Source organism: Paenibacillus sp. 01T47, assembly GCF_056398245.1.
On sequence record NZ_JBFTPA010000011.1, the window covers coordinates 173014 to 227520 of the forward strand.

Annotated in this window: 44 protein-coding genes and 1 pseudogene (1 of these 45 only partly in view); 14 read left to right on the forward strand and 31 right to left on the reverse strand. The window is 44.5% G+C overall.

Annotated elements, in window-relative coordinates:
* Nucleotides 1-1577: the 5' portion of a hypothetical protein gene (locus AC1DOV_RS21345; protein WP_477551019.1), read on the reverse strand. The gene continues 55 nt to the left of window position 1, outside the view; only the first 1577 of its 1632 coding nucleotides appear in the window; the start codon lies at nt 1575-1577; its stop codon lies beyond the left edge, outside the window.
* A 219-nt stretch (nt 1578-1796) separates the two neighbouring features.
* Here AC1DOV_RS21345 and AC1DOV_RS21350 point away from each other — a divergent pair, with 219 nt between their 5' ends.
* Nucleotides 1797-2705 carry an amidoligase family protein gene (locus AC1DOV_RS21350; RefSeq protein ID WP_477551020.1) on the forward strand — a complete coding sequence of 303 codons (909 nt, stop codon included), beginning with the start codon at nt 1797-1799 and terminating at the stop codon, nt 2703-2705.
* 40 nt (nt 2706-2745) lie between these two features.
* Here the strand turns inward: AC1DOV_RS21350 and AC1DOV_RS21355 are convergent, their stop codons facing one another.
* The 9 genes from AC1DOV_RS21355 to AC1DOV_RS21395 all read right to left on the reverse strand — a co-directional run bounded on the left by AC1DOV_RS21355 (nt 2746) and on the right by AC1DOV_RS21395 (nt 9230).
* Nucleotides 2746-3126, reverse strand: a complete 381-nt coding sequence (locus tag AC1DOV_RS21355) for a ribosomal maturation YjgA family protein (protein ID WP_441876224.1) — start codon at nt 3124-3126, stop codon at nt 2746-2748.
* A gap of 7 nt (nt 3127-3133) precedes the next feature.
* Complete coding sequence (locus AC1DOV_RS21360; RefSeq protein ID WP_477551021.1) at nt 3134-3973, reverse strand: P-loop NTPase family protein; 840 nt, start codon at nt 3971-3973, stop codon at nt 3134-3136.
* Between the two features lie 175 nt (nt 3974-4148).
* Nucleotides 4149-4958: an ammonia-dependent NAD(+) synthetase gene (nadE, locus tag AC1DOV_RS21365; protein ID WP_339204629.1), complete on the reverse strand. Its 810-nt coding sequence runs from the start codon at nt 4956-4958 to the stop codon at nt 4149-4151.
* A gap of 14 nt (nt 4959-4972) precedes the next feature.
* Nucleotides 4973-5407, reverse strand: coding sequence for a BrxA/BrxB family bacilliredoxin (locus AC1DOV_RS21370; RefSeq protein ID WP_076268955.1), 435 nt, complete (start codon nt 5405-5407; stop codon nt 4973-4975).
* Between the two features lie 102 nt (nt 5408-5509).
* Nucleotides 5510-5887: a DUF3905 domain-containing protein gene (locus AC1DOV_RS21375; protein ID WP_441876213.1), complete on the reverse strand. Its 378-nt coding sequence runs from the start codon at nt 5885-5887 to the stop codon at nt 5510-5512.
* A gap of 15 nt (nt 5888-5902) precedes the next feature.
* On the reverse strand, nt 5903-6043 hold the full coding sequence (locus tag AC1DOV_RS21380; RefSeq protein ID WP_477512383.1) for a hypothetical protein: 141 nt from the start codon (nt 6041-6043) through the stop codon (nt 5903-5905).
* Nucleotides 6044-6124: 81 nt separating this feature from the next.
* Nucleotides 6125-6577 (reverse strand): GNAT family N-acetyltransferase, encoded by a 453-nt coding sequence (locus tag AC1DOV_RS21385; protein ID WP_477512396.1) that lies wholly within the window; start codon nt 6575-6577, stop codon nt 6125-6127.
* Between the two features lie 24 nt (nt 6578-6601).
* Nucleotides 6602-8287: an ATP-binding protein gene (locus AC1DOV_RS21390; RefSeq protein WP_477551022.1), complete on the reverse strand. Its 1686-nt coding sequence runs from the start codon at nt 8285-8287 to the stop codon at nt 6602-6604.
* A 106-nt stretch (nt 8288-8393) separates the two neighbouring features.
* Nucleotides 8394-9230, reverse strand: coding sequence for a lysophospholipase (locus tag AC1DOV_RS21395; protein ID WP_477551023.1), 837 nt, complete (start codon nt 9228-9230; stop codon nt 8394-8396).
* 62 nt (nt 9231-9292) lie between these two features.
* Here AC1DOV_RS21395 and AC1DOV_RS21400 point away from each other — a divergent pair, with 62 nt between their 5' ends.
* Nucleotides 9293-10549: a BaiN/RdsA family NAD(P)/FAD-dependent oxidoreductase gene (locus AC1DOV_RS21400; protein ID WP_477551024.1), complete on the forward strand. Its 1257-nt coding sequence runs from the start codon at nt 9293-9295 to the stop codon at nt 10547-10549.
* Nucleotides 10550-10626: 77 nt separating this feature from the next.
* Here the strand turns inward: AC1DOV_RS21400 and AC1DOV_RS21405 are convergent, their stop codons facing one another.
* Nucleotides 10627-11037 (reverse strand): hypothetical protein, encoded by a 411-nt coding sequence (locus tag AC1DOV_RS21405; protein ID WP_477551025.1) that lies wholly within the window; start codon nt 11035-11037, stop codon nt 10627-10629.
* A 181-nt stretch (nt 11038-11218) separates the two neighbouring features.
* Here AC1DOV_RS21405 and AC1DOV_RS21410 point away from each other — a divergent pair, with 181 nt between their 5' ends.
* Nucleotides 11219-12124 carry a helix-turn-helix domain-containing protein gene (locus AC1DOV_RS21410; RefSeq protein ID WP_339204636.1) on the forward strand — a complete coding sequence of 302 codons (906 nt, stop codon included), beginning with the start codon at nt 11219-11221 and terminating at the stop codon, nt 12122-12124.
* Nucleotides 12125-12143: 19 nt separating this feature from the next.
* On the opposite strand, the pseudogene AC1DOV_RS21415 reads toward AC1DOV_RS21410, so the two are convergent.
* The 4 genes and pseudogenes from AC1DOV_RS21415 to xylA form a co-directional block, all read right to left on the reverse strand.
* Nucleotides 12144-12683, reverse strand: a pseudogene (locus AC1DOV_RS21415) (methyl-accepting chemotaxis protein); the annotation flags it as partial.
* Nucleotides 12680-12880 carry a hypothetical protein gene (locus tag AC1DOV_RS21420; RefSeq protein ID WP_477512389.1) on the reverse strand — a complete coding sequence of 67 codons (201 nt, stop codon included), beginning with the start codon at nt 12878-12880 and terminating at the stop codon, nt 12680-12682. The gene AC1DOV_RS21420 and the pseudogene AC1DOV_RS21415, both read right to left, overlap by 4 nt.
* Nucleotides 12881-13055: 175 nt before the next feature.
* On the reverse strand, nt 13056-14552 hold the full coding sequence (xylB, locus tag AC1DOV_RS21425) for a xylulokinase (protein ID WP_477512390.1): 1497 nt from the start codon (nt 14550-14552) through the stop codon (nt 13056-13058).
* A gap of 19 nt (nt 14553-14571) precedes the next feature.
* On the reverse strand, nt 14572-15885 hold the full coding sequence (gene xylA, locus AC1DOV_RS21430) for a xylose isomerase (protein WP_477512391.1): 1314 nt from the start codon (nt 15883-15885) through the stop codon (nt 14572-14574).
* 231 nt (nt 15886-16116) lie between these two features.
* Here xylA and AC1DOV_RS21435 point away from each other — a divergent pair, with 231 nt between their 5' ends.
* Together AC1DOV_RS21435 and AC1DOV_RS21440 are read left to right on the forward strand one after the other, a co-directional pair.
* Complete coding sequence (locus AC1DOV_RS21435; protein ID WP_477512392.1) at nt 16117-17283, forward strand: ROK family protein; 1167 nt, start codon at nt 16117-16119, stop codon at nt 17281-17283.
* A 546-nt stretch (nt 17284-17829) separates the two neighbouring features.
* Nucleotides 17830-19578, forward strand: a complete 1749-nt coding sequence (locus AC1DOV_RS21440) for a glycoside hydrolase family 2 protein (protein ID WP_477551026.1) — start codon at nt 17830-17832, stop codon at nt 19576-19578.
* Between the two features lie 97 nt (nt 19579-19675).
* Here the strand turns inward: AC1DOV_RS21440 and AC1DOV_RS21445 are convergent, their stop codons facing one another.
* The 7 genes from AC1DOV_RS21445 to AC1DOV_RS21475 all read right to left on the reverse strand — a co-directional run bounded on the left by AC1DOV_RS21445 (nt 19676) and on the right by AC1DOV_RS21475 (nt 33136).
* Entirely contained in the window at nt 19676-26029 is a 6354-nt protein-coding gene (locus AC1DOV_RS21445) for an Athe_2463 domain-containing protein (protein WP_477551027.1), read from the reverse strand.
* Nucleotides 26030-26228: 199 nt separating this feature from the next.
* Nucleotides 26229-27206 (reverse strand): S-layer homology domain-containing protein, encoded by a 978-nt coding sequence (locus tag AC1DOV_RS21450; protein ID WP_477551028.1) that lies wholly within the window; start codon nt 27204-27206, stop codon nt 26229-26231.
* Nucleotides 27207-27533: 327 nt separating this feature from the next.
* Complete coding sequence (locus AC1DOV_RS21455; protein WP_477551029.1) at nt 27534-27752, reverse strand: hypothetical protein; 219 nt, start codon at nt 27750-27752, stop codon at nt 27534-27536.
* A 232-nt stretch (nt 27753-27984) separates the two neighbouring features.
* Nucleotides 27985-29229 (reverse strand): MFS transporter, encoded by a 1245-nt coding sequence (locus AC1DOV_RS21460; RefSeq protein WP_441886481.1) that lies wholly within the window; start codon nt 29227-29229, stop codon nt 27985-27987.
* A 34-nt stretch (nt 29230-29263) separates the two neighbouring features.
* Nucleotides 29264-30625: a DUF2087 domain-containing protein gene (locus tag AC1DOV_RS21465; RefSeq protein ID WP_477551030.1), complete on the reverse strand. Its 1362-nt coding sequence runs from the start codon at nt 30623-30625 to the stop codon at nt 29264-29266.
* Between the two features lie 144 nt (nt 30626-30769).
* Complete coding sequence (locus tag AC1DOV_RS21470) at nt 30770-31996, reverse strand: MFS transporter (RefSeq protein ID WP_477551031.1); 1227 nt, start codon at nt 31994-31996, stop codon at nt 30770-30772.
* Nucleotides 31997-32038: 42 nt separating this feature from the next.
* Nucleotides 32039-33136, reverse strand: a complete 1098-nt coding sequence (locus AC1DOV_RS21475) for a lactonase family protein (protein WP_477551032.1) — start codon at nt 33134-33136, stop codon at nt 32039-32041.
* A 167-nt stretch (nt 33137-33303) separates the two neighbouring features.
* Here AC1DOV_RS21475 and AC1DOV_RS21480 point away from each other — a divergent pair, with 167 nt between their 5' ends.
* The 4 genes from AC1DOV_RS21480 to AC1DOV_RS21495 all read left to right on the forward strand — a co-directional run bounded on the left by AC1DOV_RS21480 (nt 33304) and on the right by AC1DOV_RS21495 (nt 36157).
* Nucleotides 33304-33666: a LytTR family transcriptional regulator DNA-binding domain-containing protein gene (locus tag AC1DOV_RS21480; protein ID WP_430059672.1), complete on the forward strand. Its 363-nt coding sequence runs from the start codon at nt 33304-33306 to the stop codon at nt 33664-33666.
* A gap of 144 nt (nt 33667-33810) precedes the next feature.
* Nucleotides 33811-34809, forward strand: a complete 999-nt coding sequence (locus AC1DOV_RS21485; RefSeq protein ID WP_076268975.1) for an aldose 1-epimerase — start codon at nt 33811-33813, stop codon at nt 34807-34809.
* 176 nt (nt 34810-34985) lie between these two features.
* Nucleotides 34986-35471, forward strand: coding sequence for a hypothetical protein (locus tag AC1DOV_RS21490; RefSeq protein WP_477551033.1), 486 nt, complete (start codon nt 34986-34988; stop codon nt 35469-35471).
* Complete coding sequence (locus AC1DOV_RS21495) at nt 35468-36157, forward strand: AIM24 family protein (RefSeq protein ID WP_477551034.1); 690 nt, start codon at nt 35468-35470, stop codon at nt 36155-36157. Before AC1DOV_RS21490 ends, AC1DOV_RS21495 begins: the two co-directional genes overlap by 4 nt.
* A 50-nt stretch (nt 36158-36207) precedes the next feature.
* Here the strand turns inward: AC1DOV_RS21495 and lacZ are convergent, their stop codons facing one another.
* The 6 genes from lacZ to AC1DOV_RS21525 form a co-directional block, all read right to left on the reverse strand.
* Nucleotides 36208-39315, reverse strand: a complete 3108-nt coding sequence (lacZ, locus tag AC1DOV_RS21500) for a beta-galactosidase, LacZ type (protein ID WP_477551035.1) — start codon at nt 39313-39315, stop codon at nt 36208-36210.
* 219 nt (nt 39316-39534) lie between these two features.
* Nucleotides 39535-41340, reverse strand: a complete 1806-nt coding sequence (locus AC1DOV_RS21505) for an ABC transporter ATP-binding protein (protein ID WP_477551036.1) — start codon at nt 41338-41340, stop codon at nt 39535-39537.
* A gap of 140 nt (nt 41341-41480) precedes the next feature.
* Nucleotides 41481-42245 carry a response regulator transcription factor gene (locus AC1DOV_RS21510; RefSeq protein ID WP_339204658.1) on the reverse strand — a complete coding sequence of 255 codons (765 nt, stop codon included), beginning with the start codon at nt 42243-42245 and terminating at the stop codon, nt 41481-41483.
* Between the two features lie 81 nt (nt 42246-42326).
* The gene (locus tag AC1DOV_RS21515) at nt 42327-43157 is read right to left on the reverse strand and encodes a carbohydrate ABC transporter permease (RefSeq protein ID WP_076268980.1); all 831 of its coding nucleotides are present in this window, start codon (nt 43155-43157) and stop codon (nt 42327-42329) included.
* 3 nt (nt 43158-43160) lie between these two features.
* A complete protein-coding gene (locus AC1DOV_RS21520) occupies nt 43161-44051 on the reverse strand; it encodes a carbohydrate ABC transporter permease (protein WP_477551037.1) in 891 nt (296 codons plus the stop codon).
* A gap of 86 nt (nt 44052-44137) precedes the next feature.
* On the reverse strand, nt 44138-45451 hold the full coding sequence (locus AC1DOV_RS21525) for an ABC transporter substrate-binding protein (RefSeq protein WP_477512643.1): 1314 nt from the start codon (nt 45449-45451) through the stop codon (nt 44138-44140).
* Between the two features lie 315 nt (nt 45452-45766).
* On the opposite strand from AC1DOV_RS21525, the gene AC1DOV_RS21530 reads away from it, so the two are divergent.
* Genes AC1DOV_RS21530 through AC1DOV_RS21540 form a run of 3 tightly spaced genes read left to right on the forward strand, consistent with a single transcriptional unit; the run spans nt 45767 to nt 49133 of the window.
* Nucleotides 45767-46741, forward strand: coding sequence for a glycoside hydrolase family 113 (locus AC1DOV_RS21530; protein WP_477512642.1), 975 nt, complete (start codon nt 45767-45769; stop codon nt 46739-46741).
* Nucleotides 46738-47949, forward strand: coding sequence for an AGE family epimerase/isomerase (locus AC1DOV_RS21535; RefSeq protein WP_477551038.1), 1212 nt, complete (start codon nt 46738-46740; stop codon nt 47947-47949). Before AC1DOV_RS21530 ends, AC1DOV_RS21535 begins: the two co-directional genes overlap by 4 nt.
* Nucleotides 47950-47963: 14 nt before the next feature.
* Entirely contained in the window at nt 47964-49133 is a 1170-nt protein-coding gene (locus AC1DOV_RS21540) for a glycoside hydrolase family 130 protein (protein ID WP_477551039.1), read from the forward strand.
* A gap of 114 nt (nt 49134-49247) precedes the next feature.
* On the opposite strand, the gene AC1DOV_RS21545 is transcribed toward AC1DOV_RS21540, so the two are convergent.
* Together AC1DOV_RS21545 and AC1DOV_RS21550 are read right to left on the reverse strand one after the other, a co-directional pair.
* On the reverse strand, nt 49248-50567 hold the full coding sequence (locus tag AC1DOV_RS21545) for a DUF4179 domain-containing protein (RefSeq protein ID WP_477551040.1): 1320 nt from the start codon (nt 50565-50567) through the stop codon (nt 49248-49250).
* Nucleotides 50494-51096: an RNA polymerase sigma factor gene (locus AC1DOV_RS21550; RefSeq protein WP_477551041.1), complete on the reverse strand. Its 603-nt coding sequence runs from the start codon at nt 51094-51096 to the stop codon at nt 50494-50496. Before AC1DOV_RS21550 ends, AC1DOV_RS21545 begins: the two co-directional genes overlap by 74 nt.
* Nucleotides 51097-51264: 168 nt before the next feature.
* Here AC1DOV_RS21550 and AC1DOV_RS21555 point away from each other — a divergent pair, with 168 nt between their 5' ends.
* Nucleotides 51265-51927: an MBL fold metallo-hydrolase gene (locus AC1DOV_RS21555; protein ID WP_477551042.1), complete on the forward strand. Its 663-nt coding sequence runs from the start codon at nt 51265-51267 to the stop codon at nt 51925-51927.
* 139 nt (nt 51928-52066) lie between these two features.
* Entirely contained in the window at nt 52067-52579 is a 513-nt protein-coding gene (locus tag AC1DOV_RS21560; RefSeq protein ID WP_076269129.1) for an acyl-CoA thioesterase, read from the forward strand.
* A gap of 16 nt (nt 52580-52595) precedes the next feature.
* On the opposite strand, the gene AC1DOV_RS21565 is transcribed toward AC1DOV_RS21560, so the two are convergent.
* Nucleotides 52596-53795: a benzoate/H(+) symporter BenE family transporter gene (locus AC1DOV_RS21565; RefSeq protein ID WP_477512636.1), complete on the reverse strand. Its 1200-nt coding sequence runs from the start codon at nt 53793-53795 to the stop codon at nt 52596-52598.
* Nucleotides 53796-54507: the final 712 nt, after the last annotated feature.

Below are 54507 nucleotides of genomic sequence, written 5' to 3' on the forward strand. Positions count from 1 at the left end.
CTGCCTTCTCCATCAACATTTAGCTCAAGTACGCTCTTATCATGGCTCACATACTTCACACTAAGCCTTTCCTCAGCAGACCAAGCTGGCCTATTGTTTTTTGCCTGTTCCACAAATTCTTCATAACTGCTTATGCCATTCTTCAACGCATCGTTCTGGCTGATTACTTCGACAATTACGCCGTTTTCTGAGCCTTTGCTTGTCACGATAGAGCGATCCGAACGATGTTCCAGATCATAAGGCTGCATAACATAAACCGCCAAAAACACATTCTCTGTCTGACCAACAAGCATGCCCGGCTCTTGCAGCCAATCCATACATGGCAATAACCCGATAATCGTATTGTCTTTGTCAGAAGGAATCGGATATAGAGCCATTATTGTATTTTTGTAATAAAGAACTTCCGTAAACTCGGTTTGATGCCGCAAATCTTCAACCGCATTCGCCTCTGCCGGGTGGAAGAAGTAGAGTTGATTCACGCCGTTTTGCAGTCCCAATGGCAAAGAAATATCCCAGCGATGCTGCTCATTGTCAAACTCCGAGAATCGCTCCCACATTCCGCCCGCTGCAAAATCCGATGTAATGTAGGCATAGCTGTGAAGCATGCTTGCTCCTTCATCCGTTAGCTTCGTAATCGCCTTTTTCTCCTCAGTTGGCTCACTGCGATTAAGCGCTGTACGACGAGCTGTTTCAGGCGCCTCGTAAAATAAAAATCCTGCATACTCCGTCCGCGGCATTTGCTCTGGAAGCTCGAAATCACCGAATTGCACATAATCATGCAGAACGTTGCTATCAAGCGGGATGTCATGCTTCTGACCGCGGCAATGAGCACCGACAAAGGCGCCTTTCAAATAGAATGCAGCTCGCTCATTCCAGAGAAAATCAAGCATATCGGCGAGCTCTTGTTTAATGGCTGCGTCCTGTATTTCGTACCAAGCACAAGTGAATGCCTGCACCCAATGCCAGAACCAAGGCAAGCTGTTGTATTCGGACATGCCATACTTGCGAATATGGGCTAATGTAAGCTGAAGATTGCTGCGACCATCCTCCAGCAAATCAGCATCGGCAAACATTTGTCCAAAAATCAGCTTTGCAGCTGTATATTTTGCATCGTGATGACCAAATACATTTTTATGATGGTAGAAGCCGCTTCGATAAATATGGATAAGGGCAGTATCAAATGCTTGGATTAGCTGCTTGTCAAAAAACGTCCTATAGCGTCTCGCAAAAAATGCCATCAAGCTCCCCATCAGCTCTACGGGCAACGTATTTGGCTTGGAGTCCTTCGGAACATCCTCTAGTCTAAGCGGCCAATGTCCATAAGTATCGCTTTCTACATCCTGATCTTGCAGCGCAAGCACCTCTAGAAGCACAGATTCCGCAGTTCGTTTAGCAGCTTCTCTCTCAAACGGCAGTTGTTCTGAGTTATCAACTGCAGCTGCAAGCAAATAGGAAGCATAATAAAAGTTATCGCGTAAATCGTGGTGGAACCATAAACCGCTGCTTAATAATGGCTGGTTATGGGCTGCAATTGCTATTTTTTGAATAATCTCTTTTTGCTTAGCTGTAAAGCTCATTATACGAATCTCCTCAATTTACCTTTTTTCTTCTAATCATATATAATTTGAATAATAAGAGATACCTCTTCATTATTTTTTTAGTTCAAAACTACAATCATTTTTTCGAATAAGGAGGACATTTTATGTTCAGAAAAAAAATCCCTCGTTAATCTCGTGGTCCGCCTCGACTCCTCTCTTTACATGATGAAGCTTATATAAATGGAGAGGATGATGGCAATGTGGCCAAAAATCGTTGATTGGAAAGAGCTGCGCTTTGGCGTGGAAATTGAGTTTGTAGGCGGAAATCCAGAAAGCTTGGAGCTGCTGCCTGGTTGGGTTATTTCTTTGGATGAGCGGCAAATTGATGCACAAGGTATGGAATCAGGCAGTGAGCTTAAGCCGCCTCCGATCTTGTGGGAAGACCGTGAGCAAATTCAGATCATGTTAAACAGGCTGAGGGAACAAGGAGCAACAGCCAATTGGAGCTGCGGACTCCATGTTCATATTGGTCTCGAACCATGGGGAGAAGATGCTGTCCTCCCGCTTATAGACGCCGCACTGGAATATCAACAAACGATTCAAGCGCTATTGAATACGAGCGAGCACCGACTGCTGTTCTGCCCGCCCGTTACTCCAGACATGCGTGAGAGCTATATTGCAAATCCAAGCGATGAAGCCGTTCTCCATGTAGGACGTCCGCAATCTCATCGTTGTGGAATAAACACAGCGGCTTGGTTTGATATAGGCACGGTGGAAATTCGTTATGCAAATGGCTCAGTGAATGATGAAGAAATTCTCCGTACCATTGAGCTGTGCTTGCGATTCGTAGCAGCGATAGGTGCCGGCCGTAAGCTTTCAACCGATCCCCTAAAAATGGCTCTTGAGCTTGAAGCACCTATTGATGGTTATCCTTCTGATTTACCACCGCCACAATGGTATCAAGAAAGGTGCTGGCTGGAGGAAGCTCTCATTCCCATCTTAACGCCGCTGGCAGCCGAACTTGTACCGGGTGGAGAAATTCATCATATCGTACCTGTTCAAGATGGTATTATGGTTGCTATTGAGAAATCTGGAGAACACCTATTTAAATTTGTGCTAAAGCCTGCTGCCCAGAGCTGGACAGTTGTACGTCAAGTTGAATCATAAATCAAAAACCCTTCCGCCGCGTTTCGGTGGAAGGGTCTTCTTACTTTTTAAAAATAAAATATCGATCAACAATTATGGCAAACATAACGCCTACGCTGTACCTGATCAAATCCACGGTCAAAAAACCGCTCCCGAGCACTAAAGCTCCAATAAACGTCCTGCGAATCTCATTAATCCAATCCGCCTGGTAGAGCTGACTAAACTCGATGCCAAAACAAAAGATGAGGCTAGCGCCAGCAGCCCAAAACAAGTTTTTGTGCACCCCTATGGTACGGAAGCCATAATAAATCATGCATGCCCAAAGCGCATCGCCAAAATGCTCTGCAACAAACCCAGGCAGCGAATCTGCAAAGCTCCTTGAGCTGTAGCCAAGCACCATCGTTATAACAACCGCAATCGCGTATCGTATTCTCGGTTTCATTTGATAATCACCTGCTTAAACGATTTTGCAGATCGATTTGGATTTGGCTGTGGATCTTGTCCCAGTCCAAGCTGCTTTTATTAAACAGCATTTTATCGATCGGCAACTCGTTTAGTATCGCTAATTCATAAGTCTTTCGCAGCTCAAGCACCTCGAGAAGACCTTGAGTTCCCTTGAGCTCTTTACTTTTGCCGTAGCCCTGCTCCGTGTAATACCAAGTAATAAAGTTTAGCCATTCTGTTGGCCGTTCAGCAATTATTGCAGGAAATGCATGTTTAAAGTCATCCTGATACAAATAGAGCAATACCGGATTCAGCTGCTTAATCAAGCGATTCAGTTCATGAATATAGGTCGATATTTCAACCTCGGAACAATTGTCTCGTACAAGCATGACGGTTAACGGATTTTGCAAAAAACAGCATTCCATTATGTACACTTCATCCCCGTTAATAGCCTGTCTCGAAAAATCGCTCCACTTTTCAATAATGAGCTGCTGATGCCTCTCCAAAGGGAGGTTATATACATCATAATCCCCGAAATATTCACGATTAATCGAATCTGTTTCCTTTAGCAGCTTCCCGTAATATACGATATATCCGTCCGCCTTAGCCTCGGAATGCTTAATGATTAACTGCTGTTGTTCCGTATATTTTTGCAGCATTTGCTTATATTGTTCTTCTGTAAAATAAGCCGCGGAATCATAATCGGCTGGGTGCTCCAAATCCCCCTCCAAAAACAAGCGATTGGCAATATTCTGTTCATCTAATAGCTGCTTCACAAAACGTGCCGTACTCGTTTTCCCTGATCCGGGCAATCCTTCAACAAGGATTAACTTCGTATTATTCATGGCATTCAGCTCCTTTCACAACTACTATATTCTATCTTCCAGCCGTTTCTCCTCCATCATTGGCGTCCGCTTAGCTAATCAAATGCTGCTCCACTGCAACAAAAAAAGACTGTCCCCTGCCGAATTCTCGGTTCAAGGGACAGTCTTTTTACTGCTCGAAGCTTAAAGCAGCTCATTAAATACCCGGAATCGGGGAGCGCTTATGCTCGGTTTTCAAATATTGCTTTTCAAGCTTCTCGCGAGCCTCGTCGCTAATGGACTTGCCTTCGAGATAGTCGCTGTTATCACCATAAGTGATGCCTAGCTCGCCCTCGTCGGTTTGTCCGTCCCATAGGCCTGCCGTTGGCGCTTTGTCGAGCACGCTTTGCGGTACGCCGATATGGGAGGCCAGCTCACGAACCTGCCGTTTATTAAGCGTACTAAGCGGAGTAACATCAACCGCTCCGTCGCCCCATTTCGTGTAAAAGCCTGTAATCGCTTCAGATGCATGATCTGTACCAACGACTAACAGATTAAGGTCGAATGCAAGCGCGTATTGCATAACCATCCGCGTTCTCGCTTTCACGTTGCCTTTGCCGCCGCGGCTCAAATGACGCGGAATGCCTAACGACTTAAAGCTATGCTCCACTTCAATCGCGATTTCATCCACAGCTTCTTCAATATTCGTCTCCGCGCGGTGCTTTAGCTGGAACGCTTCCGCTACTGCATAACTATCCGCAATATCGGATTGCTCGCCATAAGGCTGAAATACGCCAAGCGTCATATACTCGCGGCCTGTTTCAGCGCTAAGCTCATCTGTTGCCCGCTTGCAAAGACCCGCTGCGACTGCGCTGTCAATTCCGCCGCTAATCGCAATAAGCAAACCCGTTGTTCCCGAGTTCGTTACGTATTCCTTCAAGAAATCAACCCGTTTGCGAATTTCCTGCTCCGGATCGATTTGCGGCTTAACGCCAAGTCTTTGAATAATGGATTGTTGTAAGCTCATAGTTACCTTCCTAATTAGCGGCAAAACCGATCGAAAGCGTCTGTCAGATCGGCTGCAATGTCCGATGCGGAACGATTTTCGATCTGGTGGCGCTCGATAAAGTGTACTAGCTCTCCATCCTTCAACAAAGCGATTGAAGGGGAAGATGGCGGATATGGAGCGAAAAACTCACGAGCTTTTGCTGTTGCTTCTTTATCTTGTCCTGCAAATACAGTGTATAAATGATCAGGAGTAATATCGTGTTGAAGCGCATCAGCCACGCCTGGACGGCATTGGCCTGCTGCACATCCGCAAACGGAATTGATAACAACAAGCGCCGTACCTTTTGCATTTGGCAATTTTTCTTCTACTTCTTCAGGTGTGCGAAGCTCCTGAATACCAATTCGAGTAAGATCGTCTCTCATAGGCTGCACCATATCTAACATGTATCGTTCGAATGACATCGACATCGAAACACACTCCTTTAATTACTTTATTTTAGCTACTATTATACCTTCCGTAGTCAAAATAAAGCAACCGGAGCGCTCGCACTCCGGCTGTTCTTTTTCAGCTTAAACAGGAGCGTCTTTCGGCTTGTCCAAACCAAATGCCGCATTTTTGTCAGGATGAGTAAATATTCCTCCTTGCGGCTGAAGGCCCTCCTCAAAAATATCCCGATTTTCAGCGGTTAGAAAACCTACATCCTTAAAAGGATGCACCCATTCATCGCCAGCCATTACAGCTGGATCTGTTTCCTCGCTCCACTGCGACAATGGTGAATCCGGAGACTCATATTCATGATCGCCTATAACGATGCCGTGTGAGTTCACAAACGGCGCACGGCTTCCTCGCCCTTCGCGAAACTGAGGCAGAAATTCGATTTCAAAAGGATCTAAAGCGGGATCATCTTTAAGCATTTCATCTTCATTCTTGTGCTCATGATCTGGCATATGAACACCTCCGCACTAAATTGAAGGACGATTAGGTCCATCAAGCTTTTTGTCAAAACCAGCGGATTCGGGTGATTTGCTGTCAGCAGCCGTATTATTTTTTGCCTGCTTTGCTTGCTCAGCCGAACGACCTTTTTCCTCATTATGCTGCGTCATTGTGAGCGCTCCTCTCGTCATAAAATGTAACCGCAATTGCCGGTTATCTTTCAGAGGTAGTATGCTCAGCTGGCGCTTTCCTTATAAATCCTGAGATAAACGAACCATATCAACAACCTGTATTCCGTTCTCATAAATCGCTTCCGGATAATGTCTAACAAAGAAGTCTCGGTCAATACTCGTCATTCGAAAGCCGCATTTCTGATACAATGCAAGCTGGCTGACCCCTGAATTGCCCGTTCCAATTTCAATCGTTTTGTAGCCTAGAAGCTTTGCATATGAAATCGCATAAAGTACCATTTGCTTTCCAAGCCCTTGGCCTTGCTTTGACTCCGCTACTGCTACATTTACGATCTCGATCGTCTCGGGCCTTGTTGGCAGCAGTACAAATACTGCAATAATTTCATTGCTTATAACACCTACAAAAACTTCCCCGCGTTTTATGTATTCTTCTACGAGCTTAATCGAAGGATCTGCTAACAAGAGCAGTTCCATTGGGGGTTGTTCGTTTGCTAACAACTTACGCATTTCCATTTCCACTCTAATTTGCTCCTTCATTCAACTCGCGCGTTCCTCCGGCACTGTGAAAGTAACGATAAACGCTGTACCTTCACCTTCCTTCGACTCAACGTCAATCCGGCCATTATGGCGCTCAGCGATGCTTAGGCATAACGGCAGGCCAAGCCCTGTTCCTTGCGTCTTCGTCGAGAAAAAAGGCTCGAACAAATGCTGCATTTGCTCTGGAGGTATACCGACACCCTGATCGGCAATCCGCAGCTCAATTTTATTTCCATTATTACGAGTACTAATATGTAATGAGCCCTTATTGCCCATAGCTTCCATTCCGTTACGGGCAATATTAAGAAATAGCTGCTTAATTTCTCTGTCGTTCATCATAATTAAAGGTATATCTTCGCAAAGGCTCACTTCAATAGATTGGCCTCGCAAATTCGCATCCGCACTAAGCAGAGGTATAAGTTCATTAACAACATCATGCAGGGAAGTCAGCTCCATGGCTAGTTCCCTATTTTGAGCAAGCGATAGAAAATCACTAATAATCATATTCGCACGATCCAGCTCATCGATCACAATCTGAAAGTATTCCTCTTGATTTTTTGGACTGCGCTCCTGAATCAATTGGACAAAGCCGCGAATAACCGCCATCGGATTGCGTATTTCATGAGTGATGCTTGCAGCCATTTGACCTATCAGGCTTAATCGTTCCATTCGCCCAACCTCACTCTGAAGTTGACGAAGCTCCGTTACATCCTGAACGATAAGTGATGCGCCTGCATTTTCAGCATTAACCGATGTACGCATCGAAATCGTCGACAAGAGCAGCATTTTATCGCCGCTAACGTACGGAACGAGTGTGTTCTTCCTGCCGTTTAACGCCTGAGAAAGCAGCTTTATGCAAACATCGCCATGTCCGTCCTGAAAAATAAGCGGGAAGGAGGCGCCAAGCAAGTCCTTCACTTCCGAATCCTTTGAAGGCAGGCTGAGAACTGTTTTGGCTATATCATTAAAATGTGTGATTTTGCCTTCACGATCAACAATGACTACCCCAAAAGAAGTCTCATCAATAAATTGCTGAAGCTTCTCCACTTCATTGCTATAATTAACCGACATTCGTTTCACTTCATCATAGAGCTGCTGCTTCTCTTTAACATTTTCGATCATAAAGATAGAGAGCCAGGTTGCCATTAATGATGCACAAACAGAGATCAACTGCACGTAAATCATCACATTCGACCACCAAATACCATTAAATAACATAATTCCAGTAACAGAAATAATGTAGTATAGGATCAAAATGGACATGATCACTAAGCCCCTGCGTTTTTTCTGTTCTTTGCCTAAAACAGAGGTACGCTGGAAAGATGGAATCGCATACAACATCAGCGGGACAAAACCAATGACAAAAATGATAAAGTTAATGACTTCCAAGCTGCCTTCGAGCATAGATACTCTTACTGCAATGTAGATGACGGTTAAGACGGCTAATGTTGGCACGCCTCCATAGAGAGAACCTATTACATAAGGAATGAGACGAAAATCGACTTCATAACCTAATAAATCAGGAGCAGTCACCATACACAATACCATCGATCCACCGCAAAATAGGCTCATGAAAATAGGTATTCCCTTCCATCTTTGGTCTTTATCATACCAAAGCTGAAAGGCGAAAACAGGCAATAAGGACACAATGAATTGTAAGAGCAATTCCTTTAACACAGACGTCACGTCCGATCCCCCTACTACACTCTGAATCTATTCCATATTATGTTTTTTACGTAGCTTTGTATTTGAATCAATCTATTAATCCGATTAAAACATAAAATACCTCTATTTACAATTGTTCTTCTAACCAATCAATTAGCTCTTGAACAGCCTCTTTCCCCTCCAAGTCATTGTGCAACTCATGATACCCGCCATCCCAGCGTCTAAAATAACATTGGTCTCCGATTCGCTCAGCAACAAGCGCGCTTGCTTCAAAGGATGTTACGCGATCAGAAGTGCCATGCATAAGCAGCAGTGGAACCTGCAGGCTGGATGCATGAGCGATCGCCCACTCGCCGGCAGCGGTAATCTCCATATAGGTTTGGAGTGTAATTTTGGTATGACATAACGGATCTTCCACGATTGGCGCAGCAAGGTCATAACCAGGACGAAATAAATCGGCAGGATTTAAGCCAGTAGATTGGTGCATCTTCGGGACAACCGCTACCAATTTGCGTCCAAACCACTCCACAGCTGGATGCGGTTTGAATGCAAGCTGAAGCCAAGGGCTTGTCAGTATGAGTCCACGAATTGGAGGCTGAAGTCGCAGCGCACAATTAAGCGCCACATTGCCGCCCATACTGTGGCCGTATAAGAAGATCGGCGTTCCCGGGTGCCGTTTGCCAGCCTCTTCAATCATAAGCGCTGCATCGCTTACAGCTGCGCCAAGTGAATGCAGATGCCCCCGTTTGCCTGAAGAGCGGCCATGGCCTTGCTGATCCAGCGCTATAAGTACAAAGCCAGCAGCAGTAAGCTGAGCAGCTACATGTCCATAACGATCGCCATGCTCCCCCATCCCGTGTACGAGACAGACGACAGCTTTTGTCTCTATCGTTTCTGACTTCCATTCCCGCAAAAATATTTGCGACCCCTTAGCGCCAGTTATGACCCATTCATCTCGCAGCATTCAAACGCCGCCTTTCTTTTGTGGTATTATAATACTACTAATAATATAGCAGGTGGAAAGCGATGCAATATGATGCAATTGTAATTGGTGGAGGCTCCGCAGGACTAATGGCGGGTATTGCTGCAAGCAAGGAAGGCGCTAAAGTGCTTCTCCTAGACAAAGGCGATAAATTAGGACGCAAGCTCGGCATATCCGGCGGCGGCCGATGCAATGTAACGAATAATAAAGAACTGGATGAGCTGATCAAGCATATTCCCGGCAATGGGCGTTTTCTTCACAGTACCTTCTCCAATTTCAACAATAAGGATATTATCGCCTTTTTTGAGAACCTTGGCATTGCTTTAAAGGAAGAGGATAACGGGCGCATGTTCCCCGTATCAGATAGAGCTAAAACGGTGGTAGATACGCTTGTTAACCAGGTACGCAAACAAGGTGTCAAAATCATACTGAACGCTCCTGTCGATCATATCATGTATGACAATGGAAGGGTCACAGGCGTGCGTACAAAAGCTGGTGAAACATTCCGTGCCCGCAGTGTCATTGTAGCTTCCGGCGGCAAGTCCGTGCCCCAGACCGGCTCAACCGGCGACGGTTATGCATGGGCAGAAAAAGCCGGACATACGATAACTGAGCTTTTTCCAACTGAGGTTCCGCTTACGTCTAATGAGCCCTTCATTGTAAGCAAGGAGCTGCAAGGGCTATCTCTGAGAGACGTTGCGCTGTCGGTTTGGAACCCGAAAGGGAAGCAGATTATTGAACATCAAGGCGATATGCTATTTACGCATTTCGGTATTTCCGGACCTATTGTGCTAAGATGCAGTCAATTTGTAGTGAAAGCTCTTAAGCAATTTAAGACGGGCAATATTGAGGTTGCGATTGACTTAGTGCCTGATAAAAGCAAAGACGAGGTCTATAAGGAAACGCTAAGACTTTCCGAGCTTGAACCGAAAAAAACGATTAAAAATGTCCTTAAAGGTTATTTGCCGGAAAAAATGATACCGATCCTGCTTCAAAAGGCCGGTTTGCCGGATAGCCTTACTTATGACAATATTCCAAAGCAAGACTGGATAGCCCTTTCGCTGCTGATCAAACATTTTCCGATTAGAGTGTATGGCTCTTTATCCATTGAAGATGCTTTCGTAACCGGCGGAGGCATTCAGTTAAAGGAAATCGATCCAAAGACGATGCAATCCAAGCTCATGAGCGGTTTGTTTTTTTGCGGAGAAATATTGGATATTCATGGCTACACCGGAGGCTACAACATTACTGCGGCTTTCTCCACAGGCTATACGGCAGGACTTAATGCTGTCATTCAGTAAGGATATAAAAAGGCTGTCAAACGTCGTTAAACGTTGAGACAGCCTTTTTTTATTGCAATTATGTACGTGAAGTACGGCTAAATTCGAACATCTCCTGAAAAATGATCATACGTCCCGGGATCAGGAAGAAATTCCTCGGAATAATCCGCAGCTTCATCCCGATTGTGCAGCTCCTCAGCATCATTGCCTTGTCCATCGGTTGCAGCCCAGTCCTCATTCACAAGATGTGCCGGAATTGCAATCGCATCATGCGAGTATGCAGTGCCGGTAACTGCATCCGCATCGATATTCGCTTGCTCGACGAGCTGACCGCCATGTGATTGTGCAATTTCGAGTGCTGAAGTTAGATCGCTTCCTTCTAAATGAACATGCATACTGCTTCCTTCATGAAGAACCGTCTCATATCCGAGCTCCCTCAGCGTCTCGCAAGCAAGAGCCGCACTTTGAGCATCGTTAAAATCAAACAATAAGGCTGAGTTCGTAGACAATAGCGATCATCCTTTCTAACGTTTTGTTTAACATGCCCTATTCATACAAAATCATGTAAAAAAAGAATACGGCAAGGCGTCATGATATATAATTACAAATAACTATTTTATTATGTTATGTTTTGTGACATAATCATTACATAAGTGTGCAGCTAGGCTATTGATAAGGAGGATGTCATCGATGAACCATTTATTTTATTTACTTTCAGATCCTATGCTTATCGTCGAGTGGGACGAATCCCGTTGGTCTATTGTAGACGTCAATCAAGCTTTTGCAGCTTTTTCCGGTTTTAAGAAATCAGATCTTATGCTCCTCGATCCATCTACTATTATATCGACGGATGAGACAACTCTCTCCTTTGATGAAGCCGTACATCAACTTGCTGATGAGCAAGCCCTATCACCGCTTCTTGAATGCAAGCTTGTCACGAAGTCATCGACTCCTGCAGATATACGTTTGTCCTGCCGCAAGCTCCAGCTCGAAGACCGCATTGTTTATGTCATCATTTGCAAGGATTTACGGGAAGCCAAATGGATTGACGAATATATTTTGCATCATAAAATAATGGTATCTGCCGTTGTGAATGAGCGCTATAACATTATGAGCTTTAAGCATTATTATGCTCCTGTACAGCAGCCCTCCTCTTCCTATTTGAACAAATCCATATTTGAGCTTGTTCCAGACCATGAACGAAGCAAGCTTAAGCGGGTATTAGAATATGCGAAAAACAACCGAACGGCTGAATCCGTGGACTTTCATCTTAAGCTTGGGGATCGTTGCTATAATGCTGATGCGGTTGTTCAGCCGTTTTACAATGGCAATCGGACCTTAAAAAACTTTGTTGTCATATTAACCAGCCTTCATATGAATAATCAGGATGAGGACCCCTCCTATAAGCTTCGTATGCTTATGCTCAGTAAAAATATATCCGTCACTTCACTCGCTCAATCAACGCTTATCTCTCTTACGACCATTTCCAAAATTCGCAATGGGAAAATAAAAAAGCCCCAGCGTCTAACGGCAGAATTGATCGCCGGAGAGTTGGGTGTTAGACCCGAAATGATATGGAGCAGCTATAAACGATAATAGCTGCTCCACGTTTTATTTAAAGCTTGAATTTTTGAGCCACTTCGTTCATTTCCATTGCAATTACACTTAAGCCGTTAGCTGATGATGATATTTCCTCTGCTGACGCATACTGCACTTCCGAGAATGCAGAAACTTCGCCGGCAATAGCGGAGTTTCTAGAGGCAATTCCTGTCATTTGGGAAATGGATGAATTGACCTCCCGTGCACTTGCTGCCAGCTGCTCCGAGGAGGATGCTGCCTCCTGAATTTTTTCAAGCACATCTCTTGAAGCATGTGCGATTTGAATGAATGCATCTCCCGCATCTGTTATGCTTGCCAGTCCTTCTATTGATTCAGCTTCACTCATTCTCATAGCCTTCACGGCAGTTTCTGTATCATTCTGAATTTCATTGATCAAATCTTTAATTCTCACCACAGATTCCGCTGACTGTGTTTAGAGCTTGCGCACTTCTTCCGCTACAACCGCGAAGCCTCTCCCATGCTCTCCCGCTCTTGCCGCCTCAATCGCAGCGTTCAGCGCCAGCAGATTTGTCTGCTTTGAAATATTTCCAATCAGCTCAGATATGGTTCATTTCGGATGTGCGCTGCGAGCTGCTGTACTTGCTGAGTTGACTGGCGTACTGCCATATCAATCAACGTCATCTTGTTAACCACCGTCTCGATTAACTCGCCGCCCGTCCGTGAACGATCTACAGCAGCGACTGACAGCTCAGATACATAGGAACTTGATAGCAAGACCGCTAATGATTTCAATGTTGTTCTGCTTATGTATATCCCCGCTAACGTTTACCGCTCTATCTGCTCCTTCACGATAGAATGTTAGTTTAAATGTTTTAATAAAAGGCACTTTTCTGAATCACTGGTCCAAAAAAAAAGAAAGGACCGTCACCCTCAATTCGAGGATAACAGTCCCTTCTATTGTGTACGACTAGCCGCGATAAGGCGCTAGCGCCTCATTCAAGCCTTTTGTTTGCTCATAAACCTGCTGGTACACTTTGAAAATGCCTGCATAAGCAGCAACCGCTTCAGGCTGCGGCGAATACGAATCTGCATGCTTAACGAATTTATTTGCACAGGACTCCAAGCTATCAAACCAGCCTGCACCATATGCAGCTAGCATCGCAGCGCCTAAACCAGGTCCTTGCTCATTCTCTAATGCGACAACCTTTGCATCAAAAATATCAGCCTGCATTTGCAGCCATACTGGGTTTTGCGCGCCGCCGCCGATCGAAATGATCGTATCGACCGTCTTGCCGGCGCGTCTAAACATATCGACTGACTCATTAAGGGAGAAAGTAATGCCTTCCATCACCGCACGTGCAAAATGAATGCGTTCATGTGAGCCGTCAACGCCGATAAAGCTTGCACGAATGAGCGGATCCGCATGTGGGGTGCGTTCGCCAACGAGATATGGCGTGAACACCAATCCGCCAGCTCCCGGCTTCACAGCCCCTACACCTTCGAGCAATTGATCAAAGGATTCATTCGGAGCGAATGTTTTCTTAAACCAGCTTAAGCTGTAGCCAGCAGCAAGCGTAACACCCATTGCATAAAACGAGTCCTCTTTGCCGTGATTAAAGAAATGCACCTTGCCTGCAAAATCCTTCGTCTTGTCATTCTCGTAAGAGAGAATAACGCCGGAAGTACCAATGCTGCAAAGCGTTAACCCTTCGGATAAAATGCCTGAGCCAATCGCCCCGCATGCATTATCCGCTCCACCCGCGAACACCTTCGTCGTGCCTGGCAGCCCCGTGCTGTCAGCATACTGCGGCAGCAGCGTCCCTACGAGTCCATGCGACTCAACAAGCGGTGGACAAAATTGTGCCGGAATTCCAAACGCTTCAAGCACTTCTTCGCTCCATGCTTTGCCAGCCACATCAAGAAGAAGCGTTCCCGCCGCATCGGAATAATCCATATGAAGCTCGCCTGTTAAGCGGTAGCGAAGATAATCCTTCGGCAGAAGGAACAGCTTTGCCTTTGCGAAGGCATCCGGCTCGTTCTCGCGAACCCATAAAATTTTCGGAAGCGTAAAGCCCTCCAAAGCTGGATTGCGAGTAATGCTAAGCAGCTTGTCTCCAAGCGTGCGTTCGATTTCACGGCATTGCCCCGTTGTACGCGTATCATTCCATAAGATAGCGTTGCGAACAGGATTTCCTTCACCGTCCAGCAGTACAAGTCCGTGCATTTGACCGGAGAAGCTAATCCCTTCAATTGACTGGGCATCGATGCCTGCTGTTGATGTCAATTCACGCAAAGCCTCAACTGTACCTTCTACCCAATCATCTGCCCGCTGCTCGCTCCAACCGGAGTAAGCATGAAACAGCGGGTAGCTGCGGGAGACTTCCCCAGCTACCGTGCCATCACGGTCAACAAGCAGCACTTTAACGGCGCTCGTTCCTAAATCTATACCGATTACATAGCTCATTTGTCAGAGTCCTCCCGACTTAAACGCTAAAAATAACTTCGCTCAACATAAGGCGGATTCGTTCTTGACGTCCGGACTCATTTTTAATTGGATTGTTTTGAAGCGCATATTGCTCAAGTGAAGCAAGCGTTGCTTTGCCAGACACGATATCCGCGCCGATGCCTTCTTTAAAGCTGCGGTAACGGTTGTCAACGATGTTGTCGAGAATTTTCTCTTCCGTCAATTTGGCAGCTGCTTTCAAGCCCCAAGCGAAGCTGTCCATACCAGCAATGTGAGCAAGGAACAGATCATCCGTTTCGAACGATGCACGGCGAACCTTCGCATCGAAGTTAACGCCGCCGCGGCCAATACCGCCAGCTTTCAATACTTCAAACATCGTTAGTGTAGTTGAATATAGATCGGTTGGGAATTCATCTGTATCCCATCCAAGAAGCAGGTCGCCTTGGTTCGCATCAAGCGATCCAAGCATGCCGTTAATTGCAGCCGTACGAATCTCGTGCTCGAACGTATGACCAGCAAGCGTAGCATGGTTCGCTTCAAGGTTAAGTTTGAAATGATCCTTCAAGCCGTATTTTTGCAGGAATGAAATCGTTGTTGCTGCGTCATAGTCGTACTGATGTTTAGTTGGCTCTTTTGGTTTTGGCTCGATCAGGAATTGCGCGTCGAAGCCAATTTCCTTCGCGTAAGCGATTGCCATATGATACAAGCGTGCTAGGTTATCAAGCTCAAAGCCCATGTCCGTGTTAAGAAGTGTTTCGTAACCTTCGCGGCCGCCCCAGAAAACATAGTTTTCCGCACCAAGCTCTTTACCCACTTCAAGACCTTTTTTGAGCTGCGCACCAGCATAAGCATAAACGTCAGCATTGCAAGTTGTGCCAGCGCCATGAACAAAACGCGGATTTGTGAACATATTAACAGTGTTCCAAAGCAGCTTTTTACCGGAGGATTTCATGTTGTCCTTCAATAAAGCTACGATGACATCAAGATTTTTGTTCGTTTCTTGCAGCGTTTCGCCTTCAGGTGCAATGTCCACATCGTGGAAAGCAAAGAAAGGAATATTCAATTTAGTCATGAATTCAAAGTTAGCTTCAACACGCGCTTTCGAGCGGTCAAGGCCTGTATATTGATCCCAGCCGCGAACCATAGTAGCTGATCCGAATGGGTCCGAACCATTCGCATTAAATGTATGCCAGTAAGCAACTGCGAAGCGAAGATGCTCTTCCATCGTTTTGCCCATAATAACTTGGCTTGGATCGTAATGTTTGAATGCAAGCGGATTGTCTGAGCCCTTACCTTCAAATTGGATTGTGTTAATATTTTTAAAATAAGTCATCGTAATCAAAATCCTCCTTCATGGATTAGAAGTTTATGATAGTGCTTACATAAAGAATAACATGCCTCCACTTAGTTTGTCTATTAAACAAACTAAGTTTTTGTGTTAAAATAAATGCAGTACTTATTTGGCTTAGCTGTCTCAAAATCCGCATCCCCATCTAGTAGGCTCTAGATTAGGCTTTTCATGATACAATAATAAATATTTTCATTTGGACGGAGGCATTCTTTTTTGAAAAGGAAACCAACAGGCGACTTAGCGCTCATCAAAAAAATAAATACAGCCATCGTGCTTGAAGCGGTGCTTGGTTATGCCCCGCTCTCTCGAGCTCAAATATCGGAGTTGACCGGATTAAACAAGGCGACTGTTTCCAGTCTCGTTCAGGATTTGATCGACACCCATCTCGTCGTTGAGAATGGTCCCGGACTATCCAGCGGCGGGCGCAAACCTGTCATGCTGCTCTTTAATGGTACGGCTGGTTATGCTGTCGGCATCGATCTTGGTGTCAATTATATTCGCGGCCTGCTCGTAGACCTCGAAGGCAATGTGATTGCAGAGCAGCAGCGCAGTCTGAAGCAGCAGGATGCTGATCATGTAATTGGGCAGTTAATTTCATGTATTGAGCTGCTTATTAATGATGCGCCGGAGAGCTCGTACGGGATTGTCGGAATCGGCGTCGGCGTACCAGGTATCGTGGATGACAATGGCACGATTCTTTTTGCACCAAACTTAAAATGGCGGCAAGTTGAGCTGCAGCGGCAGCTCGAAGAGCGCTTCAACCTTCCCGTTACGATAGACAATGAAGCGAATGCGGGCGCGCAAGGAGAGCAGAAATACGGGGCAGGACGAGGCATCGCCAACCAAATTTATGTCAGCGTCGGGATCGGTATTGGAACAGGCATTATTTTGAACAAGGAATTATATAAGGGCGCATCAGGATTCTCAGGTGAGCTCGGCCATCTCTCGATTGAGTATGATGGCAAACCTTGCAGCTGCGGCAATCGGGGCTGTTGGGAGCTATATGCTTCGGAGAATGCTTTGCTTGAGAGTACAGCATCGTTAGGCTTTAAGAACTTGGAAGATCTGCTGCTTGCTGCAACAGCTGGAGATGAACGCGTTATTGCGCATATACTCTCGATTGGCGATTATTTGGGCGCAGGCATTGCTAATATCGTCAACGTATTTAATCCTGACGTTGTCATTATTGGCAACCGTATGAGCCGTGCTGCTCAGTGGCTGGAGCCAGCCGTACAAGCTGCCGTCGATCAGCGCACACTATCGTATCATCGCGAACGTATGCGAATATTGTTTGCAGAGCTTCAAGAGCAGTCAGCTGTACGCGGCGCGGCATATTACGCGATTAGCACATTTTTCACGAAGATTAAGAGCGGGCAGTAGCTTCGTTATGCATTGCTGAACATTGCTAAACATTGCTAAACATTGCTATACAAATAGTAATTTTTTTCTCATGGCTTGCAGCAGATCAACTCTGATGCAGGCTTTTTTTAACAGGACAACATTAAAATAATAAATCGCCCAGCTTGATCTGCTCCTTTTCACCCCCTCTTTTTTGCTCTTTGCACGATACCTCTCGGAAAATAAAAGTGCTCACATTTAGGTTTAGTACGGCTACTTAGGTTATTGTATGGCTGTAACTTTGATCAGTATTTTTAATCAGTAATGGTACTCAGTAATGTTACTCATTAGTATTGATCAGTATTTTTATTAAGTTTTTTTATTCAGTATTGTTAATCAGTTAATAGCTTCGATTTAATACCATCTTCTTTTAGATTGGTGTTTTAAATAAGCATTATATTAATTTAAAAGTTAATTATAAAAGATTTAAATTAATTATTCATTGACAATTCGGCCTAATATTCATTAAAATCAATAATATAAGAACTTATTATTAACTTTTAAATTAACATAATGGAGGAATGAAAAATGGAACAGCAGCAAATCCCTCGCCCTGAATACCCAAGACCTCAGTTTACTCGAAATTCATGGCTCAATTTAAATGGTGAATGGCAATTCGAAATGGATCCTGGAAAAAGTGGTATCTCGCGCGGATTAAACCAAGACGAGCAAAAGCTAACTCAACGCATCATCGTCCCCTTTTGTCCAGAAAGCCGGCTGTCAGGCATTGGGCATACAGATTTCATTCCAGCCGTTTGGTACAAACGAAGCTTCAAGCTTCCTGACAACTGGAACGGCGGACATACATTATTGCATTTTGGAGCGGTAGACTACGAGGCTCAGGTGTGGGTTAATGGCAAACATGTAGGAAAGCATCGAGGCGGTTACAGTTCTTTCTCATTCAATATTACAGATTCCCTCCAGCAAGGTGAAAATGTGGTTACCGTATATGCCGAGGATGATACTCGCTCTGGCTTACAACCGCGCGGCAAGCAGAGCGGTACCTACCATTCACAAGGCTGCGACTATACCCGCACGACTGGCATATGGCAAACGGTTTGGCTTGAGCATGTGTCGGAAACATATATAGAATCCTGCCGTTTCGTTCCAGACCCGGAGAACAGCTGCCTGCACGTAACTGCCAAGCTGTCTGGAAACACAAAAGATGTACAATTCCGCTGTAATGCGCTGCTCGATGGCCTGTCGGTAGGAAAACAAACGGCAAACGCCGGCTCGATGTCCGTTTCATTAACGCTGCCCCTCTCCAAAATCAAATTATGGAACACCGATTCACCTGTTCTTTATGATCTGGAGCTTGAGCTCATTCGTGATGGTGAAGTATTGGACTCAGCTTCTTCATATTTCGGTTTGCGTTCCATTCAATTGGATGGCAAGGCGTTCCGTATTAATGGCAAATCCGTATTCCAACGGCTCGTTCTTGATCAAGGCTTCTATCCTGAAGGCATTTATACAGCACCTACTGACGATGATTTAAAACAAGATATTGAAATGTCGCTCGCACTTGGTTTCAACGGTGCAAGATTGCATGAGAAAATGTTCGAGCCTAGATTCCTATATTGGGCAGATAAGCTTGGATATTTGGTGTGGGGAGAGCATGCTAACTGGGGTCTCGATATATCAACAGCTGCCAGCCTTGCTCAATTTCTACCGGAATGGATTGAGGGTGTGGAACGAGACTTTAACCATCCAAGCTTGATCGGATGGTGCCCATTTAATGAAACATGGGACTCATCGCGCGGCACTCGTCAAGATAATGACGTACTTCGCGTCGTTTATGAAACGACTAAAGCTATTGATCCAACGCGACCGGTCATCGACACAAGCGGCAACTTCCATGTTGTAACGGACATTTTTGATGTTCACGATTATGATCAAAATCCTGTTACATTCAGGGAACGTTATCGGCCGTTTGCCGAGAAAGGCGAGGCGTGGGTCTCCTTCCCCGATAGACAAAGCTATAACGGCCAACCTTATTTCGTCAGTGAGTATGGCGGAATTTGGTGGAATCCTAACCAGTCCGATGAGAAAAGCTGGGGCTACGGGGATCGTCCACAAAGCGTCGAGCAATTTATTGAAAGATATGACGGCTTGACCAGTACTCTTCTTGAGAATCCTAATATGTTCGGGTTCTGTTATACACAGCTTTATGACGTGGAACAAGAAGTGAATGGGCTTTATACTTACGATCGACAACCGAAGTTTGATGTTGAACGAATTAAAGCGATCAACAGCAAAAAAGCAGCTATCGAGGATTAGTGCTCATTAGTCTCAAACAAAAAACAGGCATGCTGCGATGGCAGCATGCCTGTTTTTATTGCTTTTCTACTTACAATTGACCTAATAACCCGCTCCATTATTGAACACGATGTACGCCAACAATATCTAATGTTTGTCCATCGATCGTTATGTCTACTGATTTCGTTTTCACTGTGCCATTATTATAGTAAGCAGAGAATATGAATGTAAAGGTGCCTTTAGCAAGCTTTGTGAATGATGCATCCCAAAGTTCACCGTGCCAGCTGGTTTGCCCTGCGTTTAATGCGGTTAGAGACGTTTCGTAAGTACGCATACGCACCTCTACCCGATCCGCTTTTGTAGCCGTGCCTGTAATGGTTGTATCTGCCTCCAGTATAAATTTCTCTCCCGCCCAAAATACCGAATAACCGCGCGGCGAATTCTCATCTCCTGATTGTTTTAAATTAAAAGCCTTACGATGCTGATCCCATTGCTCCGTATGTCGTACATAAGCATTGACATGTAGCGGCAGCACCTGCAACGTTTTGGTCACGCTAACCGGCTCAGCTATACCGTCGCTAACCGTTAGCTTCATACTCCAAAGTCCTACCGTTGTTAACCTCAGTGAAGGCCCTTTTACCGGATAGTTTGGACCATTAACGGTATAGAAATAGCTGTTCTTCACGCCGAGCGGACTTGTCAACTCATAAGCAATCGTAAGCGTATTGCCATCAGCATCTGTCACATTCGATAGAAAAGTTGTCATATCTCCTTCATATACAGGTTTGGGCGTCCAATCAAAGTCAGCCGTCGGAGGTCGATTGGTAACGAAATAAATATATTCATAATGCCCTTCATTGCCGGCAACGTCATAATCGATTACGGTAAGACGATATGCTTGTCCAGAAATCAACCCAGCAACTTTGTATGATTGCTTAGAAAGTGCTAAAGGAATGCTGTATTCCGTTTTACCGTCACCATTTAAATCAATATTCGTCACACTGCCATCAGCGTTCACTTTTTGCAAATAGAAGGTGCGAGCAGCATGTCCCGAGGAAGGTTCGGCATCATAGAAAGTATTAAACTGAACCGTTACGGCCGTAGGTTCAACAGTAAGCTGTTCATTCACATCTGCAGGTTTAACCGTATCGACAAAGAAAAACCCGTTGCTTGAATACGGTCCCCATATATAGCTGTCGTTCGCTCTCGCTCTCCAGTAATGCAGCCCCTCAGCTAAAACAGGTGTTGTGTAATTAGCAGCAGCCAAAGCAGAGTTCGTGTCCACTACCATAACACCGCTCGATGCTTTGAACACCTCATAGTCTATCGCTTTAATGGGATGGTTCTCTGGATCAATCGTAAACGCGTGCAGCTGTGGACGATTTGAGTTTGTATAAATAGGATTATTAGCATCAAGCCCGTTAAATGAAAGTAAATAGGTTTGCGGTGGGAGATCCAGTACAAAATATTTAATATTACTTAAATTAGACCATCCCCCTGCTGAGTAAACCTGCCCTTGCACCTTAACGACGCGACCAGGAACGATGCTTTCCGCAAGCATAGGATACGTAAGTGCATTTCCTTCATGCTCAATATACAAGGCCGTTTCATTGTTATCGACATAGTTTAGCATTAGTCGATATCGCTCTTGTGGATCATTCTGAGCATCATAATATGTCCATCGAATCGTCGGTTCTTTAATCAGCACCGTTGGTGTTGTTGGAGTTGTTCCAGCAGGAACCGTAATGGTCATAACAGGCTTCGTTTGGTTAACTGGCGGTATTCCGTCCTTATAAACAATCGATTGCCCCCAATAAGACCATGCTCCGTGTATATCTCGAACTTGCTCCTGTACAATCAGCTCCACACCAGGGCGATTATAGTACTCTCGTTTCCCGACTGTCCATGTGGTTTGATCAGCCCACCGTGTACGGAATAACTTGTCTGATAAAATATGAGCAATATCAGGATCATAAGAGGTATCAAATGTTTCATAATCTAGTGCTTCACCATCTGCAAAAACCTTGCCTGTAAACCTAACATCCGGCTGTGCGACCGGTCGTCGATGTACATAAAGCAGCTTTTTCACTGGCTCTGACCATTTGCTATAAGCAGAAAGACCAGGATTGTCTTTAGCACGGAAGGTGATTTCATATACCCCAGGTTTCTCTAGCGCGTTTATGGTTGATCCATACGTTTTTCCGCTATAAATGCTCAACCCTTCTGGATTTTCAAAGAAGTTTGGATTATGGCTGTAGCTCCACTCTTCTGCTCCCATTGGATCTTTTTCAACGTCATTGAATAGTTTCTCATAAGAGATCGGATCATTGACGAGAACAGATTCATAGGTTTGTTCGATGTAAGTGTCACCATAGTTCGTTTTCTTTACATTAGAGAATACAGCGTTGGATTGCCCAAGTGACATTAATCCCGCGTAGCCTCTTGTATACGTACCATCGGCAACCTCTAGTACTTTCGCATAATTCACATATACACGCTGGATGCCATTAACCGATTCTACTTTAATCGGATACGTGTTAAATGCAGTTCGTGTCATAGGTGTAGATTGCAATAACGTTTTCGCACCATTGACTACACGGAATAGCGACAGGGTGTTCTTGCTCCACTCCATTGCAAACATATTCTTCTCATTCTGAATCTGAAAAGCAGCTCCGATAACCTTGTCGTTTCTTATATCACTTACATTTGCATGAAATTCTAAGGCGTAGTTTTTCATAGCACTTCCAGCATCATAGAGCAGTCCGCCCCAATCGTCGCTCGTAATTTCAACGGTATTTGCATCTATTTCCTTTAATGTTCCATTAGCGTTAGCTGAAACAAACGGCATGACATTTCTTTCGTAAAAAACATAAATGGAGCCATCAGGTAAAATAGGGGTTGATGTTCCTGATTGCTTTTGATTATTTCCTGGTTCTGGTCCGGAATATGGCGTCTGGGCAATGACACTATTGGTTGTTGCGTTATACAACGTGGCCCATATTTTTTTAGGTGCATCGGGATCACCCCAAGAGGTTCCCACACCCATAAACACAGGATAAATAATCTGATCGTATTGATTGATAAATATTTTACCAAGGTTTGCACCGTAATCTACACCTTGAAAACCGCCGTGTTGGTCTCCATAGTAATTAAAAAATGCATTATACGATTCGTGCGTTCTGCCTTGGGAATACGTCAATAAATTGGAAAATACGATTGGATTTGCATTTGGTGCTACATCTGAATAACCTAATGAATGTGAACTTTCGTAACTGACAATCCTTCTTCCAAAAGCGCTCTTAAATATTTCTTCACCGTAATAGTTAGTACCGCTCTCAATTGCCTCAAACATAGTAGTACCTGTTTTACTACTACCCATGGACACATAATTTACATATACAAATCTTTTTGAATCAGATATGGAAGCCGCAGATAGTCCAATTGCACCCCCTACAGTAACGGTACGAGTTACACCATTTTTTTTCACTTGTACAACGAGACCTCTCACTCCTCCTAATCCAGAAGAATAGCGATCTTCAAAGTTATACGTAACGTACGCATCTCCGTTATCATCTTCGGTCAAGTTGATGTTTGTAATAAATCCACGATCCAAATTCTCTCCTGGCGCTTCCCACACTAAGCTTTTCGTTTTTAAGGAGTATTTGAAAATTCGCAATTGATTATTGTAACCATAGTTATATTCTTCTGGCACATCATACGAGAATTTACTAGCCACATACATATATTCGCCATCATTTGATATTTGCACAAGAGCCGGTCCAATTCCGCTGCCTAGTCCGCTAGGTGATGTTAAACTAGATTGCAAATTAATTGAATCAAGATATACACCATTTTTATCGTACCTCGCAATGACCGCTAAATACGGGTTGGCTGCATTTTGTCTACTATCTTTAAAGTAAAATGTTTCATCTCCGCCAATTTCCATAAGTGTGAAGTTACTTGGGGTATCAAAATTAACCGTCCTTAAAAGCTCACCTGTAATTGAATTTCGTTCATAAAATGTATAGGGATAGTTAGGCAAGCTATAATTTTGATTATAAGAATATAGTCGGTTTCCACCGAAAACCTTGTTGAATAATATTTCTGTAACTGGCACACTCCAAGTGGGTTTAGCAACAATATCTGCAGCAAGCTGATATTTTGTTCGTGAGTTCGCTCCATTTCCTGAGTTCGGGTATCCCACAGAAAAGTTTGTGTATACTCCATTTTTTGTCGATAGTGTAGTAGCATCCGCTTTCCATGCCGCTTTTTGGGCATTTCCACCTTTGTATGGCGTTTTAGCCGTCCAAGAACGGAAAATCGATTGTGTTGAATAGTTCGTAACTGGTGGACCGCTGTCTTCTCCCTGTCCTGGCTGCTGTGTAGTTCCAAACACGTTGAAGTTAGCAGACGGCGCGTAGTTCAGAATATCAGTAGTGGCAATGCCCGAAATGCCTTTTAACCCATAGTCTTCTGTCACGGTAGCACGATATTGCCTCTTCCCTACTTTGGAGTAATTGAGCGAGTGCGTTGTTTTAAAAACTCCATCATATAAGGGTTTCCACGCTTCTTCCTCAAAGTTTCCATCACCATCTTGGTCATATCGCTCTTCGAGAAAAAGATGATTTAGAATATCGCCGTCAGGACTCTCTGCATCAATATAAAGCATGAATCCGTTACCTCGATATGATTCTTCAGGTGCTATCACTTCGACTGTAGGTGGTTCATCAGGTATAACCTCCATAATCAAATCATCCCATTCACTAACTCTTCCAGTCGTGTCATAAACCTTTCCTTCGATACGATATTCGCCTAAATTAGCAGGCGTTACGGTGAACCAACCATTTGTATAGGCTGCATCCCCTACTTTTTTATAGCGCATCTCCGACTTGCTAAAATCTATTTTTTCGCCTCTATCCTCTAATGGTGTATACGAGTTTAAAAGATTGTAAGGCCGCTCTAAGGGTCTTCCTTGTATTACACGCGTTATTCCCGATACAATGGCTACTGGTTTGGGATCGACAACCCGAAGCAATGCAGTATCTTTTTGCGATCCGCCAAATTCATCAGTTACGATAATTTCAGCCGTATAAAACCCAGGATTTGAATACGTCTTGTACAAAAACTCAAAGTCTGTATTATTTGGTAGTACTGCGCTCAAGTTGTTCGTGAATGTCCATGTGTAGCCATTCAATCCTTTTGACCGATTTATAAGCGAGGACTTTTCCCCAGCAATGATACTAGGGGGATCAAATTCTATATCCGCTTTCAAATCAGGTTTAGGTGTAGGTGTTGGCTCAGGAGTTGGCGTAGGGCTTGCGCTTGGGTTAGGCGTTGCTTTATTTGCCACGTTTATTATCAGCTGCGCCCATTCCGAAACTTTTTTTGCGCTATTGGTGACCCGCAGCTCAATTATGTATTTCCCTTCAGCAGCAAAATCTTTTGCTGTTGGTTTTGTCGCAATCGTTTTACCTGTTGGGTTTTTATATTTCCATTCTCGAATGGTGATTGATTCCTTGCCTGGTGAATAGGAGAGTTTGTCATCAAGCATCGGCTCTGTTGCCGGCTTCATGGTTATTTCGGGGGTTGTTCGATGGTCTCCCTCTTTATGAGAGATGATAGCTATTGGAGTAGTGGGTTCGTTCTTTTTGTTGAATGCAATTTTAAAATCTTTGGTGTTGTTATTTTCGTTTGATTCGATGACGGCTTCACCAAAATCAGTCTTCGCTGTGAAGCTCTTAATTCCGCTTGATGTAGAGGATACATTAACGGTAACTGTTTTGATTTGTCCGGGTGGTATGTTTGAAATGATTTCTGATTTAATTGTTGTCCCAACTATGCCCACTGTAAAAGCTCCGCTACTTACCGTTTTACTTTTATTCTCTGTAGTAATTTTAATTGGTACAGAGTCGCCAACCCATGCATCTGCCGGATTGACTATTGCGCTAATAACAAGATCAGGTTTTGAGGGCGGCGGCGGAAGCGGTTCAGCTGGAACTGTAAAGATTTCATACCACCATGAGCCATCAGGTTGCCATATGTTCCACATTTGTATTACGCCGGGAGAAAACTTCGTGCGTGCTTGTTGAACAATGGCATAGTTCCATAGTGTATCTGCTGTCCAATTAGTGCCTTTAAGCTTGTTATAGCTTTCTAAAAAAGTTTTTGAATGTATATATGGGTCATTCATTTCTGTGAGCCATTTATTCACATCTGGATGCAATGATAAGTTTGTCTGTCTAATGTCTTTAGATTTTCCTATCGCAGTATCCCAAGGAGTTTTCACCCAATTTTTAGCTACGCTCTTTGTCACATTTGAGTCACTTTCAAACATCCAATTACGATAGAGGTTGCCTTCATAATCCCAACCAAGAAATCGATATTGTCCTTTTTTTAAATCTTGCACAGATTTGTCGATATCCGATGGACAACCGTATACGATAACATTTGAACCAATGTTAGATTGATTCAATAAAAACTTTTCATTTAATGCTCCTTTAGAATTTTTCAACGGTATATCGTAGAAGTCAATGTACACTTTTGCTTCATCACTATATGTAGATGGCGCAGGACAATTAGTAGCAGCATTCACGTATGCTGGTATTGAAGTTACTAAAAATGAAATTGTTAAAGATAATAATAAACAAGCTCGAAGAAACTTCCTCACTTAGTTAACCTCCGATCCAAAAAGACACTCCGGTATTATCGCTACCTTTGTACACTACAAAACTTCTGCCATCGTACGTTGTTTCAACCTCACTAGCAGAGTCTTTATTTTCAACTCCATCCACCTTTATATAACTGCTATATGCCTTTTCATAAGATTTTGGATAATAGACTTTTAGTAAGTCTTTAACTAAAGCCTTAACATCTGCCGAAGAGTCATATGTATTTAAAGTAGTCCTCTTTAAATCCGGTTTATATTCTATGGTTACAGTGTTATCTGAAAAAACATCAGTTCCCTTTAAGTTGATCAGCAGAGCATGTCTAGATAAAGTGGTGTTCCCCTTAAAACTAGGCAAAGATTGAACAAGTGTATTTAGTTCCTCTCTTGTTTTCGGATAAGCCACCGGCTTCCCATTCTTCGCCATCAACGTATTCAGAATCATCACCACTGCCTCAGCACGAGTTGCATTCTTCTCCCCGCCCATCGAACCATCGGGATACCCCTTCATAATTTCCAGCTTCTTTGCCACAGCCAAATAACCTGACTTTACGCCTTCGGCATCTTTGCCTAGCGCACGGATCGTCATTCGCGCGATCTCTTCTCGCGTAATCATACGATTTGGTTCAAATGTATTTTCAGGATAGTCGCCAACCTTAATAATGGATTGCTTCAATCCTGTTGCAATGTACGAGCGAAACCAACCCGTATCATCAACAAAAGGCGTATCTGTATCTTCCACTTTCACTTTCATCGCCACCACAAGCGATTTTAAAAACTCTGCGCGCGTCATGTTCGCATTTGGCTTAAATGTTATTGCATCATAACCATTAATCCATCCTTGATTAACAGCCGTCGCAATTTCATCCTTTGCCCAATGCGTTTTTGTATCTGTAAAAGCAACTGCTGCCGCAGCTGTCTCCGTATTTATCAGAATCGTCACCAATAACGTAATTGCGAGCATGATTTGTCCTATTTTCCGCATATTTAACCACTCCATTTATTAGGATGATAAAAATTCACCAGTGAACTAAAAAACATTTTGAACACATTTTTTTACAGCAGCTTCATAATCATTCTTCTTGCCCGTCTCTTTTCCCTTCTTTTCTTATCCCCTTTCCCTCCAAAGTTTCCCGTATTTCGACAACATTCCTTCCCCCCATCAGCAGGCCACTCTCCCAAGAAACACTGCTGAAGCAACGCAAAAAAAGCACGCCCCTCCCTCTACCGAGGGAATAAGCGTGCTTCGCTATCCTACATATCAACTACAGCAAATGTTACTTCACACCGGAGAATCTGTCAATATATAGGTTTAATCACTTCTATTGTTAATGTTTTTTGATTTTATTATATTCTGCTGCTTTTGATTCTTTTTATAATATTTCATAATAAAAGATACAATAACGAAAACCGATCCTAATAACCCGATATACATGTAGTAATCAGGATTGTCCGTATTAATTAAGGCGCCGCCTCCAAAGATGACTGCTAGTGGGATCCCAAATACGAGCAATAATCGATCCACCTTCATATACAGACCTCCCCTACAAGTTCAAAAGATAAATTTGTACAGTTTGAAATTCACATCATCTTTTATAGATTAACAATCAACTTACCAATCAACAACGAAAATAGCTTTAGTGTTTTCCGAAATCTATTTTGCGCACGCACATTTTTGCTTTAATAAAAAATACAGAGCATTGAGGTTTATTCCCCATCCATGCTCTGTATCCCTATTCATTATGACTATACTTTCTCTCCAACTAAGAACTAGACTGAACAACAAGCGGTTTATGCTTGAACAACGGAACAAGGAGCAGCATTCCCAAAAACATAATCGATCCTGCGACGCAATAAATGCCGACGAGCGGAAACACCGTTTTGAGCTGTCCGGCAACAAGCGTCATAATAACCATCATCCCCATAAACATCGGGGTAAGCACGCCATTGACCCGTCCCGTATAGGACTCCTCCGAATATTGCAAAATCATTGTGCTAATACCGATTTGAATCATCGGGAAACCTAAACCGCTAATAAATTGCAGTACTAATGTAATGGGTATGCTTGTTGATAAGCCTACACCAATCATACAAAGCGAGCTCATTAATAGGCCAATTGCGAGCAGCTTTTGCGGAGCTACTTTTTTGGCTATAACCATGACAGCCCCGCCGCCAACCAGCATCGCTATCCCGTTAACCATCAGAATATATTGCAAAAACTCCTTAGGCTGTCCCAGACGTTCAAGCACGATGAACAAGCCAAGCGTCTGGGCAATTCCTACTGCCGTACCCGCTAATGCAAACGTACCTCCAAGTGCTTTCAAGACTGGACTGCGCCATACATACTTGAATCCATCCTTGAACTCTTTCCAGAAATGTCTCTCCAATGCAGCGTCTGTTTTCTCCACTTCACGATCACGCGGAATTCTGAACAAAACGACAGCGGAGAGCAAGAACGCTACGCCCATGACTCCAATGGAAACTTCGATGCCGAACTTTTGATACGATATGACACCAAGTGACGGACCAAGCACCATGAATATCGCCATAAGAGATTGGAACATCGCCATCGCCGATTGCAATTGCTCTGCCGGAATATGCTGCTTAAACAGCTTCATAGCAGAGGGCTGTGAAAATTGCGATAGGATTGCCGATACAAACGTTGCAAAATACACCATATGCCATGAACCGTAAAGCAATGTAATCAGTACAACAAACACAGATAACGCTGATAAAAAGTCACACCAAATCATCGTGAGCCGCGGCTTCCAGCGATCTGCAAACGTACCTCCGATGAACGAGAACACGAAAATCGGTAAAAATTCCACGAAGCCCATCAAACTAATCGCAAACGGGTCCTCGTTCGTCTTGTCTGTCACATACATCAGAATTGCGAAGTTCCTTACCCAAATTCCAATTTGAAGCAATACGTTTGAAAATATAATCGTTTGAAAAAACTTGTTCCGAAGCAAACTTTCTCCCGCTCCTGTTACTTCTTTAGCAGACATTTCAATCAGCACTCTCCCTCAACCAAAAAATGATTTATTTCTCCACCTTCTCGGCTGGGCCATGATAACCCTTTTCACCATAAGGCTGCAGCTTTTGGGCCCATAGCTCCTTTAAATCGTTGACTTCTCTGTTGTATTGTCGCACCATGTCAACGGGTTGACGGCCTTCCGGGTCCAATACGTCTTTATAATCATAACGAATCTTTTGTTCCAATTTAACGGTCTCTAGAACGAGAAAAGAAAAGTTTTCGCCGCCAAATTGCTTCCATTCCTTCTGCAGCTCCTTATTCGCATGACCATTCATATTCAGTACAAACTGCTCTTTTCCCCAAAGGGCATCTAAATTAGTGGAGCTTCCTAAATAAATTTTTCCGTTCACATTATTTTTGATCTGAAAAACACCCATCTGCCGCTCACGCTCTTGGTATTCAGCTGTCAGCTGCTTCCTCTTTGCCTTATCCATTTTTGGTTCACCCTTTCGTTCTTCCTCTTGCTCCTGCACTTTAGCCTGAGCTTTCTGTTTGTCCGTTTTTCCTTGCTTGCCTTTAGCAGATTTCTTTGGGGTTGTCATTTGCTCAACCTGCTCGGTCGACCCACTCTGTTCAAGCTCATTTTTCTTAATTCCTGAACCCTTCACCCAATACACTTTGCCATCATCTTTACGATCCAAGTAGCCATAATCGATCAGATAGCGGCGCAGTGTTGCATAATCCTCTTCCCAAAAAGAAATTAACCGCTCATTCACTTCTTTCTCCGTATAGCGGACTCCGCTTTTGAAATAAGAGGCGATATGACGCAGCACTGCTACTTTACGTTTCTCCTTGCGCGGAAATGAAGCGAGCGGGCCTTCAGGACCATCCGGAAAATATTGCTTCAAAAGATCTGCGTATTCATCCTCTGTAATCGCATAACGTTCATCTATTTGTGTAGCCGTCCGATGTACAGGCACGAATCGCGGAGCCGCAGTGTTGCCATGGTCCATCATTTCAATAATCGCGAGCAGCAGCTTTGCTTGCTTGGCCTTCTCCTTCAGCACGAAACGATGATTTCGAATGGTCGAAGCGCTGCCTATTCCAGTACGGCTCATCATTTCGTTGTCAGTCAGCTGATCGGCAAAGCCTTGAATAAGCTCCTTCTGCAAGTCGGTCAGACCCGTCTGCCGTTTATCCAGCTCAAGTAAATAATCAAGCATGGAGCCATGCTCCTGCTGGACATGATAGGCTGCATATTTACGCGCCTCATACCAGCGTCCAGACTGCTCATCCCGAAAAATCTCTCCATCCTCAAAACGTTCTCCGCAAATAAGGCAATAATAAAATCCTTCGGCTTCCTCATATACATAACCCTGCTTCAGTTCTTCTACTGATGCCGACCAAAAACGTTCTTCATCAACCATTTATCCAAACACCTCTCAATAACGTCTACTTATTTTATAAACATTATATAATTATGTTTGGTTTTTATCAAATATTTTTTCAAACAAAAAAAGTCACCTTAAGGAAATATCCTTAAAGCGACTATTCTGTCATTCCTATTCGAGTTACACCGATTCTTTCCTATCCTTTGGCAACATAAGCGCCAGCAAGCCCATCAGTGGTAACACGCTGCAAGCGACCATAACAAAGCTGAGTGAACGGGCATCCGCCAAATATCCGAGAACAACCGCACCTAGTCCACCCATTCCAAAAGCAAGACCCGTTATAAGCCCTGAAGCCGTCCCTACCTTGCTCGGCATTAGCTCCTGCGCATACACGACGCTGACCGAGAAGCCGGATTGCAAAACAAAACCAAGCACTACGATTACTGGATATACCCAGGCTAGAGGCAGATGCGGCAGAATGAGAGCGAATGGTGCTGCACCTAGAATGGAAATCAGCATCATTTTTTTGCGTCCGATCCGATCCGCCAATATACCGCCAAGAAAGGTGCCGGCAACACCGGCTGCCATAAATAGAAACAAAGGAATCTGTGCTTGCTTAATCGTCAGATGATAGGCTTCCACCACATAAAACTGATAAAAGTTACCGATCGCTGCCGCATACCAGGATCGTGCAAATACGATCACGAACAAGATAGCAAGTGCAAACGCAACAACCTTGGGTGCTAGAGCGGGCTTAGCGCTGCCGGCCGCTTTGCGCTGCATTTTGCCATCATGTACAGCTAACTGCGTCTTATACCAAGGAACGACTTTCGTCAAAATAATAATGGCTGTAGCAGCAAGCAATGTCCCCCATATAGCGCCTTTCTGTCCAAACGGCAGGAAGATCAGCATCGTCATCAACGGACCGAGCATTTGACCAAAATTACCGCCAACCTGATAGATCGACTGGGAGAAAGCTCTGCGATTGCCTGCGGCCAAATGAACAACCCGCGAGCCCTCTGGATGGAACACGGCCGAGCCAAGCCCCACAAACACAACCGCGAGCAGCACTAAGTAGAAGTTCGGTGCGAAGGCTAAGCCAACCATCCCGAGCATGCTGGCACACATCCCGACAAGAAGCATCCAAGGCGCGGGCCTCTTATCCGAGATCAAGCCCACAACAGGCTGCATAACGGATGAAGTCATATTGAGCGTAAAAGCAATCCAGCCGATTTGTGCCAGGCTTAACCGTAGAGATTGCTCTAATACGGGAAACAGCGCGGATACAACTGATTGCATCATATCATTCATGAGATGAACGGAGCTGATACAAATGAGTATCGAGTATACAGTAGCAGATTTTATCGCTTCTTTATTCAATGTTCTGGTGTCTTGCGGTGCAGACATGTTTAGCAGGACCTGCCTCTCTTATGGAAAAAACCTCGGAAGCTAAGCTATTGCAAACTTCATGCAAACAGGACTAGGCAGCTCAAGCTCCGAATCCAGCTTTGACAGCAGTCCGCTCTCCGCATCTACCGAGAATACAGCAATATTGCCTGTCTTCTGATTCGCAACGAGCAAATGATCGCCGCTTGGCGTAATGACGAAATTTCGCGGCGACTCTCCGCCGCAATCGATATGCTGAATAAGCGTGAGCTGTCCGTTTCCTTGATCCACTGCAAATACAGCAATACTATTATGACCACGGTTAGAGCTGTACAAATAACGTCCCGAAACTCCTAAATGAATATCCGCTGAATCGTTATATCCATTGTAGTCCGCTGGCAAAGCTGATATCACCTGGTTTGCTGTTAATGCTCCCAGTTCCGCATCCACATCAAATTGTGTAATCGTCGAATCCAGCTCATTCATCACGTAGCCTGTTTTTAAATGAGGATGGAAAATCAAGTGACGTGGACCAGCACCGCGATGAACCTTGCTAATCCCATGAGGAATAAGCGAGCGCCGTTCCTCATCAAAGCGATAAATAACGATCGCATCGATTCCCAAATCGACTGCACATACATAAGAAGAACCAAACGGAATGATGCAATGAGCATGCGGTGCATCCTGCCTTGCTGCGTTTGGACCGAGCTCACCGGCATTTTGCTGAATAGATGTTGCCTCCTCCAGCCCGCCATCAGCCTTAATCGGTAATAACGCAACGTTTCCGCCTGTATAATTGGCAGCTAAGAGAACCTGCCCCGCATTGTCCGTGCTAATGTAGCAAGGATGAGCGCCATATGTAAGCAAGCGGTTGCCTGTAGTTTTCAGCAAGCCCGTTGCTTTATCAATCTCAAACGAAGCGACTGAGCCGCCGCCAGCATCTCCGGTTACTTCAGTTTCACTAGCTGCATATAAGCTGCCGCCACTTGGATTTAAAGTTAAATAAGAAGCGTTTTCGAGCCCGCTAAGACGCTGCAATATTGCTAGCTCACCTGTCGTTTCGTCAAACGTACACACATGAATCGTTGATTCCTCCGCTGTTCCATATGACCCGATATAAAGGATGTTTATGGGTGTCGGTTGTTCCTTTAAATTGCTCATTTTTTATCCTACCTCTCTGACTTTTTGGCTTTACAGTGACCATAGCATAAGCGGCTTCATCAAACAATGTCTTTTTTTTATAAAAGACTTCACAAATACTATTGTGACATGTTACAATGTAAGCGCTAACAAATTCAGCGATTCACATTTCTAAAGGGGGAATTGAGATGATGAATGTTGTAATGAGCGAACGGAATGTGTATGAGGATTTCGATTTGGAGACAGACGTGCTCTATTTCAAGCTCGGTATGCAAGGACTCGTAAGCTTCCATGGCAGAAACTATAATATAAAGAGACGAATGACTGCCGAACAGATTAGCCAGTTGACTAACGAACGCAGCTTCTATCAAGTCAGCTCTAATTGCTACATCAATATCGGAAAAATCAAGACGATTGATGCCGGAACGATTTATTTTGACTCCGAAATAACAGACTCTAAGCAAGTAACCGTAAATCGCCGCAAGCAATTCGTCATCCAACAGCTGTTCTCACAGCGTGCTTCAAGCAAAGAATATCGGATAACAAAATAGTTGTACATACAACCGCCCCATTTTCCGCTATTATCGGAATAGGGCGGTTGTTTGTTGTCTACTGTCCTGCTATTCTAAAGTTGAATATTATAATATTTTTTGCACAAATGAAGTCAATTATTAATCACTTTTAGGAGGACTACCATGTCTACGCAAGGACAAGCATTTGAGAAATTATTTCATGATGAGCAAGCTGTATGGCTGCAATGGGGCGCTTATGAAGCAGCTGTATTGCCAGCAGTTGGTGCAAATCTTATTGCGTTTCGCGATAAAGCAAACAACTATACCTTCCTTCGCGAACCATCCCTAGAGGAAATGGACAGCTTCAGAGAGAATCCGGGCATTCACGGCATCCCCGTTCTGTTCCCCCCAAACCGTTATGAAGATGGTACTTTTACATGGAACGGCAGAACGTATAACTTTCCAGTTAACGAAGCAAAAACGGGCAACCATTTGCACGGGTTTTTCCATACAGCAGCTTGGAGTGTCGAGGATTTTGGCACAAACAAAACGGAAAGCTACGTATCGCTCAAAATTTCAATCGATGAAAGCCACCCGATCTACACGTATTTGCCGCATCGCTTCACTATTAAGCTTCGTTATGCTTTAAATGATACTGGTCTGCTGCAGCATGTATCGGTACATAATGAAGGAACGGACGCTATGCCTTGCTTGATCGCTTTCCATACAACGATCAATGCACCGTTCGCATCAAATAGTACAGCAGATGATTACCGCTTCACGCTTACAACCGGCAAGCGCTGGGAGCTTAACGAGCGGATGCTGCCGACAGGCAATTATCAGACGCTAGTTGCTGACGAGGAAGCCATGAAAACAACAGGCATCTCCCCATTCTGGGAGCCGATGGATAATCACTACACAACCGAGCCGCAAAACGGCCGCAACGCGATGGAGCTGACTGATACACGCAATGGCGTAACGCTAGTCTACGATATTGGAACAGCTTACAAGCAGTGGATGATTTGGAACAACAACGCTACGCCAGGCTTCTTCTGTCCGGAGCCGCAGCTGAATCTCGTCAATGCGCCAAATGTGAACTTGCCAGCTGAGCAAATCGGGCTTGTCTCACTTGAGCCAGGCGGCATTTGGGAAGAAACGAGCCGCTTGTACGTTAGAAAATAGGAACTGATCAAGGATAGCAGCCATTTCGCTGCTATCCTTTTTTTTATGTAGAAATAGATTTTTAACGAAGCCGAATCATTTTTTCCATCCAAATACAGGACAGGAGTGACTATTGTCGAGAAAGGCTGTAAAATGTAAGCATCAGCCCCTCTTATGTCGAAAACTGAAGGGAGAATATGATGCGGCAATCATTATGGAAAGCACTTGTCATTACAAGCTTCTTATCCTTTATTCTCATCATCATTCCACAACCAACTGTCCACGCAGGTTTAATTGATCGAATCAAAGACATTTACAATACACCTGAGAAAATTAGCGAGCTCCAGCAGCAGTATATTGAAGCCACAGAAGCACTCGCTAAGCAGCAGCAGCAGCTTGAGGAATCTGCAAAGGCTGCAGCAGAGTATGCAATGAAGCAACAGGAGCTGCTTGAACAAAACAATCAGCTTATCGCGCAAAATGCCGAGCTGCAAGCTGAGATGGATCGCATGAAGCAGGACAAACAATCGTTTATCAGCAAGCTTATTAATACTGTCATTATAATCGCAGCTGTTTTTGTTGCTTATATCGTATCCCTGAGAGTTTGGCGTTATGTCGTATGGCGCAAGCAGCGCAGCACAAGCAGTAGAGACAGCAGAGGCAGCAGAGGAATTAGCGGATGAAAATAACCGTTCCTGCCCAAGTCGGCCATGTGCATCTCACCCTTGATACTGCGGACAAGCTTCATGTTCTGCATCCAAAATCAATCATCGCCTTTCAAGGCGATCCGCAAAATCGCGAGGATCGTTTCATGGATTTAGCTGGCATGTATCGCAAGAAACGCTGGATTCGCTCCCTTATTTCTGGACCGGCCGAATTCATTGTCGGCTTGCCTGCAGGCTGCTCGCTCGAAACGCTGCACATCGCTGAGAAAAGCGACTTGCTGTTTGATTTCAGGCATATTATCTTTTTCTCGGACGGCATGAAGCTAAAGTCTGTCGTGCAGAAGCTCAAAAACGCATGGATTACGAAGGAATTTGTGCGAATGCGATTTTCCGGACCGGGCTTGCTCGGAATTATTACCGCTGGTGATGTGAAATCCATTCAGCTCCATCCGGATCGTCCTTTGTATGTTGAGACTGGAGCACTCGTCGCATATCCAGAGCATGCTTCCATCCAGCTGTCCGTCTACGGCAACAAGCTCGCAAGCCAGCATATGAATGTGCAGTGGGAAATTCGCGGCACCGGCCCAGTACTTATCCAAACAGGCTCCCGCGATGCCGAACTGGAGGAGCAGCTGCAAAACGGCGGCTTTATCAAAAGAATTCTTCGCGAAGTGCTGCCGTTTGGCGGCATCTATATCAAATAAAACAGAGGCCAGCCGACCGTCAGCAGACGGAAGACAAGCCTCTTTTTATTTTAAACCCCTTTAATTGAAAACTGATGGGAGTATGCTTGGTTCGCAAACAGAATGTATTCCTTCTCTGGAAGCTGTCCCCAGCTGTCATGTCCGCCCACGCCAGTTTGCTTATGGTTGACGCGTACAACCGTTTTGTTGCTTGGTGGCAGCAGATGAATATGATCATGCGCCTCCAGCTCAAATGGCGTATAAGGCAGTACATTTAATTCAAAATGTGGCGCACCCTTCAGCACGATACCCTCACCCTTTGCATTCGTAACCGCAGCATGGCGAACGTCCATCTTATTGCCGCATTCCTGTGGCCTGATATACGATACGAGCTGATCCTGAACGCTGCCAGCGTAAAGCCCAAGCTTGCCTCCCGTTTGGCGATCCCAATACGTCTCGTCTGGGCCTTTGCCATACCAGCTTACTTGATCAAATGATGCTGGCATCTGGAAGAGCATGCCGATTTCCGGAATTTCCGGTAAATCCGCCCCAGGCTGCAGCTTCTCGTATACATTGATCTCACCATCTGCATTTACTTTGTAAATTAACGACAACATGGATTCCGTTGTAGTAGGCAAGCTATACTGCACATTAATTGTTACACTGCTTGCCTCAAGCTCCCAAGTCATCGCTTGCAGAACGCGCTCTGTCCCCGCTTCACGCCATGTTGCACAGCGCATATGCTGCTGATTGCCGCGATCATTATCCGTGTAGGCACGCCAGAAATTCGGAGTCAATCCTTGCAATAACCGCTCTGAGCCATTCCACACATAGGAAGTAAGGCTGCCATTTGCTAGATCAAATTGCGCAGTGAAGCTTTCACCGCTTACGAGAAGCGCCGTTGCCGACTGTTCAACACGAACAGCAGGCTTAGCTGGTACAAGACCAATAATCGGCTCAATAGGCGCAGGCAGCACAAATTGCTCAAACGCGATTTCATGACCCGCTTCTGCCCACAGAGTTTGCTCCTTCAGCAGCAGCTGTACCGTTAATACAGCCTCTTCCGAAATGGAAGAAAGCTTAGGCAGCGTATAAGGAATCGTTAACGTTTCCTCACTCTCTGGTTGTGCGGCCGCTTCTACCGTGCCTGCTTCCACAGAAACACCGTTAATCGCTATTTGCCAAGCAAGAGTAAAGCTATTTAAAGCGCTGAATAGATGACGATTGGTCACCTTAATAGTGCCATTTTTCAGATCAATCGCTTCAAACTTAACATTTTGGTAAACCTTCTTCACCTCTTGAAGCTTAGGCGACACTGTACGATCTGCGAAAATAAGGCCGTTGCCGCAGAAATTGCCATCATGCGGCGATTCGCCAAAGTCGCCTCCATACATCATTTTCACTGTGCCGCTCTCGTCTGTTACTCGAATGGCTTGATCGATCCAATCCCATATGAATCCGCCCTGCAACACAGGATACTTCTCAAAAACCTCCCAATACACATGCAAGCCCCCGCAGGAATTGCCCATAGCATGACTATACTCGCATAAAATATAAGGTTTTTGCGGATTGCTTCTCGCATACTGTTCAACGCCCTGAGGGCTCGTGTACATATGGCTTTCGATATCAGAAGCAGCATCCGATTCGCGGTAGTGAAACGCTCCCTCATAATGAACGACGCGCGATGGATCAGCTTCACGTAAAAAATCATGCATTTTTATGAAATTGTCTCCGCCAAATGCTTCATTTCCAAGCGACCAGATGACGATAGACGCATGGTTTTTGTCTCTTTGCAGCATCGAATTGCAGCGATCGAGCACAGCCCCTGTCCATTCCGGTCTGCTTCCTGGCACCGCCCTACCAAGCTCCTTCTGTCCATAAGTCCAAGAACCATGCGTTTCCAGATTCGTCTCATCAATGACATACAGCCCATATTCATCACAAAGTTTGTACCAGAGCGAGTTGTTCGGATAATGTGAAGTGCGGACGGCATTGATATTATATTGCTTCATCAGTTCAATATCTTTGCGCATATCCGCTTCATTAATTGCGCGGCCTGAATCGCATGAGAATTCGTGACGATTTACCCCTTTGAACATGATCCGGCGTCCATTGATTTGCATTAGGCCATCTTTAATCTCAAACTTGCGGAAACCGACCTTGCAGCTTATCGCTTCAAGCAGCGTGCCGTCCTCTGATTTCAAGTTAAGTATTAACGTATATAAATTCGGCTGCTCAGCACTCCATTTGAGCGGATTTGAAACAGCGGCGCGCAGTTGAACAGAGGTAAGCTCCTCGCCTTCCACCTGCGTCTGGATCGTCAGCGGGCTTGGAAATACGGCAGCTCGATTCACATCATATAGCGCTGCCTCCAACGTTATTTTGCCAATTGGCCTTACAAAATAGTTAAGCAGCTTCGCATCAACAATCAGTTCTGCGTCAAGACACTGCTCATCAAGCTCTGTATGTACAAAATAGTCATAGATATGCGCCTCTGGAGTGGTGTACAAGTAGACATCTCGGAAAATACCGCTCATTCGCCAAAAATCCTGATCCTCCAGCCAGCTTGCGTCGCTCCAACGATAAACCTCTACGGCCAGCTTATTCTCACCAATTGCAAGGTAAGGGGTTAGATCAAACTCGGAAGGGGTAAACGTATCTTGGCTAAAACCAACAAGCTCACCGTTAAGCCATACGTAGAAAGCCGACTCCACACCTTGGAAGCTGATAAATACAGGTTTACCATCCCACTCGGAAGGTACTGTAAAAGTACGAGCATATGAACCAACTGGATTATATGCAGTAGGGGCAAACGGCGGCTTTATGTCCTCGTTGCCATCCCAAGGATATCTAACATTCGTATATTGCGGATAATCATAGCCCTGCAGCTGCCAATGCGCAGGAACCGTAATGCTGTCCCACTGGCTATGATCATAATCGGCTTCATAAAAGTTGGCGATTCGTGATTCGGCATTCGCTGCAAACGCAAATTTCCACTGGCCGTTCAGCGACAAATAATTCGAAGACTTGTTATGATCGCCATCCCATGCCTCCTCTATCGTATCGAAGGGCATTATCGAAGCATGCGCATCCATTCGGTTCAACCGATAAATTTCAGGGTTATTGTTCCACTCCGGGTAACCGTTGGCCGGCGGCGTATATACTAGCTTTTTTCGCATAAAATCAAGCACCTCATCACTTTTAATGGATATGATATTCACATTATAAGGCATTGCTATTTCTCATATCATAAAACAATTTTCATATCTTCTATAAAAATATGAACATTACGATACAAACGGCGCTCGTGATTGGAAGCGTAAAGCCAAAAAAAAGCTGACCGGGGTAAAAACACCCGATCAGCCTTAACCGCCATATCAGAAGCAGATCTGCCTCTCCTAGAGCTGCAGCTGCTTCAAATTATAAAACTCGCCTTTGCTTGCCATCAGCTCATCGAAAGTGCCGACCTCAACAATACGTCCATGCTTCATGACGACAATACGATCTGCATCACGAATCGTCGACAGGCGATGAGCGACAATAAATGTCGTGCGGCCTTTAATCAGCTCCTGCATCGCCTTCTGAACATGAAATTCTGACTCGTTGTCGAGTGCGGAGGTGGCTTCATCCAAAATAATAATTTTTGGCTCGCGTACAAGCGCACGTGCAATCGCAATCCGCTGACGCTGGCCGCCAGACAACTTGCCGCCATGTTCGCCAACCATTGTATCGAGGCCGTCCGGCAGCTGCCCGATAAATTCGGATAGATTAGCCATCTCAACAACACGATTGACTTGTTCATCGGTAATATCGCGAAGGCCATACGTAATATTGTCTCGAATTGTTCCTGAGAACAAAATATTCGTTTGCGGCACGACCGCCAAATGCTTGCGATAGCTGCGCAGATCGATATCTGCCAAATCAATGCCGTCCATCAGCACTTTCCCGCCCGTTGGCTGCAGGAAGCCGATAACTAGATTGAGCACTGTTGATTTGCCTGCGCCGGATGCGCCAACAAATGCAATGCATTCGCCTGCTTCAACTTCGAGGGTAACATCCTCAAGCACATGATGTTCACTGCCCGGATATGAAAGCTCTACGCCCTCGAAAGAAAATTCACCGCGTACATCGGCAACTTTTCTTTTGCCGCTATTATTTTCAATATCGGTCGATACCAAAATCTCTTTAATGGAATGAATCGATTCAAGACCTTTGGCAATTTGCGGATAAATGTTAATGAGACCAGTAACGGAAGCCAAAATCATCGCAAAAAAACCTTGGTACATAACGACGTCGCCAACCTGAATTTGCCCATTGTAAGCTAAGTATGCCGTAAAAATTAAGCAAAGCACCTGAAAAATTTGAAACGTCACCCAGTTTGTTGAGCCAAAATAAGCCTCCACCAAATCCAGCCGATACCCTTTGCCTTGAATGTTGCTCAGCGTCTTGTCAATACGTGCGATCTCAACCTTCTCCAGACCGTGTGCGCGCGTAATCGGAATCATCTCGACCATCTCTGACACGCGAGAGGACATGTGTTCTATTTCTTTACGGAATTCCTTGTTCGATTTACGGATTTTGCGCCTGAAAATCGTTACGATCGTTATAGACATTGGAATGGTCAGTATAAAAAACAACGACACAATCCAGCTGCTGTTCAGCGTTATAATAAACGATACGATAATGTTAACGACAGCCGGCGCCAAAGCAATCATGAACTGCTTTGACATCATCTCAACCGCTTCGACATCGCGCAGCACCTTCGATTGCAGCTTGCCAGCAGGCAGCTCCCTATGTTGATTAATGGACAACTGCTGCAGCTTGCGCACAAGCGCGCTGCGAAGTCCCGCTTCTACATATCTTACCGCACGGCTCAAAAAAGAAATGTAAGCGGCGTGGGTTGGTATGTTCTGCAAGATGACGATCAAAATAATAACAAAGTTAATCCAAATACCGCTTAGCGGATATTTTGCTGGATTCGTCGCAATGTTGATAATATTAGCTGTTACAATTGGCAGCACATAAATGGGCGCGCTTTTGATAAACAAAAATAATAATGAAATCAATAGATTGGCAAAGTTGCCTTTGTATAATGACAATAAAAACTTCAACGGGCTGGCATTTTCCTCTAGTGCCGCGTTTTCAAATGTGCTCGCTAGTCCTTTTGCAGCACCAAGCTGAGTTTTTACAACCCTCTCTGACATTTCTCTCTCCATCCTTCTGCAGCTCTGCATGCTGTCCAACCATTCTTAATTCGGCAAGCTACCGCATCATCTTACGCTCATTCCACCTTCCTGTAAATGTGCGATATTGCACTTCTTATATTCAATTTTGTTCATCGGCACTAGTGGTGCTTGGCTTTATAATCCTTAGGAGTTTCTCCAACCATTTTCTTAAAAAGCTTGTTAAAGTAAACAGGATCACTATAGCCGACCAGCTGTGATATTTCGTAATTTTTCAGATTTGGATGATCGCTCAAAAACTGCTTTGCCTTCTCTATCCGTATGTCGATCAAATAGTCTGTCAGCGTCATGCCCGTCTCCTGCTTAAATAAGCGGCTCAAATAATTGGCGCTCATGCCGACGGTGTCGGCGATACGCTCCATTTCGAAGTTTTTGCCGTATTCTTGCTCCAAAATCGTTTTCATTTGCTCAATAACATGATGCTCTTTTTCCTTCGAGATCGTCTCTTGTGCTGGAGCAGATACCGTTGATTCCGATGTTTGCCCGTTTTCACTGCGCTCCTGCTCAATTTTAACCAGTATGTCGTACAAGTTCGCCTTGTCCACTGGCTTGAGCAAATAATCCCGGACGCCCGAGCGAAGAGCCTTGCGCGCATATTCAAATTCACTAAATCCACTGAGCACAATCGTATCAATCGACTTATCGCGCAAGTGCTCAATAAGGCGCAAACCGTCCATCATCGGCATCTTTATATCGGTAATCAGCACATCCAGCTCGCCTTCACTGAGCTTCGAAATTTGCGCCCAAGCGTCCATTCCGTTGCTGTAGGAGCCGATAACTTTAATGTCCAAATCCATTTTCGTTAATATTTTTTCTAGACCCAGCCTTATAAATTCTTCATCATCCGCGATCATAATGTTCAACAATCCTGCTCGCTCCTCCCCGCGTGTTCCTCTTCTAGTTTGTGCTAAAATCGGTACATCTGCAATGAAAAGAAAGCGGACGGTTTATTTAACCGCACCGCTTGTCACACCCGCGAAAATATATTTTTGCAAGAACACATAAAGAATTGCGGTAGGAATCATAATGATAAGAATGGCTGAGGATATCATTTGCCAGTCCCCGCTGTTGACCCCGAAGAAGCGCATGAGTGACGTTGATACGACGACATGCTCGGCCCTAGGCAGATACAGGAGCGGAATAAACATGTCATTATAGATGCTGATTGTTTTCAAAATAATGATTGTCGCTGTCGCTGGCGCAAGCAGCGGGAAGATGATGGAGCGGAAAATACGAATCAATGAAGCACCTTCGATCATCGCGCTTTCATCTAGTTCATAAGGGATGTTTCTAATGAATTGCAGATAAATGTAGATTTGCAAAATATCTGCGCCTACATAGATTAGTACAGGTCCCATCAAATTATTCGTTAAGCCAAGCGCCTGAATCGTTTTGTAGTTGACCACTTGTGTTGTAATCGCTGGAATAATCGTGGCGAATAGGAACAAGCCGACTAACGGGCCTTTAAATTTGAAATTGAAGCGCCCAACGGCATAACAGAACGCCGATCCGATCAATATGTTCAAAATTAGCGTGATCGCGATAATGAACAGCGTATTCCCGAACGCATGGAGCATATCCGCCTGCTTGAAGGCTTGCGCAAAGTTTTTAAAATAAAGAAAGCTATCCGGCATAGCGATCGTCGATTTCGTGTGAAATTCATCCTTCGTCTTAAAGGCATTGACGACGATGATATAAGGCGGGAACAAAATCGCAAACGCAGCCAATAGAAGGCTTAAATACTTGATTGTGTCCCAAAGCTTATTGGATTTATTCATCGATTATTCCCCCTTTCCTTTCAACAAAAACCGCTGAATCGATAATACAATGACAACAAAGAGTAACAAGACGACGCTCATTGCGGATGCCAAGCCATAGTTGTTGAACTGAAAGGCGGTCTCAACAATTTTCATAACGAAGGTTTCACTCGATCCTGCCGGCCCACCCTTGGTTAAAATATAAGGCAGATCAAACACCTCTAAAGCGCCGGTGACCGTTAGGAACAAATTGAGCTCAATAATTTTGTAAATGTTCGGCAGCGTGATGCTAATAAATTTTTGCCAGCCGTTTGCCCCGTCAATCGATGCCGCTTCGTAAATATCACTTGGAATCGATTGAAGCGCCGCCAAATAAATGACCATATTGAAGCCCATAAAGCGCCAGAAGCCAATAGAAGCAAGCGTATAGTTTACAAAAGAACCACTGCCGAGCCAGCTTGTTTTGGAGAGTGCATCAAAGCCGAGCTGTCCTAGCAAATAGTTTAATGATCCGTTTGTCGTATCGAATACGTAACCGAATAAGTATGCTACAGCAACGCCATTTAGGATGTACGGTAAAAAAAGCAGCAGCCTGAAAAAGTTTTTCCCCTTCAGCTTGCTGTTCAGCACCACTGCGAAATAAATCGCGGCGATATTTTGTACGATTCCAACAGCGAAATAGGCAAAGTTATGTTTGAAGACGCCAAATATAGCTGGATTTGAAAATACTTCTTTGTAGTTCGACCAACCAATCCATGGTTTGTTTTGACTTAAGCCGTCCCAGCTCGTAAAGCTTAATCGAATGAGTTCCATTGCCGGATAATAGGCGAATGTCAGCAGCAGCAGCAGCGGCAATGCGCCGAAGCCAATAATGACATAGTTCTTCTGTGTTTTAAAAGGCAATCTGCTAAACATGAGACAACCCCATCCTCCCTGCGTCTTTCTAATCGGAAGGTGCAGGATAGACAACCGTTAAAGGTTATCCATCCTGCACGCAGCCCTTACAATCCTAAATCTTTTTTCGCTTTCGCCCACGCTGTGTTCACTTTATCCAATACCTTTTGCGGGTCTTTAGCTAATACGAATTCTTGTACAACTGCAGCTTGATCAAGCTGCGCTTTGTTTTGAATTTCTGTCGCTGCATCTACTGGTGCAGCTGGCTCGAAAAATTTAGGGGTAAAGCTGTTGAATTCCGCAAGCTGTGGAAGCTTCGATTCTTTGGCTTTCAAAGTAGGAATGAAACCTGCGAAATCATCATAACCGGATTCTTCGATCATCCATTGTACGAATGCTTTACCTGCTTCAACATTGCCGTTTTTGTTAACTGCATAGAAGAAATCCGGGTTAAGCGGTGCTTTCGCTTCGCCAGTGTTGTCGACCGGGAATGGGAAGAAGCCAATGTCTTCAGCAGGAGCGCCATTCTCGATTACTTGGTTAATTACCCAGTTGCCAAGCAGATACATACCGAATTTTCCAGTTGCTACGTCTTTTTTCGATTGCTCCCAGTTCGTCGAGTTCACATCTGTTTCTAGGAAACCTTTTGTGTACATCTCACGAAGAATTCCCCATGATTTGCCGTATGCATTATCAAGCGTGTACGGTGTTTCCGATTCAGCACGTTTGTTTTGGTGGTCAGAAGCTCCGCCAATTAGTGTTGGAACATCGTATACCCAAGTATCAAGCGGCCATTTATCTTTGAAGTTTGATGCAAGCGGCACGATGCCTGCGTCTTTAAGCTTTTGCGATGCAGCTAGAAATTCGTCGTATGTTTTTGGAAGAGCTGTAATGCCCGCTTTCTCGAATGCTTTCTTGTTGTAAACGATACCGACTGTCGATCCGCCGGAGGATACGCCATACATTTTGCCTTCTTGCGCTTTCAAATCTTTGAAGTGAATTTCACCTGAGAATGCAATGTCGTCAAGCGGAGCGAAATAATTAGGCAGCTCTGCGTTTGGAATGGTTGGTACAAATACGACATCAGGGAAGTCTCCGGAAGCGATGCGGATTTTCAACGTTTTATCATAATCCGTAATGGCTTCAAATTTAAGATCGACACCAGGGTATTTGTCTTCAAAACGTTTTTCGTAATCGACGTACTGTTTGTCAATCATGTCGGTACGGTTTGTTAAGAATACAACCTCACCTTTAATGTTTGACGCTTCCTCTGATCCACCGTTCTCCGGTTTGTTCGTTGCGGTGTTATCCGTGCTCGGCTTGTTCGTAGGTGAATTCGTGTTTGTGTTATTCCCACCACAAGCAGCTAACGATGTTAGCATAACTACAGAAACAAGTGCTAACGAAATGACTTTTTTCATTTTCTAAATCCCCCTCAGCTCGTTTTGATTCCGCTTACATTTCGATAATACCTCATAAAATGTGGTTCTAAAATGGTTTAAAATATGATTTATAGTCTTCAACTGTCATTTTTCGAAAACGCTTTTTTACGTATATTCACTCATTATTGTGCATACACATGCCGCTTTCTGCGTTATTAAATGAAGCAATTTTATAAGGTTGCTTGCTGTTCAAGAAAGGTATTGCAAACAAGACTAGAATCATGTTTACTTGTTATATAACAAAAATATTATTAGCAATAACAAAAATACCAAATATAAAGTGAGGCGACTCCAATGACAACTAAAGCAGCCTATATAGGCGGAATGACATGGGGCTGGACAGGCATTCGAGGCACATGGACTGGCGAAAAAGCGGATCGTTCGATGGAATTAATGGCCGAGCGGTTAAGCGTGAACTGGACAGCTATTGCACTTGGCGCACTTCAAGATCATGCCCACTCTACCGAAATTAAGTTTCGCGAGGCGCCTACGGTTACCGATGAGGAAGTTCTTAGTGCCATTCACAAAGCGAAAGAACTAGGCCTTAACGTTTGTTTGAAGCCGGTCGTCAATTGTGCGGATGGCACATGGCGTGCTCATATTAATTTTTTTGATCTCGATGTGCCTTGCGAGCCAAAATGGTCTGACTGGTTCGCTTCGTATACCACATTCATTTTGCACTATGCCAAAATGGCTGAAGATACAGGTTGCGAAATGTTTTGTGTTGGATGCGAAATGGTTCAAACCGATCGCAGAGAAACGGAATGGCGTGAGCTCATCGCAGAGGTTCGCAAAGTTTATTCCGGCATCGTTACGTACAACTGTGACAAATATCAAGAAGGCCAAATTAAATGGTGGGATGCTGTTGATGTCATTTCTTCCAGCGGCTACTACCCTATCGATGCTTGGGAAGAGCAGCTGAACCGAATTGAAAAGGTCGTATCCGAATACGACAAGCCTTTTTTCTTCATGGAAGCAGGCTGCCCTAGCCGCGAAGGCTCGCAGTATATTCCGAACGATTGGGGACTTGCAGGCGCGCCCAGCGAAGAGGTTCAGCGTCAGTTCTACGAGACGATGTTCTCCCATACGGACAAGCGTGATTGGGTTGGCGGCTTTATGCTTTGGGATTGGCCGGCGAGACTATATGAAGAGGCCGATGCGAGTGCTAACGACGATTATTGTATGTATGGCAAGCAAGCAGAACAAACGGTTCGTCAATATTATGCAGCCAAAATAGCTGAATCGAGTGACGGAGGTTTGGGCGAATGAACGTAACTAACGAGCAGTGGCTGGCAAGCATCAAGCAAGAGCTGGAATCTAACATTCTCGGCTTTTGGATGAAGCATACGATCGATGAGCAAAAAGGCGGTTTCTACGGCAATATCAGCAGAGATTTAACCGTTAACGATGAAGCTGGCAAAAGCCTGGTGCTTAACACACGGATCTTGTGGACCTTTGCCTCCGCTTATCGCATGACTGGCAATGAAGCTTATCTCGAAATGGCTGACCGTGCCTATCAATATGTAAATAAATACTTTGTAGATCAAGAATACGGCGGATTATACTGGATGGTTGATGCAGCTGGCAGCCCAGCCGAAACGAAAAAGCAGGTATACGGTCAAGCCTTTGCTATTTATGCTTACTCCGAGTATTACCGCGCTACCGGGAATGAAGCTGCGCTTCAGAAAGCGATCTCATTATTTCATACGCTTGAGAAATATAGCTACGATGAGCAATATAAAGGTTATTTTGAAGCTCTTACACGCGAGTGGCTGGAAACCGACGATAATAGCTTGAGTGAAAAGGATTTGAATGAGAAGAAATCCATGAATACTCATCTCCACATCATGGAGGGTTATACGAACCTTTACAGGGTATGGAAGTCGGATGTGCTGCAAGCCAAGCTGAAAGAACTAATCGAAATCACAATAAAACATATTATTAACCCAGATAACGCGCACTTTATCCTTTTCTTCGATGAAAAATGGAACGGCAGATCTGAGCATATTTCTTACGGTCACGATATCGAGGGCAGCTGGCTGCTAGTCGAGGCGGCTGAAGTGCTTGGAGATGCAGCATTGCTGGCTGAAGCCAAAGCGATCGCCATTCGAATGGCAGAAGCGACGCTGAATGAAGGCGTTGACGAGGATGGCGGTCTTCTTAATGAGGCAGGTCCTGATGGGATCATCGATTCGCACAAGGATTGGTGGCCGCAAGCAGAAGCTGTTGTTGGTTTCTATAATGCTTATCAAATGACGGGCGATGACAAATACCTTGAGGCTGCCTTGAAATCTTGGCAGTTCATTGAAAATTTTATCGTCGACAAACAGTTTGGCGAATGGCACTGGAGCGTAACTCGCGATGGTGCTCCAAGCGACAATTTACAAAAGGTTAGTCCTTGGAAATGCCCTTATCATAATGGACGCGCATGCTTTGAAATGATCGAACGCTTGTCTGGTACTGCTACTTCACACTAATGGAGGTTTATTCAATGAGTAAATTTAATGAACGCAAGCAAATGCTAACAGACCGTTATGAGGCGCTTGTACAGCGTAAAAACGAGCCAGTAGAAGTTAGCAACGGCGTTTTTGATCGTTACATGCACCCTGTTCTAACAGCAGAACATGCTCCGCTAATTTGGAAATATGATTTTAATCCTGAGACGAATCCTTATTTCATGGAGCGCCTCGGCGTTCATTGCGTATTCAATCCAGGAGCAATCTTCTTAAATGGCAAATTCCATCTCGTAGCTCGCGTTGAAGGCAATGATCGCAAATCATTTTTCGCCATTGCAGAGAGTGACAGCCCCGTTGATGGTTTCCGCTTCTGGAACCACCCTATCTTGCTTCCAGAAACAAGCGATCCCGATATTAACGTCTATGATATGCGCCTCGTTCAACATGAGGACGGCTGGATTTATGGTCTGTTCTGCACAGAGAGAAAGGATCCTTCCGCTCCAAAAGGAGATCTGTCGAGCGCAATTGCACAATGCGGTATCGTAAGAACGAAGGATTTGAAGCAATGGGAGCGTCTTGCTGATCTAAAAACAGCGTCCAACCAACAGCGCAACGTCGTGCTTCACCCTGAATTTGTAGACGGAAAATACGCCTTCTATACTCGTCCTCAGGACGGCTTTATCGATACGGGTTCTGGCGGCGGTATTGGCTGGGGACTATCCGATACGATCGAGAATGCAGTTGTAGAGCGTGAGATCATCATTGATGAACGCCATTATCATACAATTAAAGAAGTGAAGAACGGTCAAGGTCCCGCTCCAATTAAGACGGACAAAGGCTGGATTCATATTGCTCACGGCGTTCGCAACACCGCGGCAGGCTTGCGTTATGTACTTTATGCATTCCTATCCGACTTGCAGGAGCCTAACAAAGTAACGCATCGTCCTGGTGGCCACTTGCTTGCACCAGAAGGCATTGAACGTGTCGGCGACGTATCGAACGTAGCTTTCTGCAACGGGGTTATCGCACAGGATAACGGCAACGTCTATATTTACTACGCTTCCTCCGACACACGCTGTCACGTTGCTGCAACTACCGTTGATCAACTGCTCGACTATTGCTTAAACACACCGGAAGATCCGCTTCGCTCCTACGCATGTGTAGAGCAGCGCATCGCTTTAATTGATCGCAACTTGCAGCTATAATCCTCTTCGCCATTGCAAGGAACTTTAGTCTTTCCAGCCTAAAAGAAAGAGCTTCCCAGAGAGCAGCATTTCTGCTTTTTGGGAAGCCCTTTTTCATTTATTGTTTGATACAAATTACTTTTTGATATCCATAGGAATAGAGATGGTCTTATCGTAGGTTTTAATATAGGAAAATCCGTTAAGCAGCAGCTGTTCCGGTTCCTCTTCCGTGTTAAAAGAAAACGTCTGCTCCCACAAGATATTGCCATTTTTCAAATCCCACGGGCGTGATGAGGAAATGGATGAGACGGGAACTACACTATCACCCGATTGAACAGATAAGTTTTCTGTTTCCAAGATTGTAAATTGTTTTCTGGCGATAACGATATCATAACCTGTATCGGTTTTTGTAACGCTGCGAATCCATAACTTCTCATTCCCAATCTTTATGGACAGATCTGATGGTGAAGCTAAGGAGATCGGTTCTTCTATTTTCTGATAGCCAGCAAAATTTTCAAGTACGAGCTCGATGGTTTCCAGCTTGTCTGTTGGCAGCACATCAAATTCAAGTTCAAATGCCGCCTTGCCCTTTTCACCCGAATGATCCGACTGCATTCCCCATGATTTGACTTCTGTTCCATTTACATAAAGATTTGTTTTACCTGAGAACCTCGGGTATCCCCCATCATTCATTTCATAATGTCCCTTTACGATGGTAGAAGTAGGTGAAGCTGTGATGGCGTCATTGTGGATCGATCCCTCATCGACCGAAACGGATTTTGAGATATCCTCTTTAAGCATGCTTTTCATCGCTTTATTCGCTTCAAACTTGAAGGAGATTGGGTAAGATGCCCGTTCCCCATTTTCTAGCCACTCACTAAATGTAACGGTTAAAGTTCTAGAGAATGGACTAACCGGTTCAAATTTATAGACGCCCTCGTATTGGGTCTCGTCTTTGCTATAATTGCCGCTTCCTTCTTTGGGATCGGAATCCGTCAAGAACCCTTCCATTTGACCTACGTTATAACGTAGTGAACTATTGTCAGTAAATACAGAGCCTTCAGGTCTATCAATGCTATAATACATAAGCAAAGCGTTATCGTCCGCAATAACCCCGTTGATGGTAATGACAGTACCGTCATCTAGCGTTTTGCTTTTGTTGACCGATTGTCCGTAGCCTTGCTCCGCCACTTCAGAGAAGCTAAGAGAGTTCAGCTCGATTTTGTTAAACAACTTGCCTCCGTAATAAGCAAACGCAGGATATTGATAAGTGCCTACAATCAGAAGGAGTGCTGCAGCTGATGAGACAACCCATGTCATCGCTCTATTCAGCTTTCTTTTCTTCACGGGAACATGCTCAAGTGCATTTCGAAGTCTGTCCTCAAGTCCTGATGGTGCCTGCACGATATTCAAGCTCTGTTTGTGCTCCTGTAATCTCTCCTCGATCGTTTTCATTACGATCCCCTCCGATCATCGCTTTCAGTTTTTGTATGCCTTGCGAAATTCTTGATTTGATTGTTCCAATCGGCGAACAGGTCATGTCCGCAATCGTCTGATACGGAAGATCATGTACGTAGCGAAGCTCGATAGCTTCCCGCTGCTGTGCATTTAGATTCGAGAGCAGCACCTGCATGTTCATCTCAGACTCCGTGTTGCGATAAGGGTTATCTTCCGTTAATCCAGCAAAGGACGATTCTCCCTCGTCTCCCAGCGGAACAAATCGTTCTTTTTGGCGGAGTAGTTTTTTGCAACGATTGACAAGAATGGTTTTGCTCCAGCTGTAGAAGGCTTCGCTCTTTTGCAATTGATCCAGCTTTTCATAAAGCGTAACAATCATGTCTGCCATGGCATCCATCGCGTCATGCTCATTTCTCAAATAGTTGTAGGCAAGACGATAATAAGCGTCCTGATCGGCTATGATTAGTTGTAATAAAGCTTCTTTGTTGCCTTTTTGAGCTTGTTTGACAAGACGGCTTACATTCATGTTCTCACCCCTTTCATAGATAAGAGATCACAGAGGCTCTTAAAGTTCATTTTGCGAAAAAAAAAATCTCAACTACCACTTCACTGCGATGTTATTAGAAGATGTTGACATCAACTAAACCTGCATAATAACATCCATATAAATCTAATTTTACGGAGGCTCGCTATTATGGAGATTTCAAAGGGTGTAGAAATGCTTCAACTAGATTTTCACGGAACGATTATTCATCCCATTCTTTTGTGGGATCAAGATACGGCTGTTTTAATAGATACAGGTTTTCCAGGGCAAATCGAAGATTTACGCGCTGCCATTGAAAAAGCAGACGTGTCGTTGGACAAACTAAAAGCTGTCATTTTAACGCATCAGGATATGGACCATATCGGCTGCCTTCCTGAGATTTTGAAAGAGTATGGTCATCATATTAAAATTTATGCGCATGAATTGGATAAGCCATATATTCAGGGAGAGATCCCGCTTTTAAAAGACCGGCACCTTGAGAATCCTCCGAAAGGCAGAGTGGACGATACGCTGATCGACGGTCAAGAACTGCCGTTTTGCGGCGGTATACGCGTCATCCACACGCCTGGGCACACTCCCGGCCATATTAGCCTTTATTTAAAGCAAAGTAAAACGCTCATTGCTGGTGATTCAATGTATAGTGTAGACGGAAATCTCGGGGGAATTCATGTCCCGACTACACCGGATATAAAAGAGGCTCGTCTCTCTTTGAAAAAATATGTAGACCTCGATATTGCATCCGTCGTTTGTTATCACGGGGGATTAAGTACCGAAAATGTTAATGATCAGTTGTTAAAGCTCAGCCAAGAGTAACTATATATAAAGGGTTCCACATACTAATCAAGCATTATATGTGGAACCCTTTTAAGTTTTATTTTAGAAGCATAACCTATCCATAAAGGGGAGAAAATACCCAAAGATCAGCCACTTTCTAGAAAGTTGTGTGAATGCTTTGGAAAATAAATATGTCAAAGAAACGCGATCCTTTAAGGTTTCAAGAGTATTCCCAACCGATGTAAACAATCACAACACGTTGTTCGGCGGCAAACTTATGTCTTATATCGATGATATTGCTTCGATATCCGCTTCCAAATTATGCAGAGTTACCGCGGTAACCGCTTCGACGGATTCCGTTGATTTCTTGCATCCAATCCGGCCAACAGATTCCGTTTCCCTAGAGTCCTTCGTTACTTGGACGGGCAAAAGTTCAATCGAGGTTTTTGTGAAAGTGATACGAGAAGACTTAAGAAGCGGCGAGCGAAAAATAGCAGCTACCTCTTTTCTTACTTTTGTCGCCCTAGATGAACAAAATAAGACAATACTTGTACCTCGTATTGTCCCTGAAACGGAAGAAGAAATTAAATTATATGAAACGGCCGAGCACCGAACGGCAATGAGGAAGCAGCGCAGAGAAGAGAGCAAAAAGTTTGCAGACTTTTTACTGACGAAGTTTCCGTGGGAATAATCGTCCCCTTTTATTACTATTTATTTTGACGAACAGCATCATTGCTATTGCTGCGTGTTCCCTCGCCCAGCAATTTCATCGTAACCATGCCGATTGCCAAGCACCAAACAGGCGCAGAAACGCCGAGAAAGGCGACGTTTGCTACCGCAATCGCAAATGTAAAGGCCGTTGAGTAGCGGTAGGCAGATTCCGAAAAAGCTGATTGAAGGCTTTGAATGAATACCCCCATCAATGAAAAACCCGTTAGAAGCCAAATAAATGAAGACGGCAGAATATTAATAAAGGCAATAACCTTCCAAGCAAATAATCCAAACAGCGCCACTAATGCGCCCGAGACAATCGCTGCATAAGGACGAGATTCCTTTGCACCAGCTTCTTCGCTGCTGCACAGCATACTCATCATTCCGCCAACATTTACGCTATGACCGCCAAGAAACGCTACAGCAGTCGTGGCAAAACCAGTTATCGTAATCGTCTTGGAAGCGGATGGCTCATAGCCATTTTTGCGAAGTGCTGCCAAAGCTACAAACAAATCGTTGCTAAGCACGAGTATCGACAAAGGGATAGCTAACGATAACAGCCCATTAATCGAAAACTCAGGGCTCACCACATGCGGCAGCGCAAACGGCAGCACCTCCATAGGAGGCAAATCATAGCCAATCCATAGAGCAAGCAGCCCCATACAAACGACGCCGAGCACAGGCGGAAAGCCCTTGAATAAACGGGGAAATAAGAAAAAACCGACCAATGCCATGAACCCGACAAAGGGAGCATCCTTGACCGCGGGAACGATTTTTACAATATGGTTGAATATTAAACCGGCAAGCATCGCATCCATCAGCGGCTTGGGCAGGAAAGCCAGCAGCTTATCGGACAGACCAGATAAACCAAATACAGCGATAATAAACCCGGAAATAATGCTCGCACCAGCTAACTCCTGCACGGTAAACTGTGTCGCAGAAGTGCTTAAGAAAGCAACGGCGGTTATCGAATGCGCGCCGCCAAACGGAATTTTATATATCAACGTCAAAGCTATGTTCAGCAGTCCGCCAAAAAAATAAACGGCGAACAGCCACGCGACGAGCTCTAAGGTTGAAAAACCTGCTTTTTCAGCGCTGCTAACGATGAGTACGGCTCCGCCTGTACATGCCAGCATCGCAGATAATATACCAGTAAACACATTTTGCCGATTGAGCTTGGAATGGGTTTTTATCATCAAATCGCTTCCTAATCGTATAATAATATGGCTTCCGTGTTGTTCAAGTGCTTAAGTATAACCGTTTCTCAGCAATTTGTACCCATCCACTGCTCAAACTTTTTTCAGCCATTTCTGCGCATAACATATCAAGGCATCCCAAGATCAACTCTCTAACGAACTGTATTATTCTTATTGTGATGAAAACTAGCTTACTTAAGTTTTAACGAATCATATGAACGTTATAGCATGGTAAATTGGGTGCATTAGCTATTTTTCTCGAAATAACGATTCTGCAGTTCGTTAAACTTTTAATCTATTACCTTTGATTAAAATAAGAGCTGCTAGGTTCGTAAGTTATAGGTCCGAAAACGTTCACTCTGTCTGAGCTCCAGCTCCATTTCCCACCTCGATCATACGCCGCAGCTACTCTATAAGCGCATATATGTGCTTACAGACAACAAACCTAGCCCTTTCTATCGCTGTAAGAACATATACGTGCTTATTGCTCCATTTCCCACCTCGATCATACGCCGCAGCTACTCTATAAGCGCATATTTGTGCTTACAGATAACAAACCTAGCCCTTTCTCTCGCTGTAAGAACATATACGTGCTTATTTGTCCATTTCCTACCTCGATCATACGCCGCAGCTACTCTATAAGCGCATATATGTGCTTACAGACAACAAACCTAGCCCTTTCTCTCGCTGTAAGAACATATACGTGCTTATT

Excerpts from the sequence above, each read along its gene's own strand:
- AC1DOV_RS21350 (WP_477551020.1), top strand. The coding sequence starts at position 1,797 with ATGTGGCCAAAAATCGTTGATTGGAAAGAGCTGCGCTTTGGCGTGGAA.
- AC1DOV_RS21355 (WP_441876224.1), bottom strand. The coding sequence starts at position 3,126 with ATGAAACCGAGAATACGATACGCGATTGCGGTTGTTATAACGATGGTG.
- AC1DOV_RS21360 (WP_477551021.1), bottom strand. The coding sequence starts at position 3,973 with ATGAATAATACGAAGTTAATCCTTGTTGAAGGATTGCCCGGATCAGGG.
- nadE (WP_339204629.1), bottom strand. The coding sequence starts at position 4,958 with ATGAGCTTACAACAATCCATTATTCAAAGACTTGGCGTTAAGCCGCAA.
- AC1DOV_RS21370 (WP_076268955.1), bottom strand. The coding sequence starts at position 5,407 with ATGTCGATGTCATTCGAACGATACATGTTAGATATGGTGCAGCCTATG.
- AC1DOV_RS21375 (WP_441876213.1), bottom strand. The coding sequence starts at position 5,887 with ATGCCAGATCATGAGCACAAGAATGAAGATGAAATGCTTAAAGATGAT.
- AC1DOV_RS21380 (WP_477512383.1), bottom strand. The coding sequence starts at position 6,043 with ATGACGCAGCATAATGAGGAAAAAGGTCGTTCGGCTGAGCAAGCAAAG.
- AC1DOV_RS21385 (WP_477512396.1), bottom strand. The coding sequence starts at position 6,577 with ATGGAAATGCGTAAGTTGTTAGCAAACGAACAACCCCCAATGGAACTG.
- AC1DOV_RS21395 (WP_477551023.1), bottom strand. The coding sequence starts at position 9,230 with ATGCTGCGAGATGAATGGGTCATAACTGGCGCTAAGGGGTCGCAAATA.
- AC1DOV_RS21400 (WP_477551024.1), top strand. The coding sequence starts at position 9,293 with ATGCAATATGATGCAATTGTAATTGGTGGAGGCTCCGCAGGACTAATG.
- AC1DOV_RS21410 (WP_339204636.1), top strand. The coding sequence starts at position 11,219 with ATGAACCATTTATTTTATTTACTTTCAGATCCTATGCTTATCGTCGAG.
- xylB (WP_477512390.1), bottom strand. The coding sequence starts at position 14,552 with ATGAGCTATGTAATCGGTATAGATTTAGGAACGAGCGCCGTTAAAGTG.
- xylA (WP_477512391.1), bottom strand. The coding sequence starts at position 15,885 with ATGACTTATTTTAAAAATATTAACACAATCCAATTTGAAGGTAAGGGC.
- AC1DOV_RS21440 (WP_477551026.1), top strand. The coding sequence starts at position 17,830 with ATGGAACAGCAGCAAATCCCTCGCCCTGAATACCCAAGACCTCAGTTT.
- AC1DOV_RS21450 (WP_477551028.1), bottom strand. The coding sequence starts at position 27,206 with ATGCGGAAAATAGGACAAATCATGCTCGCAATTACGTTATTGGTGACG.
- AC1DOV_RS21455 (WP_477551029.1), bottom strand. The coding sequence starts at position 27,752 with ATGAAGGTGGATCGATTATTGCTCGTATTTGGGATCCCACTAGCAGTC.
- AC1DOV_RS21460 (WP_441886481.1), bottom strand. The coding sequence starts at position 29,229 with ATGTCTGCTAAAGAAGTAACAGGAGCGGGAGAAAGTTTGCTTCGGAAC.
- AC1DOV_RS21465 (WP_477551030.1), bottom strand. The coding sequence starts at position 30,625 with ATGGTTGATGAAGAACGTTTTTGGTCGGCATCAGTAGAAGAACTGAAG.
- AC1DOV_RS21470 (WP_477551031.1), bottom strand. The coding sequence starts at position 31,996 with ATGTCTGCACCGCAAGACACCAGAACATTGAATAAAGAAGCGATAAAA.
- AC1DOV_RS21475 (WP_477551032.1), bottom strand. The coding sequence starts at position 33,136 with ATGAGCAATTTAAAGGAACAACCGACACCCATAAACATCCTTTATATC.
- AC1DOV_RS21480 (WP_430059672.1), top strand. The coding sequence starts at position 33,304 with ATGATGAATGTTGTAATGAGCGAACGGAATGTGTATGAGGATTTCGAT.
- AC1DOV_RS21485 (WP_076268975.1), top strand. The coding sequence starts at position 33,811 with ATGTCTACGCAAGGACAAGCATTTGAGAAATTATTTCATGATGAGCAA.
- AC1DOV_RS21490 (WP_477551033.1), top strand. The coding sequence starts at position 34,986 with ATGATGCGGCAATCATTATGGAAAGCACTTGTCATTACAAGCTTCTTA.
- AC1DOV_RS21495 (WP_477551034.1), top strand. The coding sequence starts at position 35,468 with ATGAAAATAACCGTTCCTGCCCAAGTCGGCCATGTGCATCTCACCCTT.
- lacZ (WP_477551035.1), bottom strand. The coding sequence starts at position 39,315 with ATGCGAAAAAAGCTAGTATATACGCCGCCGGCCAACGGTTACCCGGAG.
- AC1DOV_RS21505 (WP_477551036.1), bottom strand. The coding sequence starts at position 41,340 with ATGTCAGAGAGGGTTGTAAAAACTCAGCTTGGTGCTGCAAAAGGACTA.
- AC1DOV_RS21515 (WP_076268980.1), bottom strand. The coding sequence starts at position 43,157 with ATGAATAAATCCAATAAGCTTTGGGACACAATCAAGTATTTAAGCCTT.
- AC1DOV_RS21520 (WP_477551037.1), bottom strand. The coding sequence starts at position 44,051 with ATGTTTAGCAGATTGCCTTTTAAAACACAGAAGAACTATGTCATTATT.
- AC1DOV_RS21525 (WP_477512643.1), bottom strand. The coding sequence starts at position 45,451 with ATGAAAAAAGTCATTTCGTTAGCACTTGTTTCTGTAGTTATGCTAACA.
- AC1DOV_RS21530 (WP_477512642.1), top strand. The coding sequence starts at position 45,767 with ATGACAACTAAAGCAGCCTATATAGGCGGAATGACATGGGGCTGGACA.
- AC1DOV_RS21535 (WP_477551038.1), top strand. The coding sequence starts at position 46,738 with ATGAACGTAACTAACGAGCAGTGGCTGGCAAGCATCAAGCAAGAGCTG.
- AC1DOV_RS21540 (WP_477551039.1), top strand. The coding sequence starts at position 47,964 with ATGAGTAAATTTAATGAACGCAAGCAAATGCTAACAGACCGTTATGAG.
- AC1DOV_RS21545 (WP_477551040.1), bottom strand. The coding sequence starts at position 50,567 with ATGAAAACGATCGAGGAGAGATTACAGGAGCACAAACAGAGCTTGAAT.
- AC1DOV_RS21550 (WP_477551041.1), bottom strand. The coding sequence starts at position 51,096 with ATGAATGTAAGCCGTCTTGTCAAACAAGCTCAAAAAGGCAACAAAGAA.
- AC1DOV_RS21555 (WP_477551042.1), top strand. The coding sequence starts at position 51,265 with ATGGAGATTTCAAAGGGTGTAGAAATGCTTCAACTAGATTTTCACGGA.
- AC1DOV_RS21565 (WP_477512636.1), bottom strand. The coding sequence starts at position 53,795 with ATGATAAAAACCCATTCCAAGCTCAATCGGCAAAATGTGTTTACTGGT.